At 64.5% G+C, this 57,671-nt stretch carries 40 protein-coding genes, 3 tRNA genes and 6 pseudogenes (2 of these 49 running past the window's edge); 35 read left to right on the top strand and 14 right to left on the bottom strand.

Annotation, left to right across the window (positions count from 1 at the left end; genetic code table 11):
* A protein-coding gene (locus tag IPK20_15060; GenBank protein ID MBK8017904.1) for an ABC transporter substrate-binding protein crosses the window boundary here: on the bottom strand, positions 1-982 show its 5' portion. 299 nt of this gene lie to the left of the window's left edge; the window shows 982 of its 1,281 coding nt (coding positions 1-982); it begins with the start codon at positions 980-982; its stop codon lies off the left edge, out of view.
* Positions 983-1,430: 448 nt separating this feature from the next.
* On the opposite strand from IPK20_15060, the gene tsaB reads away from it, so the two are divergent.
* From tsaB to IPK20_15025, 7 genes are all read left to right on the top strand, one after another.
* Positions 1,431-2,102: a tRNA (adenosine(37)-N6)-threonylcarbamoyltransferase complex dimerization subunit type 1 TsaB gene (gene tsaB, locus IPK20_15055; protein MBK8017903.1), complete on the top strand. Its 672-nt coding sequence runs from the start codon at positions 1,431-1,433 to the stop codon at positions 2,100-2,102.
* Positions 2,099-2,560, top strand: a complete 462-nt coding sequence (rimI, locus tag IPK20_15050; GenBank protein MBK8017902.1) for a ribosomal protein S18-alanine N-acetyltransferase — start codon at positions 2,099-2,101, stop codon at positions 2,558-2,560. Before tsaB ends, rimI begins: the two co-directional genes overlap by 4 nt.
* 170 nt (positions 2,561-2,730) lie before the next feature.
* Positions 2,731-3,297 (top strand): uracil-DNA glycosylase, encoded by a 567-nt coding sequence (locus IPK20_15045; protein MBK8017901.1) that lies wholly within the window; start codon positions 2,731-2,733, stop codon positions 3,295-3,297.
* A 9-nt stretch (positions 3,298-3,306) separates the two neighbouring features.
* Positions 3,307-4,191 (top strand): cation transporter, encoded by an 885-nt coding sequence (locus IPK20_15040; GenBank protein MBK8017900.1) that lies wholly within the window; start codon positions 3,307-3,309, stop codon positions 4,189-4,191.
* Between the two features lie 61 nt (positions 4,192-4,252).
* Complete coding sequence (locus IPK20_15035; GenBank protein MBK8017899.1) at positions 4,253-4,864, top strand: LemA family protein; 612 nt, start codon at positions 4,253-4,255, stop codon at positions 4,862-4,864.
* 64 nt (positions 4,865-4,928) lie between these two features.
* On the top strand, positions 4,929-5,819 hold the full coding sequence (locus tag IPK20_15030) for a YgcG family protein (protein MBK8017898.1): 891 nt from the start codon (positions 4,929-4,931) through the stop codon (positions 5,817-5,819).
* Between the two features lie 85 nt (positions 5,820-5,904).
* Entirely contained in the window at positions 5,905-6,402 is a 498-nt protein-coding gene (locus IPK20_15025) for a TPM domain-containing protein (GenBank protein MBK8017897.1), read from the top strand.
* A gap of 31 nt (positions 6,403-6,433) precedes the next feature.
* Here the strand turns inward: IPK20_15025 and lplT are convergent, their stop codons facing one another.
* On the bottom strand, positions 6,434-7,672 hold the full coding sequence (lplT, locus tag IPK20_15020; GenBank protein MBK8017896.1) for a lysophospholipid transporter LplT: 1,239 nt from the start codon (positions 7,670-7,672) through the stop codon (positions 6,434-6,436).
* Positions 7,673-7,987: 315 nt separating this feature from the next.
* Between lplT and alr the strand changes: the two genes are divergently transcribed.
* Together alr and radA are read left to right on the top strand one after the other, a co-directional pair.
* On the top strand, positions 7,988-9,091 hold the full coding sequence (alr, locus tag IPK20_15015) for an alanine racemase (GenBank protein ID MBK8017895.1): 1,104 nt from the start codon (positions 7,988-7,990) through the stop codon (positions 9,089-9,091).
* Positions 9,092-9,100: 9 nt separating this feature from the next.
* Positions 9,101-10,459, top strand: coding sequence for a DNA repair protein RadA (radA, locus tag IPK20_15010; protein MBK8017894.1), 1,359 nt, complete (start codon positions 9,101-9,103; stop codon positions 10,457-10,459).
* Positions 10,460-10,481: 22 nt separating this feature from the next.
* On the opposite strand, the gene IPK20_15005 is transcribed toward radA, so the two are convergent.
* The 3 genes from IPK20_15005 to IPK20_14995 all read right to left on the bottom strand — a co-directional run bounded on the left by IPK20_15005 (position 10,482) and on the right by IPK20_14995 (position 13,374).
* Complete coding sequence (locus tag IPK20_15005; protein ID MBK8017893.1) at positions 10,482-11,702, bottom strand: serine/threonine protein kinase; 1,221 nt, start codon at positions 11,700-11,702, stop codon at positions 10,482-10,484.
* Entirely contained in the window at positions 11,699-12,085 is a 387-nt protein-coding gene (locus IPK20_15000; protein ID MBK8017892.1) for a TssQ family T6SS-associated lipoprotein, read from the bottom strand. The genes IPK20_15005 and IPK20_15000 overlap by 4 nt, the downstream gene beginning before the upstream one ends.
* A gap of 62 nt (positions 12,086-12,147) precedes the next feature.
* Positions 12,148-13,374 (bottom strand): PEGA domain-containing protein, encoded by a 1,227-nt coding sequence (locus tag IPK20_14995; GenBank protein MBK8017891.1) that lies wholly within the window; start codon positions 13,372-13,374, stop codon positions 12,148-12,150.
* Positions 13,375-13,543: 169 nt separating this feature from the next.
* On the opposite strand from IPK20_14995, the gene IPK20_14990 reads away from it, so the two are divergent.
* From IPK20_14990 to IPK20_14940, 11 genes and pseudogenes are all read left to right on the top strand, one after another.
* Positions 13,544-15,172: an acyl-CoA synthetase gene (locus tag IPK20_14990; protein MBK8017890.1), complete on the top strand. Its 1,629-nt coding sequence runs from the start codon at positions 13,544-13,546 to the stop codon at positions 15,170-15,172.
* A 108-nt stretch (positions 15,173-15,280) separates the two neighbouring features.
* On the top strand, positions 15,281-16,030 hold the full coding sequence (locus IPK20_14985; GenBank protein ID MBK8017889.1) for an electron transfer flavoprotein subunit beta/FixA family protein: 750 nt from the start codon (positions 15,281-15,283) through the stop codon (positions 16,028-16,030).
* A 1-nt stretch (position 16,031) separates the two neighbouring features.
* Complete coding sequence (locus IPK20_14980) at positions 16,032-16,964, top strand: electron transfer flavoprotein subunit alpha/FixB family protein (GenBank protein ID MBK8017888.1); 933 nt, start codon at positions 16,032-16,034, stop codon at positions 16,962-16,964.
* 22 nt (positions 16,965-16,986) lie between these two features.
* Positions 16,987-18,782: pseudogene (locus IPK20_14975) on the top strand (acyl-CoA dehydrogenase).
* A gap of 288 nt (positions 18,783-19,070) precedes the next feature.
* Positions 19,071-21,436: pseudogene (locus tag IPK20_14970) on the top strand (acyl-CoA dehydrogenase).
* A gap of 32 nt (positions 21,437-21,468) precedes the next feature.
* A complete protein-coding gene (locus IPK20_14965; protein ID MBK8017887.1) occupies positions 21,469-21,882 on the top strand; it encodes an acyl-CoA thioesterase in 414 nt (137 codons plus the stop codon).
* Positions 21,883-22,932: 1,050 nt separating this feature from the next.
* Complete coding sequence (locus tag IPK20_14960) at positions 22,933-23,202, top strand: outer membrane protein transport protein (protein MBK8017886.1); 270 nt, start codon at positions 22,933-22,935, stop codon at positions 23,200-23,202.
* A 100-nt stretch (positions 23,203-23,302) separates the two neighbouring features.
* Positions 23,303-25,735, top strand: a complete 2,433-nt coding sequence (locus IPK20_14955; protein MBK8017885.1) for a 3-hydroxyacyl-CoA dehydrogenase/enoyl-CoA hydratase family protein — start codon at positions 23,303-23,305, stop codon at positions 25,733-25,735.
* Positions 25,736-25,752: 17 nt separating this feature from the next.
* Entirely contained in the window at positions 25,753-26,952 is a 1,200-nt protein-coding gene (locus tag IPK20_14950; GenBank protein ID MBK8017884.1) for an acetyl-CoA C-acyltransferase, read from the top strand.
* 193 nt (positions 26,953-27,145) lie between these two features.
* Positions 27,146-28,252, top strand: coding sequence for a mandelate racemase/muconate lactonizing enzyme family protein (locus IPK20_14945; protein MBK8017883.1), 1,107 nt, complete (start codon positions 27,146-27,148; stop codon positions 28,250-28,252).
* Positions 28,253-28,285: 33 nt separating this feature from the next.
* A complete protein-coding gene (locus IPK20_14940) occupies positions 28,286-28,732 on the top strand; it encodes a DUF2147 domain-containing protein (protein MBK8017882.1) in 447 nt (148 codons plus the stop codon).
* Between the two features lie 60 nt (positions 28,733-28,792).
* On the opposite strand, the gene IPK20_14935 is transcribed toward IPK20_14940, so the two are convergent.
* The 3 genes and pseudogenes from IPK20_14935 to IPK20_14925 form a co-directional block, all read right to left on the bottom strand.
* On the bottom strand, positions 28,793-29,533 hold the full coding sequence (locus IPK20_14935; protein MBK8017881.1) for an aldolase: 741 nt from the start codon (positions 29,531-29,533) through the stop codon (positions 28,793-28,795).
* Between the two features lie 132 nt (positions 29,534-29,665).
* Complete coding sequence (locus IPK20_14930; protein ID MBK8017880.1) at positions 29,666-31,297, bottom strand: hypothetical protein; 1,632 nt, start codon at positions 31,295-31,297, stop codon at positions 29,666-29,668.
* Between the two features lie 427 nt (positions 31,298-31,724).
* Positions 31,725-33,353: pseudogene (locus tag IPK20_14925) on the bottom strand (electron transfer flavoprotein-ubiquinone oxidoreductase).
* A 683-nt stretch (positions 33,354-34,036) separates the two neighbouring features.
* Between IPK20_14925 and IPK20_14920 the strand changes: the two are divergent.
* Positions 34,037-34,384: an acyl-CoA thioesterase gene (locus IPK20_14920; GenBank protein MBK8017879.1), complete on the top strand. Its 348-nt coding sequence runs from the start codon at positions 34,037-34,039 to the stop codon at positions 34,382-34,384.
* Here the strand turns inward: IPK20_14920 and IPK20_14915 are convergent.
* The 4 genes and pseudogenes from IPK20_14915 to hpnC form a co-directional block, all read right to left on the bottom strand.
* On the bottom strand, positions 34,375-35,124 hold the full coding sequence (locus IPK20_14915; protein MBK8017878.1) for an SDR family NAD(P)-dependent oxidoreductase: 750 nt from the start codon (positions 35,122-35,124) through the stop codon (positions 34,375-34,377). The two genes, IPK20_14920 and IPK20_14915, sit on opposite strands and share 10 nt — an antisense overlap.
* Positions 35,121-36,455, bottom strand: a complete 1,335-nt coding sequence (locus IPK20_14910) for an FAD-dependent oxidoreductase (protein MBK8017877.1) — start codon at positions 36,453-36,455, stop codon at positions 35,121-35,123. The genes IPK20_14915 and IPK20_14910 overlap by 4 nt, the downstream gene beginning before the upstream one ends.
* A pseudogene (gene hpnD, locus IPK20_14905) lies at positions 36,422-37,254 on the bottom strand (presqualene diphosphate synthase HpnD). Before hpnD ends, IPK20_14910 begins: the two are co-directional and overlap by 34 nt.
* A 19-nt stretch (positions 37,255-37,273) precedes the next feature.
* A complete protein-coding gene (gene hpnC, locus IPK20_14900; GenBank protein ID MBK8017876.1) occupies positions 37,274-38,110 on the bottom strand; it encodes a squalene synthase HpnC in 837 nt (278 codons plus the stop codon).
* An 85-nt stretch (positions 38,111-38,195) separates the two neighbouring features.
* Here hpnC and IPK20_14895 point away from each other — a divergent pair.
* The 9 genes and pseudogenes from IPK20_14895 to IPK20_14855 all read left to right on the top strand — a co-directional run bounded on the left by IPK20_14895 (position 38,196) and on the right by IPK20_14855 (position 46,979).
* A tRNA-Leu gene (locus IPK20_14895) sits at positions 38,196-38,280 on the top strand.
* A gap of 140 nt (positions 38,281-38,420) precedes the next feature.
* Positions 38,421-39,728 carry a trigger factor gene (locus IPK20_14890; protein MBK8017875.1) on the top strand — a complete coding sequence of 436 codons (1,308 nt, stop codon included), beginning with the start codon at positions 38,421-38,423 and terminating at the stop codon, positions 39,726-39,728.
* Entirely contained in the window at positions 39,725-40,357 is a 633-nt protein-coding gene (gene clpP / locus IPK20_14885) for an ATP-dependent Clp endopeptidase proteolytic subunit ClpP (GenBank protein MBK8017874.1), read from the top strand. The genes IPK20_14890 and clpP overlap by 4 nt, the downstream gene beginning before the upstream one ends.
* 65 nt (positions 40,358-40,422) lie before the next feature.
* On the top strand, positions 40,423-41,694 hold the full coding sequence (gene clpX / locus IPK20_14880) for an ATP-dependent Clp protease ATP-binding subunit ClpX (protein MBK8017873.1): 1,272 nt from the start codon (positions 40,423-40,425) through the stop codon (positions 41,692-41,694).
* 120 nt (positions 41,695-41,814) lie between these two features.
* A pseudogene (gene lon / locus IPK20_14875) lies at positions 41,815-44,302 on the top strand (endopeptidase La).
* Between the two features lie 147 nt (positions 44,303-44,449).
* Positions 44,450-44,722: an HU family DNA-binding protein gene (locus IPK20_14870; GenBank protein ID MBK8017872.1), complete on the top strand. Its 273-nt coding sequence runs from the start codon at positions 44,450-44,452 to the stop codon at positions 44,720-44,722.
* Positions 44,723-44,775: 53 nt separating this feature from the next.
* Positions 44,776-44,851: transfer RNA gene (locus IPK20_14865), tRNA-Val, on the top strand.
* Between the two features lie 24 nt (positions 44,852-44,875).
* Positions 44,876-44,952, top strand: a tRNA-Asp gene (locus IPK20_14860).
* Positions 44,953-45,068: 116 nt separating this feature from the next.
* Positions 45,069-46,979, top strand: coding sequence for a SurA N-terminal domain-containing protein (locus tag IPK20_14855; protein ID MBK8017871.1), 1,911 nt, complete (start codon positions 45,069-45,071; stop codon positions 46,977-46,979).
* 55 nt (positions 46,980-47,034) lie between these two features.
* Here the strand turns inward: IPK20_14855 and fabI are convergent, their stop codons facing one another.
* Positions 47,035-47,820, bottom strand: coding sequence for an enoyl-ACP reductase FabI (gene fabI / locus IPK20_14850; GenBank protein MBK8017870.1), 786 nt, complete (start codon positions 47,818-47,820; stop codon positions 47,035-47,037).
* 132 nt (positions 47,821-47,952) lie between these two features.
* Between fabI and IPK20_14845 the strand changes: the two genes are divergently transcribed.
* The 4 genes and pseudogenes from IPK20_14845 to IPK20_14830 all read left to right on the top strand — a co-directional run bounded on the left by IPK20_14845 (position 47,953) and on the right by IPK20_14830 (position 54,598).
* On the top strand, positions 47,953-50,118 hold the full coding sequence (locus IPK20_14845; GenBank protein ID MBK8017869.1) for an ABC transporter substrate-binding protein: 2,166 nt from the start codon (positions 47,953-47,955) through the stop codon (positions 50,116-50,118).
* 7 nt (positions 50,119-50,125) lie between these two features.
* Positions 50,126-51,106 carry an ABC transporter permease gene (locus IPK20_14840; GenBank protein MBK8017868.1) on the top strand — a complete coding sequence of 327 codons (981 nt, stop codon included), beginning with the start codon at positions 50,126-50,128 and terminating at the stop codon, positions 51,104-51,106.
* A pseudogene (locus IPK20_14835) lies at positions 51,106-52,577 on the top strand (ABC transporter permease). The gene IPK20_14840 and the pseudogene IPK20_14835 overlap by 1 nt, the downstream one beginning before the upstream one ends.
* Positions 52,574-54,598 (top strand): ABC transporter ATP-binding protein, encoded by a 2,025-nt coding sequence (locus IPK20_14830; protein MBK8017867.1) that lies wholly within the window; start codon positions 52,574-52,576, stop codon positions 54,596-54,598. Before IPK20_14835 ends, IPK20_14830 begins: the two are co-directional and overlap by 4 nt.
* A gap of 38 nt (positions 54,599-54,636) precedes the next feature.
* Here IPK20_14830 and IPK20_14825 read toward each other — a convergent pair whose 3' ends face one another.
* Positions 54,637-56,544, bottom strand: coding sequence for a transglycosylase SLT domain-containing protein (locus IPK20_14825; protein MBK8017866.1), 1,908 nt, complete (start codon positions 56,542-56,544; stop codon positions 54,637-54,639).
* 605 nt (positions 56,545-57,149) lie between these two features.
* Between IPK20_14825 and IPK20_14820 the strand changes: the two genes are divergently transcribed.
* Positions 57,150-57,671 carry the 5' portion of a class I SAM-dependent methyltransferase gene (locus IPK20_14820; protein ID MBK8017865.1) on the top strand. Its footprint extends 243 nt past the window's final position, so only the first 522 of its 765 coding nucleotides appear in the window; it begins with the start codon at positions 57,150-57,152; the stop codon falls past the right edge of the window.

Genomic DNA, 57,671 nt, shown 5'->3' with positions numbered 1-57,671 from the left:
TGGCCATGTGGTACGAGGAATAGACGGGGATCGACTTGAAGCGTTCCGAATACGCTTTGGCGAACCACTTGTTGAGGGGCGTCGCCGGTGCGAAGGGGCCGTTCGGTCCGCGTGCGCCGATGATGGTGCCGTCGGAGAGCTGGCTGCCCAGGCGTTCGAGGATCGTGTCGCCGCAGATGATGACGTTGGGCGACTTCTTGAGCAGTCCTCGGGGGGCCGCCTGCAGGATGTACGCTTCCAGATCCCCGCCCCAGAGCGAGTTCTGCATGATCTCGGCGTTGGACGTCAGCAGCGCCGAGATCTCGGTGTTGTACTGTCCGGCTCCGAGCTTGGGCGTGACGTTGGTCGCGATCTGCGCCTGCGGCTTCAACTGCTTCAGGGACTCGGTGAAATCGGACCACGCATCCTGGCCCCAGGCATAGTTCGGGTTGATGCCGGAGAACACCTTGAGGTTCGGGTACATGTCCGACACGTACCGGGCGGCCGCCACATTCTCCTGCGTGGCCATCGTCGTGGTGCGGAACACGTGCTTGTAGGAGGCTTCCTCGAAGATCCGGTTGGTCGAGCAGTCGAAGAGCACGGTGAGCTTCTTCATCTCTTCCGCCACCGGAGCGACCGCCAGGCAGTCTCCGCTGGAGATCACGCCGATCACCATGTCGACCTCCTGACGGCTCACCAGATTGCGGTATTCCGTGACGACCTTGGTGGGACCGCCTGCCTCGTCGACGTAGGCCAGTTCGATCGGCCTGCCGCCGAACCCCTTCTGTTCGTACCCCGGCACCAAGCCGCCCTTGTTGAAGGCGTCCGCCAGCAGGTCGGAAGCATTCTTGGCGGGCACGCCGAAGGGGCCCGCAGCCGGCCCGGAGAGGAAGGTGATCACACCGATGCGAAGCGGTTTGACGTCCTGGGCCTGGGCGCCCGGAAGCGCAACAGCCAGCAGCGCGAGCGCGCCGGCCGCCTTCTTGAGTTGATCGGTGATCAAGGTATCCCTCCCATCGGGTTCGAATGATGTTGAAGTGCGACTGTGGCGACGGCGTCCGTGCGGACAGGCGGCGCCCTCCAGCGTCGGTGCGATTATACAAACCCCGCTTCCCGCGCGACGTCCATGATGAGGCACCGCGAACGGACGGCGTGGAGCCGCGGACTTCGAAGGACGCTGGGAAGGCCGGAGGGCTGCGACGGCGTTCGCCCCGACGTCCGCTTCGCTACAATCGCCGGGTCTGCGGTTGCCCGTGGCCGCCGCGCTTGGCTGGACGTCCCGGGGAAGGTCCGATCGATGTGCGCGGCTGCGACGGAGGTCCGGCGGCCGGATGACGCGACGAGCGGAGCCGCCGTGCGCCGGAGCACACCAGGTTCCGGCCGAAGATTGCCGGGCGACCGGCGTACATTGTTCAGTCCTTCCCTGACCCCTTCTTCTCCGGCGTTTCATCTTGAAGATTCTTGCCCTCGACACCTCCGCCGAACACTGCTCCTGCGCCCTGTCGTGCGGCGGCGAGGTGCGCCAGCGGATCGAGCGTGCCGGCCAGCGCCATTCGCAGCTGTTGATTCCCATGGTCCAGGAACTCCTGTCCGAAGCGGAATTGTCTCTTCGGGCACTGGATGGCATCGCGGTGTGTGTGGGACCCGGAGGATTCACCGGTCTCAGGATCGGCGCAGCGGTGGGTCAGGGGCTCGCGTTCGGAGCCGGTCTGCCGGTGGCAGCGGTCGGTTCACTCGAGGCGGTGGCGTGGGGCACCGGCCGGAGCAAGGTCCTCGTGTGCCTCGATGCCCGGATGGGCGAGGTCTACTGGGCGGCGTACGAACGGGCGGGCAGCGGGCTCGTGATCCGCGCTCCTTCCCGCGTCGGTCCGCCCGGAACCGTATGCGCGCCCGACGCCGCTGGCTGGACGGGCGCGGGGGACGGATTCGCCCGTTACGCCGATGCGCTCGCGATGGCCGCAGGCGCGGCAGTGACGCGAGTGCTTCCCGATGCGCACGTGGAAGCCGGGAACGTGCTGACGCTTGCGATGGCGCGGCATCCCGGCGGGTTCAGCGAACCTCCGGACGCGCTGGTCCCCGTGTACGTGAGAGACAAGGTGGCGCTGACCATGGCCGAGCGATGACCGGGGACGGGCGCGCGGCGCTGCGCTACCGGCCCATGCGTACCGAGGACCTAGACTCCGTCGCCGCCATCGAGGCCGCCGTCTACACGCATCCCTGGACACGAGGCAATTTTGCCGACTCCCTCACCGCAGGCCATTCATGCTGGGTCGTCGAGGCCCGCGGAGGGATCGAGGCCTACGGCGTGCTGATGGCGGGCGCGGGCGAGGCCCATCTGCTCAACATCAGCGTCGCGAGTGGCAGCCAGGGCTGCGGGATCGGCGCGCAACTGCTGGAGTTCTTCATGAATCGGGCACGCGAGTTCGATTGCACGACGATGCTGCTGGAGGTGCGGCGGTCCAACGAACGCGCGCGCCGGCTCTACGCTCGCAGCGGGTTCCACGAGATCGCGATACGCCGCAACTACTATCCCGCCCTGGGCGGACGCGAGGACGCCGTGCTGATGGGAAGGGACCTGTGAAACCGGACACCCGGATCCTTGCCGAGCTGGGGCTCGGACCGCGCTGGGTCCGCCGAGGCGCTGCCGCCGCGGATGGCGGCGAGACGCCGGCGGTTGACGCATGCGACGATCCGGGGGCCGAGGCTGCGGTGGCGCCCACGGATCACGACCGTGCCGAGATCATCCGCCGCATGGACTGGCCGGCGCTGGAGAGGGCCGTGGCGGTCTGTGACGCGTGCCGGCTCGCGCGCGGCCGCACCCAGGCGGTACTAGGCGTGGGAGACCGCAACGCCGAGTGGATGTTCATCGGCGAAGCGCCGGGCGCGGAAGAGGACCAGCGGGGCGAGCCCTTCGTGGGCCAGGCGGGACGCCTGCTCGACAGCATGCTGGCCGCCATCGATCTGCGCCGGGGCGAGAACGTCTACATCGCCAACATCGTCAAGTGCCGCCCTCCGGGCAACCGCAACCCCGAGCCGGACGAAGCCGGCGCCTGTCTTCCCTTTCTGCGCCGGCAGATCGAACTGATCCGGCCGCGCCTTCTCATCGCGCTGGGCAAGGTAGCGGCGACGAACCTGCTGGGGGGCGACGCGTCCATCGCAAGCCTGAGAGGCAAGGTGCACTCGTATGCAGGCACGCCGATGGTCGTCACCTATCACCCGGCCTATCTGCTGCGCAACCTGCCGGACAAGGCCAAGTCGTGGGAGGATCTGTGCCTTGCGCGGGACACCATGGCGTCGCTGCCACCCCGCCCCGACTGAGGAGTCGACGTGTCCAAATCGGTGACGCTGTCCATCGTGACCAACACGCTCATCGCCGGATCCAAGGCATTCGGGTGGTTCGCCACGGGCTCGCCGACCCTGTTCGCGGAGACCGTCCATTCCATTGCGGATGTCGCGAACCAGACGCTGCTCAAGGTGGGCGAAGTGCGAGCGGCCGGCGGGGCGGATGCGCTGCATCCGCTCGGACGGGGACAGGAGCGGTTCTTCTGGGCGCTCGTGTCGGCCGTTTCCATATTCTTCGTCGGCGCGGGTGTCACGATCTACCACGGAATCCACTCGCTGCTGGAACCGGAGGCCGTGGAGGCGTTCACGCCGCTTGCCATCGGGCTGCTGCTGTTCTCGCTCGTGCTCGAACTGTTCACGTTCTTCACTGCGCTGAAGGAGATCGGCGGGCTGGCGGGGGTGCGCGCGAACCGCTCCAACACGTCCGTGCTGGCGGTGCTGCTGGAGGATGCCGTGGCGGTGGCCGGCATCCTGCTCACCCTGCTCGTCGCCGGCGGCTCGATGCTGTTCGGCCACAACCACGTGCTCGATGCCTCGGTGTCCATCGTCGTGGGCCTCATGCTGGGCACGATGGCGCTGTTCCTCGCGAACGTGAACCGGCGCATGCTGATCGACGTGGCGGAACCGTCGCTCGACGAGGTGCTGCGCGATTCGCTGGTGGCGCAAGGTGTCGATGCGACGGTCGCCTCGGTGACCATCGACGTCGACCGGTACGTGGTGATGATCGGCGTTCAGGGTGCGGTGCCCGGTCATCTGCCCCGCAGTCACGAGATCGGGGAGCAGTTGAAGGGCCTGGCACGCCAGCGCCTGGGCAAGGCCGTCGAAGCGGTGTACTGGCGATATCTGCCCGAGCCGCGGAAGCGACCTTGATTTCCGGCGCCGCGCCCCATACATCGACCACCGCTCCGGCGGCATCTCACAGGAGACACGCATGCGCAAGTTTCTGGTCTGGATCGCGGCGATGGCCGCGGCTTCGCTCCTTTCCGGCTGCGGCTACAACGCCATCCAGTCGCAGGACGAGGAGGTCAAGGCGGCGTGGAGCGAGGTGGTGAACCAGTATCAGCGCCGGGCCGACCTGATTCCCAATCTGGTGAACACCGTGAAGGGCTTCGCCCAGCAGGAGCAGGACGTGCTGCTGGGGGTGACCAACGCCCGTGCGAAAGTGGGCGGCATCCAGGCCACGCCGGAGCTGGTCAACGACCCCGCCGCATTGAAGAAATTCGTCGACGCGCAAGGCGAGATGACCTCTGCGTTGTCGCGCCTGCTGGTGGTGGCCGAGAACTACCCGGACCTCAAGTCCAACGAGAATTTCCGCGACCTGCAGGCGCAACTGGAAGGCACCGAGAACCGCATCACGGTGGCGCGCAACCGCTACATCAAGTCGGTGCAGGCCTACAACACGAACATCCGTCAGTTTCCGGTCAACCTCACCGCCATGGTGTTCGGCTACAAGGAGAAGGCCAACTTCACGGTCGAGAACGAGGCCGCCATCGCCAAGCCGCCTTCGGTCGATTTCACTCGCCCGGCGGCCGGGACGAAGTGACGGCCGCGTCCGGTCCGCCCCGTTGAACGCGCCCGCTCGGGAGCGTGCCATGATCGTCCGTGAAATGCCGGCGCGGAACTGCGCGCCGGCGTGGTTCGCCGCGCTGTTGTCCCTGTGGTTCCTGGTCTCGATGCCGGCGGCGTGGGGGGAACTGGCGATACCGCCGGTCGCGCGCGTGACCGATCAGACCGGAACGCTTCAACCCCAGGATGTCTCGCGTCTTCAGTCCCGTCTCGAGGCGTTCGAGCAGCGCAAGGGCAGCCAGATCGCGGTCCTGATGGTCGCCACGACGCAGCCGGAGACGGTGGAGATGTACGCGCTTCGCGTTGCGGAAGCGTGGAAGCTCGGGCGCCAAGGGGTGGACGACGGTGCGCTGGTGCTGGTGGCCAAGGACGACCGCAAGGCGCGCATCGAGGTGGGTTACGGGCTCGAAGGTGTGCTGTCCGACATTGTTGCCAAGCGCATCATCCGCGAGACCATGGTCCCGGCGTTCAAGGCAGGCGATTTCGCGGGTGGGATCGAGCGCAGCGTCGACCGCATGATCTCAGTCATCGACGGCGAGCCGTTGCCAGCGGTGCAGGAAAGTCACGGACAGCAGGACGGGGGTGGGCTGACCGGCAATCTCGAAGCCTTGTTCGTGGTGGCGTTCATCCTGGTCGTGGTCGTGGGCGGAGTGCTGCGCAAGCTCCTGGGGCGGCTTCCCGCCGCGTCGGTGGTGGGTATCGCAGCCGGCGCGTTCGCATGGTTCATCGCCGGCGTGGTGGTGGTCGGGGCGATCGTCGCCCTCATCGCGTTCGTCTTCACGCTCGCCGCCGGGACGCGGTCCGGCGGACGCCGCGGCGGTTGGGGTGGCGGGTTTCCCACGGGAGGCGGCTGGTCGGGGGGGCGTGGCGGTGGCGGATGGTCCGGCGGCGGTGGCGGGTTCGGCGGCGGCGGCGCCTCGGGAGACTGGTGATGCCGGCTCGCTTGGATTCGATTGTCGGCGCGTGCCGCAGGGTCGACTCTGCGGTGGCCCTGGATCTGTCGCGGAGGCCCGGGTCATGAATCTTCGCAGGCTGTTGCGGCATTGGTTCACCGACGAGGCGAGGGTCCGGCGAACCTTTCCGGCGAAGGCGCTCGCCGCCATCGAACGGGCCATCGGCGAATCGGAACGGTCGCATTCGGGGCAGATCCGCTTCGTGGTGGAGGCGAGCCTGGAGACCGGCGAACTGTTGCGCGACATGACGGCCCGGGAGCGGGCCGTGGACGTCTTCTCGCATCTGCGGGTGTGGGACACGGAGCACAACAGCGGCGTGCTGATCTACGTGCTGCTCGCCGACCGCGATGTCGAGATCGTCGCCGACCGGGGGATCCACAGGCGCTGCGGACCGCAGACCTGGGAAAGGATCTGCAAGACCATGGAGGAGGCCTTCCGGGCGGGACGGTTCGAAGAAGGCGCGCTGGCAGGCATCCGGGCGGCCGGCGAGCGCATCGCGGAGCATTTTCCTGCACAGGCCGGTGCGCCCAACGAACTGTCCGACCGGCCCGTCGTTCTATGACTCGCGAGGTGTCCCGCGTTGACGCGCAGGATCAGGTCTGACCGTGGTCCTGATCGTGGCCGTGGCGCCGGTAGAGCAGGGCCATGACCACCGCGATGAATCCGCCGAACAGCACGATGATCGGCGTGTACGAAAGCGACGAGCCGATCATCAGGGCGTAGCATCCCTGCATGGCGAGGATGCTCAGGTTCTCGTTGAAGTTCTGCACGGCGATGGAATGGCCGGCCCCCATCAGCAGGTGGCCGCGATGCTGCAGCAGCGCGTTCATCGGTACCACGAAGAAGCCGCCCATCGCCCCGGCGAGCACCAGCAGGACCATGGCGATGCGCCAGTCGTGGACGAACACCATTCCCATCACCAGCACGCCCATGGCGATACCCACGGGCAGCACCTGCACCGATCGTTCCAGACGCACATAGCGGGCGGCAGCGACGGAGCCGATGGCGATTCCCACCGCCACCACGGCCGTGAGCTGCGTGGACTGCTGCATGGTGAAGCCCAGCCACTTTTCCGCCCACACGAGGACGATGAGACGCAGCGTTGCGCCGGCGCCCCAGAACAGTGTCGTCACGGCGAGGGACACCTGTCCCAGCGGATCGCGCCAGAGAAGCCAGAAGCTGTGCCAGAAGTCCTGCAGGATGAACACCGGATCCTTGCGGGGCATCCGGTGGTCGATCGCCAGGCGCGGAATGTAGAGATTCACGAGAGCCGCGACGGCATAGAGGAGCAGCATCACGAGGATGGCGATTTCCGGCCCGGTGTCCAGCCGCGGCAACGCTGTGAGGAAATCCCATTGCGCGAAGACGTAGGCCGAGAAGGTGTCGCCCACCAGATACCCGCCGAGCACCGCGCCGAAGATGATCGACGCGACGGTCAGCCCTTCCATCCAGCCGTTCGCTGCGACCAGGCGTTCCGACGGCAGCAGCTCGGTGAGGATGCCGTACTTGGCCGGTGAGTACATGGCGGCACCGATGCCCACGATGCCGTAGGCGAACAGCGGCTGGAGTCCGGCCAGCATGGCGACGCAGCCGGCGATCTTCACGCCGTTGCTGATGAACATCACCCGGCCCTTGGGCAGCGAGTCGGCGAAGGGACCGACGAAAGGGGCCAGCGCGATGTAGGAGAAGACGAAGAACATCTGCAGGACCGGCGTCTGCCATTCAGGTGCGTGCACCTGCTTCAGAAGCGCGATCGCCGCGAAGAGCAGAGCGTTGTCCGCGAGCGCCGAGAAGAACTGCGCCGCGAGGATGGTGTAGAAGCCGCGGTTCATCCGTTGCAACGCCCGCCGGGATGCCACGGGCGGCAGCCATCGGGAAGGAAGGCGCGTTCACTGGAATCGCGGGGCGAGGACGGAACCGGCAGCATCATCTGGGATTGCGCTGCAGACACGGACGGAGCGCGGGTCTGCGAGTCGGTTTGGCGGGATCGGTGGAGGGCCTTGAGTGTCCTGGAGCCGAATCTCGGCGCGGCCCGCTTTATACCATGATTCATCGCGCGTCCCGTGCCGCGCCCGGGGCTTGCGGCGGCCTCGATCGCGTATGCTTCCGGCTTCCCGTTCCGCGCGCGCTGCGCCTGCTTCGACCTCATGACCCGCCCCATTCTCGCCCGCATGAATCTGGACGCGATCCGCCACAACCTTCGCGTCGCGCGGCAGGCGGCCGCAGGCGCGCGAGTCCTGGCCGTCGCCAAGGCGGATGCCTACGGTCATGGATTGTCCAGGGTCCTTCCGGCCTTGGACGGCGCCGACGGGCTGGCGATCTTGGACATTGCCGATGCATTGCAGGTCAGGGCATCCGGTTACCGCAAGCCGGTCCTGCTTCTCGAAGGGGTGTTCGATGCCGCGGAGCTTTCCGCTGCCGCGGCCGCGGACCTTCACCTGGTCGTGCACGAAGCCGGACAGGCTGCGATGCTGGAGCGCGCCCGTCTGCCGGCTCCCGTGTCGATCTGGCTCAAGATGAACTCCGGCATGAACCGTCTGGGATTCCGCGCCGATGCCTTCCCCGGGGTCCTTGCCCGGCTACGCGTGTGCGCCAACGTGAAGCAGGTGCTGCTCATGACCCATCTCGCCTGCGCCGACGACGGCAGAGGCGTCCGCGACCAGCTCGGCGAGTTTGCGGCGGCCTGCAGAGACGCCGCCTGCGCCCGATCGATGGCGAACTCGGCCGCGCTGCTGCGGCATCCTTCCTCGCGAGGAGACTGGGTGCGGCCCGGCATCATGCTGTATGGCGCCTCTCCCTTCGCCGACGCTTCCGCGGAGCATTTCGGGCTCGAGCCGGTCATGCATCTGCAAAGCCGCATCATCGCCGAACAGCAGGTTCGCCGAGGCGAAGGCGTCGGCTACGGCGAAGCCTTCATCGCGACGCACGACATGCGCGTGGGTGTGGTGGCCTGCGGCTATGCCGATGGGTATCCGCGGCACGCGCCCACGGGAACGCCCGTGGTGGTCGACGGCGTTCGCACGCGGACCGTCGGCCGGGTGTCCATGGACATGATCGCCGTGGATCTCGAACCGTGCCCGGGCGCGGGTACCGGTGCGCCGGTGACTCTCTGGGGAGGTGAAGGTCTGTCCGTGGACGAGGTTGCCCAGGCCGCCGGAACGGTGGGTTACGAGCTCCTGTGCGCGCTTGCGCCCAGGGTGCCGGTCGAGGCTGCCGGCATGGCGGTGCTCGAACCCGCGCGGGCCGGCTGAGGTCACTCCATGGCCAAGGCAAGGAATGTCTACGCATGCACGGCATGCGGCGGCGAGTCTCCCAAGTGGCAGGGGCAGTGCCCGCACTGCAACGCGTGGAACACGCTGGTCGAAAGCGTCGCCGAGCAGGCATCCTCGCGCTATCAGGGGCTCGCCGAGGCGACCAGGGTCACCCGTCTTTCGCTGGTGGAGGCCGAGGAGGCACCCCGGCGATCCACGGGGATCGGCGAGCTGGATCGTGTCCTGGGAGGGGGACTCGTGCGCGGCGCGGTGGTGCTGCTCGGTGGCGATCCCGGCATCGGCAAGTCGACCCTGCTCCTGCAGGCGCTGACCGAACTGGGAAAGGCGGGAGCCTCGGCGCTGTACGTGAGTGGCGAGGAATCGGCGCAACAGGTGGCCCTGCGCGCCCGGCGGCTGGGACTGGAAGCCGGGGAGCTCGAACTGCTCGCGGAGATCCAGCTGGAACGGATACTCGCGACGCTCGGCCGCCAGACGCCGGACATCGCGGTCGTGGATTCGATCCAGACGGTCTACTCGGAAGCCCTGCAGTCGGCCCCCGGGAGCGTGGCGCAGGTGCGGGAATGCGCGGCGCAGCTCACGCGTTTCGCGAAATCGTCGGGAACGGCGCTGCTGCTGGTGGGACACGTGACCAAGGAAGGCGCGATCGCCGGCCCGCGCGTCCTGGAGCACATGGTCGACTGCGTGCTGTACTTCGAGGGCGACACGCACTCGAGCTTCCGCCTCGTGCGGGCCATCAAGAACCGCTTCGGCGCCGTCAACGAACTGGGCGTGTTCGCCATGACCGACAAGGGGCTGCGCGGCGTGGCCAATCCTTCCGCGCTGTTTCTCTCCCAGCACGGCGCCTCGGTGCCGGGCTCCTGCGTGATGGTCACGCAGGAGGGGACGCGGCCGCTGCTCGTGGAGATCCAGGCGCTGGTGGACGAAGCTCACGCACCCAACGCACGAAGGTTGACGGTGGGCGTGGAACAGAACCGGTTGGCGATGCTGCTGGCCGTTCTGCACAGGCACGCGGGCATTGCCTGCTTCGATCAGGACGTCTTCGTGAACGCCGTGGGCGGTGTGGAGATCGACGAACCGGCGGCGGACCTGCCGGTGCTTCTGGCGATCGTCTCGTCGCTGCGGAATCGCCCGTTGCCCGACAAGCTCGTCGTGTTCGGCGAAGTGGGCCTGGCAGGGGAGGTGAGACCGGTGCAGCGCGGGCAGGAACGTCTGCGTGAAGCGGCGAAGCTCGGCTTCGAGCGCGCCATCGTGCCCAGGGCGAATCAACCCAAGGCGGGTATTGCAGGTCTGGAGATCATCGCGGTGGAACGCATCGGCGATGCGGTGGACGCCATCCGGTCGGCGTAGGCGAACGGCGTCCCGACGGCCGTCAGCGAACGATCAACATCGCTGCGAGAAGCAGCGCCGCACCGGCGGCCGCCCACAGCCATGCCGCACGCGTGACCTTCCCGGGTGCCGGTGATGCCGCCGCCCGCGACGCCATGCCGGACGGTTCGCGGCGAGGGAACGGATGCACGACCGGCGTCGCCGGCGCACTCTCCTGCGACAGGGCCTGAAGGCGCAGCGTGGCGGCCGACGAGTCGAACGCCCGCGAGAGCGTCGCCTGGGATGCGCCCTTCGAAGCTTCCTGCGGACTCTCCCCGGAGGCGCTTCCTGCGGCGGCGGACAGCGCTTCGGGCGTCCCGGAGGGCGCACTCGCAGCCGGGCTGGCGATGTCCAGCGGTTTCCACCGGGGCGCGGCGGTTCCCAGCGCGGATCGCAGGTCCGCGGCCATGGCGTCCGCGGTCGCGTAGCGCCGTTCGGGATCCTTCGAGATCGCCTTCGCCACGACGAAGTCGAGAATGCGCGGCACGTCCGGATTCAGTTTGCTGGGCGGCGTGGGCGCGCTGTTCAACGCCTGGAACATGACGCCCTGCACGGAATCTCCCTGGAAGGGCGGCCGCCCGGTCAGCAGCTCGTACAGCACGACCCCGAGGGAAAAGATGTCGGTGCGCTGGTCGAGCGGACCTCCCGTGACCTGTTCGGGCGACATGTAGCGCGGCGAGCCCAGCACGATGCCGGTCATCGTCTTGAGTTCTGAAGTCCGCATCCGCGCGATGCCGAAATCGGTGATCTTCACCACGCCGTCACTCGTGACCATGATGTTGGTCGGCTTGATGTCGCGGTGGACCACGCCGCGCGCGTGGGCGTAAGCCAGGCCATCGGCCACCTGCGTGCAGACCTCGATGGCGTCGCGGTACCCGAAGGGCGAGTGCTGCATCAGCAGATCGCGCAGTTCGCGTCCCTCGACGTACTCCATGACCATGTACGCGTGCCGGTCCGTCTTGCCGATGTCGTAGATGACGACGATGTTCGGGTGCGCAAGCCCGCCGGCGGCTCGCGCTTCCTGATAGAAGCGGGCCTCGTAGTCGGGCAGTTCGTCCTTGGCCATGTTGAGGCCGATCATCTTGATCGCGACCGCCCGGTCCAAGACGGGGTCGTGGCCACGATGGACCATGCCCATGCCGCCCTCCCCGAGGCGTTCGCGGACTTCGTAACGGCCGAGGACGAAGGCCGGCGAGGCGGCAGCAGGCATCGGCAGGGCGCTCACGACGGACCCCGCGGCTTCAACGACCGGAAGACGGGTCCCCACAAGGGGTGACCCGCCTCGGCAGGCGTCAGCGTGAAGGCGGGATCGAGTTGCAGCGCTCGGCCGAAGGCGTCGCGACAGAGCGCTTCCTGGCGGCTCACGCAGTAGATGAAGGCAAGATGCTTGTGTGCATCGATCCGGTCGGGCCTCGCCGCCAGGCCTTCCTCGAGCGCATCGCGGAGCTTTCGCTGCGCCACGGAGTATTGGCCGTCCTCGTAGGCCTGCAGACCGTCGGCGAGCAGTCTCTCGGCCGTGACGCGAGCCGCGAGGGGGGGCGCGGGTGCCGCAGTTCGCTGCAACGGTACGCAGGCGCCGAGCAGGAAGGCCGCGGCAGCCGCCGCCATCGCAGCCGGGACGAGGCGGGTGTGGGGTCTGTCGATCGGTGACGAGGACACGGCAAGAGGACTCAGAACTTGTGCTTGATGCGCAATGGCTGGCCGGCAGACGCCTCCAGCGTTTCGACGTGGGAGGGGAAGCCGGGATTGCGGATCTCCACCGTGACGCGCCCTGCCGGCACCTCGACGGTCGTGAGCGGCGGGCTGACCCCGATGTTGACCCCGTTGACGAGCACTTCGCCCCAGGGACTCACGGCCAGGGCGATCTGGACTTTCTCCTGCGGTGCCGCGGCGGGAGCCGGTGCATCGCCGGATTGGCGTTTGCGGTCGGCATTCGCGGGGGCAGGCCGCTTTCCTTCCCGGATGACAGTCCTGGTGGTCTGGGGTGGCGCGGCCGGCTGAGCATCCGCCGCATCGGCGGTGCCCGCGCCAGGCGGCGCGACCGGAACGGGCGGCTCCGCGGGAGTCGGCGACGACGGTGTCACGGCAGTGACCTGACGAGTTGCGGCGGCAGGTCCTGTCTCGTCCGTGGAATTGCCACCGAACCGGGCGGCAGCGACGGCCAGCAGCACAAGGACCGATGCCGCGACGGCGAGCGATGCAGCACGGTGATCGGTCCAGACCGTGCCGCGTGTCGTTTCCGCCGGGGGGGCGGACGCGGGGCCGTCCACAGCGCCCGGAGCGTCGGGTCGCAATTCGAACAACTCGTGGCTGCGCAGGTGGGCATCGGTGCGGGCACCGAGCGGACGGAAGATGCGCTCCTGCAGCCGGATGTCCGGCGCAGCCCGCAGCGCAAAGGCGCGCGAGGCGATGGCCTGGCCATCGGTGGCGAAGGCCGACAGCCGTTCCGCGACGACCGCACCGTCACCGACGAGTGCCGGTTCTCCCTGAGCCGGCTGGGTGAGGGCCACCGGACCGTGATCCAGTCCCAGACGCAGGACGGGGCCCGCAGACGGCCCCTCGGCAGCGGAGGCCCGGAGAAGCGCAGAAGCGGCCCGAACCGCGACGGCAGGGCCGGAAAGGAAGCAGACGGCCGCGCCGGTTTCGGTGTCCAGCACGATGCGCTCGTCTCCGGGGACGGTTTCGAGCGCGCTCGCGAGCACCGCATTCAGTGCTTCGCGCATGACGATCTGCCGGGAGACGTCCGCCTTGGCATAGCCCGGCATGTCGAGCCAGATCACGGAGCAGCCGACGTGCGACACGGATCCGGCGCCGGGGTCGGCCGCCATGGCCGGCGAGCCGTAGGGCACGACCGGGCGAGGATCGGTCAGAAGAATGGGCTGCGCCGCCGCACTCATGCGAACATCGACCTGCGCAAGCGTCCTTCGCCCATTCTCTTCCCCATGTCTGAATGGCGATGCAAAATCCTTCCTGGCAATTCCGGGCGCCGGCCGCTGTCTGAAAAGGCCTTTTTTCGCCCCGCCGACCGCTCGACCCCCTCGGAAAAAACAATCGCTTAGGAGGTGTATGGCTCGCCGCAATCCCTACCAGGACGGGCTGGAACGCAACCGTGCAAATTATGTGCCCCTCACCCCCGTGTCGTTCCTCGCCCGGGCGGCGGAGGTTTACCCGGATCGCATCGCGGTCATTCATGGCGGCTGGCGCCTGACGTGGCGCGAGGTGGATGCGCGGTCCCGGCGGCTCGCATCGGCACTCAGGGCACGCGGGATTGGAGAAGGGGACACGGTCGCCTTCATGGCGTCCAACACGCCGCACATGGTCGAAGCCCATTTCGGTGTCCCCATGACGGGCGCCGTCCTCAATACGCTCAACACACGGCTGGACGCCGCGGCCATTGCGTTCATGCTGGACCACGGCGAGGCCAAGTTCCTGTTCACGGACCGGGAGTTCTCGGGAGTCGTGGCCGAGGCGCTGCGTCTGGCGCGCGGGAGGCCGGTCGTGGTGGACATCGACGATCCTCTCGCGCCGGCAGGGGAACGCCTGGGCGAGACTGACTACGAGGCCTTCATCGCCGGAGGCGATCCGTCCTACCGCTGGGACGGTCCGGGCGACGAGTGGGATGCCATCGCGCTTTCCTATACGTCCGGCACCACCGGGAATCCGAAGGGCGTCGTCACGCATCACCGGGGCGCCTATCTCAACGCCGTCTGCAATGCCGTGACCTGGGCGATGCCGCACTTTCCGGTGTATCTGTGGACGTTGCCCATGTTCCACTGCAACGGCTGGTGCTTTCCCTGGAGCATCGCCCTCCTGGGGGGAACGCACGTGTGTCTGCGCCGCGTGGAAGCGAAGGCGATCCTCGATGCGATAAGGGAGCATGGCGTGACCCACTACTGCGGGGCGCCCATCGTGCACAGCATGCTCATCAATGCACCGGAGGAATGGAAGCACGGCATCGAGCACAAGGTCTCGGGCCTCGTCGCGGCCGCCTCGCCCCCCGCGTCCATGATCGAGGGCATGGAACGCATGGGATTCGACATCACGCACGTGTACGGCCTTACCGAAGTCTACGGGCCGGCTTCGGTGTGCGCGAAGTATCCCGAGTGGGACGCGCTGAGCCTGGAGGACCGGGTGGAGCGCAACGGCCGGCAGGGCGTGCGGTATGCGCTGCAGGAAGGCATGGACGTGCGGGACCCGGAATCGATGGAGCCTGTTCCGCGCGACGGCGCGACCATGGGCGAGATCATGTTCCGCGGGAACATCACCATGAAAGGCTATCTCAAGAATCCCGCAGCGACCGAAGAGGCGTTCGCTGGCGGGTGGTACCACACGGGGGATCTCGCCGTGATGAACCCGGACGGCTACGTGAAGATCAAGGACCGGTCCAAGGACATCATCATCTCGGGCGGCGAGAACATCTCCTCGATCGAGGTGGAGGACATCCTGTATCGGCATCCTGCCGTGCTCGATGCGGCGGTGGTGGCGCGGCCGGACCCGAAATGGGGAGAGACGCCGTGCGCGTTCGTCGCCGTGCGCGAAGGCGCCCAGGTGACAGAGGCCGAGATCATCGCCTTCTGCCGCGAGCGCCTTGCGCACTACAAGTCGCCGCGGACGGTGATCTTCGGTCCGATTCCCAAGACCTCCACCGGCAAGATCCAGAAGAATGAACTGCGTGCCCGCTTCAAGCAGGACTGACCCTCGTCCCGGCGGGGAGCGGCGGACGCCGGAAACGCCCGCCGCGGCAGTGGTGCGCTGCGGTAGAATCGCGCCCCTCGACAGCACATCTCACAAGCGGAAATCCCGATGAAAATCCTCGTCCCCGTCAAGCGGGTGGTCGACTACAACGTCAAGGTCCGGGTGAAGGCCGATGGCTCCGGCGTGGAGACGGCCAACGTCAAGATGTCCATGAATCCCTTCGACGAGATCGCCGTCGAAGAGGCCGTCCGCCTCAAGGAAGCCGGTGTCGCCACCGAGATCGTGGCGGTGTCCGTCGGCGTGACCCAGTGCCAGGAGACGTTGCGTACCGCGCTGGCCATCGGAGCCGACCGCGCAATCCTCGTGGAGACCGCGCTGGAGACCCAGCCCCTTGCCGTGGCGAAGGTCCTCAAGGCCCTGGTCGACAAGGAACAACCCGGGCTCGTGATTCTCGGCAAGCAGGCGATCGACGATGATTCCAATCAGACCGGCCAGATGCTCTCGGCACTGCTCGGCTGGTCCCAGGCGACGTTCGCATCCAAGGTGAAGATCGAAGGCGCCGCCGCTCAGGTGACGCGCGAGATCGACGGTGGTCTCGAGACGCTTTCGGTCAAGCTGCCGGCCGTCGTGACGACCGACTTGCGCCTCAACGAACCGCGCTACGTCACGCTGCCCAACATCATGAAAGCGAAGAAAAAGCAGCTCGAGACCGTGACCCCGGAAACGCTGGGCGTGGATGTGGCGCCCCGCCTCAAGACGCTCAAGGTGGCCGAACCCGCCAAGCGTGGCGCCGGCAAGCAGGTCGGCAGCGTCGCCGAGCTGGTGGAGAAGCTGCGCAACGAAGCCAAGGTGATCTGACATGACCATTCTCGTGATCGCGGAACACGACAACGCGAACCTCAAGGCGGCGACGCTCAACACGATCGCCGCAGCATCGAAGATCGGCGGCGACATCCACGTGCTCGTGGCAGGAGAGGGGTGTGCTGCCGTTGCCCAGGCGGCGGCAACCGTCGCCGGTGTGGCCAAGGTGCGCGCCGTGGATGCGCCGGCGTACCGCGACGGCCTCGCGGAAAATCTGGCCGCGCTGGTGGTTTCCATCGCCGGCGACTATTCCCACGTCCTCGCCCCGGCCACGGCGTTCGGCAAGAACATGCTGCCTCGCGTTGCCGCGTTGCTGGATGTGGCGCAGATCTCCGACATCGTCGCGGTGGAATCGCCCGACACCTTCGTGCGCCCCATCTATGCCGGCAATGCCATGGCGACGGTGCAGTCCGCCGATGCGATCAAGGTGATCACCGTTCGTGCCACGGGCTTCGATGCCGCTCCAGCGACGGGCGGCAGCGCGTCCATCGAACCCATCGGCGCCCAGGCGGATACCGGCCTCGCGACGCTCCTCGGGCAGGAGCTCACGAAGTCCGCCCGTCCGGAACTCACGGCCGCCCGCATCATCGTCTCGGGCGGGAGGGGAATGGGCAGCGGCGAGAACTTCCGCATCCTGGAGGCCCTCGCCGACAAGCTGGGCGCAGCGGTGGGTGCGTCCCGTGCCGCGGTCGATGCGGGCTTCGTTCCGAACGACTATCAGGTGGGCCAGACCGGCAAGATCGTCGCGCCCGAGCTTTACATCGCCGTCGGCATTTCGGGCGCCATCCAGCATCTTGCGGGCATGAAGGACAGCAAGGTGATCGTGGCCATCAACAAGGATGCCGAAGCGCCCATCACCCAGGTCGCCAACTACTGGCTCGTCGCGGACCTGTTCCAGGCCGTGCCGGAATTCACCCAGGCCCTAGGCTGATCCCCAATAGGAGAACCGGATCATGTCCACCTATGCTGCCCCGCTGCGCGACATGCAGTTCGTGCTGAAGGAACTGGTCGACCTCGAATCGATCGCCCGGTTGCCCGGCTGCGAGGAAGTGTCCGCGGATCTCGTCGATGCGGTCCTTGAAGAAGCAGGCAAGTTCGCCGCCGGTGTGCTGGACCCCCTCAACCGCGCCGGCGACAAGATTGGAGCGAAGTGGTCGGAGGAAGGCGTCACCAGCGTGCCGGGATTCAAGGAGGCGTACGGACAGTTCGTCGAGGCGGGCTGGGCAGCGGTGGGCGGCGAGCCCGAATTCGGGGGACAGGGACTGCCGCACGTGCTGTCACAGCAGCTCTCCGAGATGTGGAATTCCGCGAACATGTCGTTCTGCCTGTGCCCGATGCTCACGACGGGCGCGATGACCGCCATCCGGCGGCACGGCTCGGACGCGCTGCGCGCGACGTACGTTCCGAAGCTCGTCTCGGGCGAGTGGACCGGGACGATGAATCTGACGGAACCCCAGGCGGGCTCGGATCTTTCCGCCGTGCGGACCCGCGCGGTGCCGGAGGGCGATCACTACCGCATCAAGGGCACCAAGATCTTCATCACCTGGGGCGAACACGACATGGTGGCGAACATCGTCCATCTGGTGCTCGCCCGCACGCCCGATGCGCCCGAAGGCGTGAAGGGCATCTCGCTTTCATTGTCCCCAAGTTCCTGGTCAATGCCGATGGTTCGCTGGGTGCGCGCAACGACGTCAAGTGCGTGTCGATCGAGCACAAGCTCGGGATCCATGGCAGCCCGACGTGCGTCATGGCCTATGGCGACAACGAGGGCGCCATCGGGTATCTGGTGGGTGAAGAGAACCGGGGCCTGGAGTACATGTTCACCATGATGAACTTCGCGCGCCTCGAAGTAGGCGTGGAGGGCATCGCCATGGCCGAGCGGGCCTACCAGCATGCCCTCGACTACGCGCGCCAGCGGGTCCAGGGACGCGAGATCGGAGTCAAGAGCGGCGACCGCGTCTCGATCATTCATCATCCCGATGTGCGGCGCATGCTGATGACCATGAAGGCGCACACGGAGGCGATGCGAGCCCTGGCGGCGGCAGCGGCCGAAGCGCTGGATCACGCATTGTCCAATCCGGATGTCGAGACGAAGCGTCGCGGCCAGGCCGTGTTCGACCTCCTCACTCCCGTCGTGAAGGGCTGGTGCACGGAAAAGTCGGTCGAAATCGCCTCGCTGGGGGTCCAGATTCACGGCGGGATGGGCTTCGTCGAGGAGACCGGAGCCGCCCAGTATCTCCGCGATGCCCGCATCACGCCGATCTACGAAGGCACGACCGGCATCCAGGCGAACGACCTCGTCGGCCGCAAGCTCGCATTCGAGAAAGGACTCACGGCAAAGGCCGTCATCGCGCAGATCAAGGCGTTCGATCGCGAACTCGCCGCGCATGGCGATCACCCGGCGCTGTCAGTCATCCGCCGCGCCCTGACCACGGGCGTATCGCGGCTGGAAGCGGCGACCGACTGGCTCCTCGAGACCTATCCGGCCAACGCGAAGGCGGCAGTGGCCGGTGCCGTGCCCTATCTCAAGCTCTGGGGTGTGGTGGCAGGCGGCTGGCAAATGGCGCGAGCTGCCGTCATCGCCAAGCATCGTCTCGATGCCCGCAGCGGCGACCACGATTTCTATCGCGCCAAGCTGGCGACGGCCCGGTTCCACGCAGAGCACATCCTGCCCACGGCCCACGCGCTGGAACAGGCCATCGTTGCAGGGTCCACGAGCGTCATGGCGTTGGACGAGGCGTCCTTCTGATCTCGGTAGCGGGGCACGCCCGTGCCCTGCTACCGAGCCCCTTCCCCGGTTGTCCTCCGTTTTTCGGTTTGCACGACGGCGTCGCCGTCTGCCCCCCTTCGTTGATCAACGTTCGCCCGTTCCCAGGGAAGTCCGATCCACTCCGGCCTCCGGGCCATCCGTGCCTGCCGTCCACGATCGGCGACACTCCAGGGCGAAAACGAACGGCATCTCCCGGCAGCACGCGCGAAGGCGTACAGTGCGGGGTTGTCACGCCGGCCATATCGTGGTGCGTTGCGGGAGAGTCTCATGACGCTGTTGCTGGTGGTGGTTGCGCTGATCGTTCTTGTCGTCGCAGTCCCGCCACTGCGGCGCGCGCTCGTCAGCGACTGGGTGCTCGCGCGTTTCCGCCGGGTGCTTCCCCGGATGTCGCAGACCGAGCAGGAAGCGCTCGAGGCGGGAACGGTCTGGTGGGACGGCGATCTCTTCAGCGGTAGGCCGGATTGGGAACGGCTGCTCGGTCTTCCGCGACCGGTTCTCACCGCCGGGGAGCAGGCATTCCTGGACGGGCCGGTCGAGATTCTGTGCGGAATGCTTGACGATTGGCGGATCACGCACGAACTCAACGATCTTCCCGAGGACGTCTGGCAGTACATCAAGGCGCAGGGTTTTCTGGGAATGATCATTCCCGTGCGCTACGGAGGCCTGGGGTTTTCCGCCCTTGCGCACAGCGAAGTCGTGGCAAAGCTCGCCACTCGAAGCGCCACTGCGACCGTCTCCGTGATGGTGCCCAATTCCCTCGGCCCCGCGGAACTCCTTCTTCATTACGGTACCGAGGCGCAGAAGGATCACTACCTGCCACGTCTGGCCAAGGGCATCGAGATGCCGTGCTTCGCGCTCACCGGTCCGGAGGCCGGTTCGGACGCGGCGTCGATTCCGGACGTGGGCATCGTGTGCAAAGGGATGCACGAGGGGCAGGAGGTCCTCGGGCTTCGCGTCACCTGGGACAAGCGCTACATCACCCTGGGCCCGATCGCGACGCTGCTGGGCCTCGCGTTCAAGGTCCGCGATCCCGACCGGCTGCTGGGAGGAGAAGTGGAACGGGGCATCACGCTTGCGCTGATTCCCGCGGACCACCCGGGCGTGAACATCGGCCGGCGGCATTTTCCCTTGAACGGCTCCTTCATGAACGGTCCCAATTCGGGTACGGACGTGTTCATACCGATCGACTGGGTGATCGGCGGAGTGGCCCGGGTCGGGCAGGGTTGGCGGATGCTCATGGAGTGCCTGGCGGCCGGCCGTTCCATTTCGCTGCCGTCATCCTGTGCGGGAATGGCGAAGGTGGCGGTGAGGACGACCAGCGCGTATGCGCGCATGCGGAGCCAGTTCAAGACCCCCCTTGCACGCATGGAAGGAGTGGACGAGGCGATCGCCCGTATCGCCGGGCACACCTATGTCATCGACGCGGCGCGCATCATGACCGCAGGCGGTGTGGACCAGGGCGAGAAGCCCTCGGTCGTCTCCGCCATCGTGAAATACCACGCCACCGAGCGTGGCCGCATGGTCGTGAACGACGCCATGGACGTGCATGGCGGCAAGGGCATCTGCCTGGGGCCGTCCAACTACCTCGGCCGGGCCTATCAGCAGGTGCCCATCGCGATCACGGTCGAAGGCGCCAACATCCTGACGCGATCGCTGATCATCTTCGGTCAAGGCGCCATCCGTTGCCACCCGTACGTATTGCGGGAGGTCGCCGCAGCGAGGCTGGAGAACGCCCGGCAGGCCTCGGTCGAGTTCGACGCGGCTTTCTGGGGTCATGTCCGCTTTGTCTCGGGCAACTTCCTTCGCAGCGTCTTCCATTCCCTCACAGGCGCGAGATGGGCCGCGGGAGCAGGGAATGCGCAAGCGACCCCGCTGTTCCGGGAACTGTCACGCCTGTCGGCCGTCTTCGCGTTCACGGCCGACGTGGCGATGCTGACCCTGGGCGGCTCGCTCAAGCGCAGGGAGAAGATTTCGGGCCGGCTGGGCGACGTGCTGAGCCAGCTCTATCTCGCTTCGGCGTCGCTCAAGCGCTTTCACGATGACGGTTGTCCGGGCGAGGATCTTCCGATCGTCCAATGGGCGGTGCAGGATGCCTTGCATCGCGCCGAGCAGGCGATCGCCGGCATCGCGCGCAATCTGCCGGGAAGATGGGCGGGACTGGCTGTGCGCATGGCGGCCTTTCCGCTCGGAACCCGTTGCATGCCTCCCAGTGACAGGCTCGGCTCCGCGGTCGCGGCTGCGGTGTGCCGTCCTTCTCCTGCCCGGGACCGCCTGACGCGCGGAATGCATCTGCCGCGCACGGACACCGATCCCATCCGGCCGGCTGGAGCTTGCCTTCGAACTCGTCGATCGCGCGGGAGGCACTGGAGGCTAAACTACGCGCGGCGGACCAGGGGGGCGCGTTGCACGGCGCCTCGGACGGAGAGCGCCACGCGAACGCGGTGGCACACGGACTGCTGGGGGCCGACGACGTCGCATTGCTCGGCGAATACCGCCGGCTGCGGCGCGGATGCATCATGGTCGACGATTTCCCGCGGGACATCGGGCGGCATGAGGCTTCGCCGGGTCTCGATGGTCCGGTTTCCGGCCAGCAGGATCCGGACAAGGCCGTGGTGCGATTGCGGTCCGCATGAGCGCATAGCGCCGACGACAAGGGCACAACAGAATGCAGCCGTACGATGAGGGGGACGAACCGCCGATCAGTCTGCCGGCCGGCAGGGAAGCCGTGCTGCGCGTGGTTCCCATGCCTTCCGACGTGAACCCTACCGGGGACATCTTCGGCGGATGGATCATGGCTCAGGTGGACATTGCCGGGAGCATCCCGGCATTCCGGCTCGCGCGGGGACGGGTGGCGACCGTCGCCGTCAATTCCTTCGTGTTCAAGCAGCCGGTGCTGGTGGGCGACATCGTGAGCTTCTACGCCGACGTGGCCCGTGTCGGACGCACGTCCATCACGGTGAGCGTGGAGGTGTTCGCCGAACGTGGCGTGGCGCAATCTGTCGTGAAGGTGACCGAGGCAACGTTGACGTATGTCGCAGTGGACGAGAATCGACGGCCCAGGACAGTGGTGCAGGCGTGAAGCATCCGGAAGCGGGGGCACCGGGCGCATCGTCGAATGACCAGGAGGAGACGCAGACATGCAAGGCTTGACGAAACGAGTGGCAGTGGCCGCATCTCTGGCCGCGTGTTCGTTGCTGTGCGCGGGGCGGGCAACCGCTGCGGCATTCTTTCTTCCCTACCAGGGGGCTGCCGGCATCGGCAACTCGCTTGCAGGAGCGGCGGCGCTGGGAGAGGACGCAAGCACGGTGTTCTTCAACCCGGCGGGGATGTCCCGGATCGGTACCGGGCAGGTCAGCCTCGGGGCGCATTTCATCGATCCGGGATTCAAGTACACCGACACCGGGTCCACCGGACCGGCGGCATTCACCGGGGGCAACGGCGGCAGTTTCGTCCCGGCGAGCCTGCTCCCCACGGTATTCGCCGTGCTTCCCATGGGCAACTGGCGCTTCGGTCTGGGCATCAGCGCACCCTGGGGCAGCAAGACCGACTACGACGAAGGCTGGCGGGGACGATTCCAGGCGGACTACACGGACGTGAAGACGATCAATGTGAATCCGTCCGTGGCCTATCGGTTCAGTGACCGGATTTCCGCCGGATTCGGCCTCAACTACCTGCATGCGGATGCGGAGATCAAGCGGTCGCAGTTGCTGCCCGGCCCGTCGGAAGGGCGGGTCACGCTGACCGGAAAGGACTCGGCGCTGGGATTCAATGCCGGGGTGCTTGTGGAGTTCTCGGAAGCGACGCGCGTGGGGGTGAGCTACCGCTCCAGGGTCGATCTCAATCTCGAGGGACGGCAGACCGTCACGCTCGCGAACGGGACGGTCTTCGCTGCCCAGACCTTCGATATCACCGCGGACCTGACGCTTCCCGCCATCTCGCAGGTGAGCGTCGTGCATGCGCTGAACGACCGCTGGACGGTGCTGGGCGATCTGGCCTACTACCAGTGGAGTTCGATCCAGTCTCTCGTCCCGCGCAATGCGGCAACCGGTGCCGCAAGCTCTCCGCTGGATCTCAACTTCAAGGACAGCAAGAGGCTGTCGGCCGCGCTCAACTACCGACTCAACGATGCGTGGCTGCTGCGGGCGGCCTCGCCTGGGACCAGACTCCGGTCAAGGATGCCGCGAATCGCACGGCCAACCAACCCGACTCCGACCGGACGTGGCTCTCCCTGGGGGCGCGCTGGGATCCTGTCGCGCGCCATCGGGTGGATCTCGCTTACGCCTATGTGATGCTGAAGGCGTCCACCATCGACCACACGGTGGCCAGTGCCGGGACCCTGCGGGGCGAATACGACAATTCGGCACACATACTCGCCGCCCAGTACACGTTCTCGTGGTAGCGGCGTTGGCCGGAGGGATGACTCGAAGGAGGGCGTTTCCGTGACGCAGGACTCCGACCGCTACCACGTCCGCAAGGCCGCCGTGCTCGGTGCCGGCGTGATGGGAGCGCAGATCGCGGCGCATCTCGTCAACGCAGGTGTGGAATGTCTGCTGTACGAACTGCCTGCCAAAGAAGGCGACCGCTCGTCCGCGGCGGTGAAGGCGGTCGAGTCACTGGCCGCGATGGATCCGGCACCGCTTGCCTCCCGCGATCTGGCACGATTCATCACACCGCTCAACTACGACGATCACCTGGCGAGGCTTGGCGAATGCGATCTGGTGATCGAAGCGATCGCCGAACGCATGGACCTGAAGCGGTCGCTCTATGACCGCATTTCGCCGCATCTTGCCAGCCGCGCGGTACTCGCCACCAACACGTCGGGCCTGTCGGTCGATGCGCTGGCCGATGCGTTGCCTGCCGAGCGGAGGACGCGTTTCTGCGGGGTGCATTTCTTCAACCCTCCGCGGTACATGCATCTGGTGGAACTGGTCGGGGCGGCCCAGACCGATCCTGCCGTGCTCGATGCTCTGGAGACGTTTCTCACGACCGCCTTGGGCAAGGGGGTGGTTCGGGCGAAGGACACCCCCAATTTCATTGCCAACCGGATCGGCGTCTTCGCCGTGCTGGCCGCGTTTCACCACACGGCCCGGCTGGGGCTCGGTTTCGACGAAGTGGACGCCATCACGGGAACACGCATCGGGCGTCCCAAGAGCGCGACCTACCGCACCGCCGACCTGGTGGGGCTCGACACGCTGGCGCACGTGATCGGCACCATGCGCGACAACCTGACCACGGACCCCTGGCATCGGCATTTCGCCGTTCCGGACTGGCTGCAGGCGTTGATCGCTCAAGGCGCGCTGGGCAACAAGACCCGGCGCGGCATCTACCGCAAGCAGGACCGCGACATCCTCGTGCTGCAGCCGCAGAGCGGCGATTGGCGTCCGGCGGTGAAGGAGGCGGATGCGCAGATTGCGGAGATCCTGAAGGAACGTGATCCGGCGGTCCGATGGGCGACCCTGCGGGCGAGCGCCCATCCGCAAGCTCGCTTTCTCTGGGCGGTGACGCGGGACATGCTGCACTACAGCGCCGTGCAACTGGCCGACATCGCGGACAACGCGCGCGACCTCGACCTGGCGATGCGCTGGGGGTTCGGATGGAAGGAAGGGCCGTTCGAGCTGTGGCAGACCGTGGGCTGGCAGCAGGTGGCCCGATGGATCGCCGACGACATCGCGGCCGGGGAGTCGATGGCGGCTGTCCCGCTGCCGTCCTGGGCCACGGACCCCGGACGGACCGCCGTCCATTCGGCCGAGGGCTCGTGGAGTCCTTCCCGGCCGGGTCTGCAGAAGCGCTCGACACTGCCCGTGTATTCGCGGCAGCGTTACCCGGATCGCCTGGCTGGCGAGGCTGCAGGCTACGGCAGCACGGTGATGGAGACGTACGCGGTGCGTCTGTGGACGGCGGGTGACGACATCGGCGTGCTGTCATTCAAGAGCAAGATGCACGCGATCGGGGAGGACGTGCTGGAAGGCGTCGCCCTGGCCGTGGAAGAGGCCGAACGCGGTCTCAGGGGACTCATCCTGTGGCAAACGGAGCCGCCGTTCTCGGTGGGCGCCAACCTCTCGGGACCCTCCGCGCCGCGGGCCGATCGTCCCAAGCCGACGGCGTTCGGTTCGATCGTGAAGAAGCTCAAGCGGGAGGCGGAGTCCGCGATCCTCAAGGCCGCGCACCGGCTCAATGTGGCCGATGCCCTGATGGCGGGAAGGCTGGAGAAGGTCGAGGGCATCGTCGCGCGTTTCCAGGCCACGTCGCAACTCCTGCGCTACTGCCGGGTGCCGACCGTCGCCGCAGTCGAGGGGCTCGCCCTCGGCGGAGGCTGCGAGTTCGTGATGCACTGCGACCGCGCGGTGGCGCATCTGGAGAGCTACATCGGCCTGGTGGAGACGGGTGTCGGACTCGTTCCGGCAGGAGGCGGTTGCAAGGAACTCGCGCTGCGCGCATCGCGCGAGGCCAGGGGTTCGGACGTGCTGCCGTTCCTTCGACCCTATTTCCAGAATGCCGCCATGGCAGAGGTGAGCCGCAGCGCGATGCAGGCGCGTGAGATGGGGTACTTGAGAGCCTCCGACCCGATCGTCATGCACCGGCAGGAATTGCTCCACGTCGCGAGGCACGAACTGACGGCGCTGTCCGAACGCGGATACCGGGCACCGCTGCCGGCGGACGACATCGTCGTGGGCGGCCGCACGGCACTCGGGACCATCCGTGCGCATCTTGCCAATCTCCTGGCGGGAGGCTCCATCAGCGAGCACGACCATCTGATCGCGACGAAGCTCGCGAGAGTCGTCTGCGGTGGCGACGTGGACGCCGGGACGAAGGTGGACGAGCAGTGGCTGCTGGATCTGGAGCGCGAAGCGTTCATGGAGCTCATCGCCACCGAGAAGACGCAGGCGCGGGTCGAGCACACGTTGAAGACCGGCAAGCCGCTTCGCAACTGATCTCCGGGAAGACCGCCATGAGCCGACAGGTCGAAGACGCCTACATCGTTGCAGCGGTGCGCACCCCGGTAGGGAAGGCGCCGCGAGGAATGTTCCGTTCGACGCGGCCCGACGACCTGCTGGCGCACGCGCTCCGCTCCGCGCTTGCGCGCGTTCCCGCGCTCGATCCGAAGGCCATCGACGACGTCATCGTCGGCTGCGCGATTCCCGAAGCGGAGCAGGGCATGAACGTGGCTCGTGTCGGGCTCTTGCTGGCAGGCTTGCCGCAGTCCGTTGCCGGACTCACGGTGAACCGGTTCTGTTCGTCGGGACTCCAGGCGGTGGCGATCGCTGCCGATCGGATCCGTCTTGGGGAAGCTGACGTGATGATCGGTGCGGGGACGGAGAGCATGAGCCTCATCCCCATGGGGGGGCACAAGATCGCCATCAACGATGCCGTGTTCGCTCGTGACGAGAATATCGGCATCGCCTACGGCATGGGCATCACGGCGGAGAAGGTGGCGCAACGGTGGCAGGTGTCCCGGGATGCGCAGGACGCGTTCGCAGTCGAAAGCCATCGCAAGGCGCTGGCCGCCATCGAAGCGGGCTGGTTCGACGAGGAGATCGCGCCGTTCGAGATCGAATCGCGCAGCGCCGACCTCGGCTCCCGGGAATTGAGGATCGCGAGAACGCTGGCGGCGCGGGACGAAGGGCCTCGCCCGGGCACGACGCTCGAGGTGCTCGCCAAGCTCAAACCTGCCTTTTCCGCGAACGGATCGGTGACCGCCGGAAACAGCTCGCAGACGTCGGATGGCGCCGGCGCGGTGGTCCTCGCCAGCGGGGCGGCGCTCAAGCGTTTCGGTTTGATGCCTCTGGCACGTTTCGTCGGATTCGCGGTGGCCGGCGTGCCGCCGGAGATCATGGGCATCGGTCCGGTGGAAGCCATCCCGAAAGTGCTGCGGCAGACGGGCCTCGCGCTGTCGTCCATGGATTGCATCGAACTGAACGAAGCGTTCGCTGCGCAGTCGCTGGCCGTCATCCGCGAACTCGATCTGGATCCTTCGCGCATCAATCCGCAAGGAGGCGCCATCGCGCTCGGCCATCCGCTCGGCGCGACCGGTGCGATCCGGACGGCGACGCTCCTGCACGGGATGCGCCGCAGGGGAGAGCGTTACGGCATGGTGACCATGTGCGTGGGAACCGGCATGGGTGCGGCGGGGATCTTCGAACGGTTGTAGCCCGAGGGCGGTCACCACGCGGAGCGAGCCGGACCGTTGCGCGGGAATCCCGCCGGAGAACGGAGGATGCGTAGAGAGAGGCCGGTCCGTCGTGCCAGTCCGGTCGGGAAGGTGCAAGGCGGTGGCAGACGGGAAGAGACATCGGCTGCTCGACGCGATGCACCGGGGAAGAACGACAGGGAGAAGAACAGAAATGTCCAGAATCCAGGAAATCGAGATCTTCCAGGTGGATCTCGCATCGATGGTGAAACGCGGCGATGCGATCCAGGCGTTTCCCAAGCAGGAGACGCCCATGGTCCGCATCCGCACGGACGATGGTCTGGAAGGCACGGGATACACGTACACGATCGGCACCGGCGGATCCTCGGTGGTTGCGCTGTTGCGGGATCATCTGGCGCCCCGGCTCATCGGGCGCGATCCCGACATGATCGAGGCCCTCTGGCAGCACCTGTTCTTTCATACTCATGCCACCGCCGTGGGGGCGATCACCAGTCTCGCTCTGTGCGCTGTCGATACGGCGCTGTGGGATCTGCGCGGCAAACGGCTGGGGATGCCGCTGCACAAGCTGGCGGGTGGTGCGCAGGAACGGATTCCGGTGTACGACACCGAAGGCGGCTGGCTCCATGTGCCGGTGAAGCAGATCGTCGCCAATGCGGAGCACGTCGTGAAGCAGGGCTTTCGCGGTGTGAAGATCAAGGTCGGCAAACCGCACGTCACGGAGGACGTGAAGCGCCTGAAGGCCGTGCGCAAGGCGATCGGCGATGACATCGAACTCATGGTGGATGCCAACCAGGGGTTCACGGCCGCCGAAGCGATTCGCCGGGCACGTCATTTCGAGCCGCTGGATCTCGCCTGGTTCGAGGAGCCGTTGCCGGCAGAGGACCTGAACGGGCATGTGATGCTGCGGGAGTCCACGTCGCTGCCCATCGCCGTGGGGGAGTCGATCTACTCCATCAGCCACTTTCGGGAGTACCTGCAGCGGGGCGCCTGCACGATCGTGCAGACCGACGTGGCCCGCATCGGAGGAATCACGCCGTGGTTGAAGTGCGCGCATCTCGCCGAAAGCTTCAACGTTCCCATCTGTCCTCACTACCTCATGGAACTGCACGTGGGGCTCTGCGCGGCCGTTCCCAATTCCCCGTGGGTGGAACACATTCCGCAACTCGACGTGATAACCCGGAACCGGATGCGCATCGAAAAGGGCTACGCCTATCCTTACGAAGGCCCCGGGCTGGGCATCGACTGGGACTGGAAGGCGATCGCCAAGCTTCGGGTCGCACCTCCGGAGAAGGTGGCGTGACGGTCAGGACGTGAAGGGAGGGGAGGGTTGGCGATGACGGGTCGAAGTCTTCTTGCACTGTGGATGTTGTCTTTTGCCGTACTTGCATTCGCGGCTCCGGATTCGCCGGTAGGCGTCTGGCAGACCATCGACGACAAGACGGGTGTCGCACGATCCGAGGTGAGGATCATCGAATCCGGCGGTGTGTACGAAGGGCGAGTCGAGAAACTGCTCAATCGCCGGCCGGACGACGATCCGGACGGCCTGTGCCGCAAGTGCGAAGGCGACAGGAAGGACAAACCCATCGTGGGCATGACGATTCTCTGGGGGCTGAGAAAGGACGGCGACCAGTGGGCGGGCGGTCAGATTCTCGACCCGAAGAACGGGAGCGTGTATCGATGCAAGATGAAGCTGCATGACGCGGGTGCACGCCTGGAGGTGCGCGGGTTCATCGGCGTGTCCCTCATCGGGCGGTCCCAGCACTGGAAGCGCCTGGAATAGCCTTTCGCCAAGGCAGGCAGACTTCTCCGAGTCTGCCCGCCTTGCCCCGAGACCGGGAGTTCAGCGGTGGCCCGTCCAGCCGGGCTGTTCGCGGTCGAGGAGCCGCTTCAGCGCCTCGAAATGCAGGATGGACTGCTGGCGCTCGCCCTCGATCTGCCGGCATGCCTGCTCGACGAGGTGAACCGGGGCCTGCTTGAGCCGCCGGCCGGTGCTCCAGGCGATGACCTGGACCATGCAGGATCTTTCGAGGTAGTACAGATCGTCGAACGCGTAGGCGACGGTTTCGCCGCAGACGAGCACCCCGTGATGCGCAAGAAAGGCGATGTCCTTGTCGCCCAGCGCGTTGCAGATGCGGTCGCCTTCCGTGTCATCCAGTGCCACGCCGCCGTACTCGCCGTCATAGCCGATGCGGTTCCAGAACCGCATGGCGTTCTGGTTGGCGGCACAGTCGAGACGTCCGTCCTCCAGCAGGCACAATGCCGTGGCGTAAGGCATGTGGGTGTGGAGCACGCACTTCTTGCGCTTGCCGAGGTGGATGCGTCCGTGGATGAAGAAGGCCGTGGGCTCCACCTTGTGCTTTCCTTCCAGCACGATGCCCTTTTCGTCCACGATCATGAGATCCGACGGCGTGATCTCGGACCAGTGAAGTCCCTGCGGATTGATGAGGAACTTGTCGGGCTCGCCCGGAAGTTCAAGGCTGAAATGGTTGCACACGCCTTCGTTCAGTCCCATCCGTGCTGCGGAACGCAGGGCGGCGGTGAGATCGAGGCGTGCCTGTCGCAGCTGTTCGTTCGCGGACATCGTCGGCTCCGGTGCGGTGGCGTTCAGGGATCCCGATTGTAGCGGCGCCGTCCGCAGGAACGGAGCGGGTGCGGCAACGCTTTCGGCACACCGCACGCCTCCCACCCGCGCGGGCCAGCGGCTCTCCCGGATTCAGCGGGACCGCTCGTTCGACGGTTCGGAGACCGATTCATCGCGCGGTGGGCGCAGGAAGTCCAGCGGGCGCGTGAACAGGCGGCCCGCCAGGGGAAGGAGCAGCAGACGGGCGTACCTGAACGGGACGCGCCGCGCCTTCATGGCAAGCATCAGGGCGAGCGTGAAGCTCACGAGGAGGTTGACAACGCCGATCGTGGCCACCCCCAGGAAGATCCAGGCCAGCGTGGCGGTGAACGGCTCGCCCTGCAGCGCCTCGAGACCGATGCCGAGGTTGGCGGCGGCGAAGGTCACGTGCCTGATGTCGAGCGGGAGGCCCAGATTGAATCCGATCACGCCCGTCAGTCCCAGCATGAAACCAAAGACGACATTGCCCGCCAGTCCGCCAAGGTTGTTGCCGAGGTATTCGGCGATGGCGGCTGTCCGGGTGTCGCCGAGCAGCCGGCGGAGCCAGGGGAGGGCGCGGATGCGTTCGGGGATCCTGCGGTAGACGGTCATGTTGTCGCAGTAGCCGCTGACGAGGCCGGAGAGAAACAGATAGACCCCCGCAATGGCGGCATGAAACAGTGCGAGGCTGCGCCACGGATGCAGGTCCTGCAGCAGATGGGCGGCCTTTTCGGGAGGCGCGACGTGGCTGCCCGTGGCATGCGACCAGGCCAGGCAGACGAAGAAGGCGAGCGGGAATGCCAGAGCGACATTGCCCACGATGGCGATGAACTGACTGCGGCACACGCGCACGATCAGCTCCACCATGTCGTCCATCCGCGGACGTTGTCCCGGAGATGCGTCGAGGGCCGCGGCGATGCGTGTGGCCGTCATCGCCGGCTGCTTGGTGGCGACCGTGAAATGAAGGAGCTGGATCAGCACGAAGCCCAGCGCGTAGTTGAGTCCGTAGAGAATTCCCTCGACAAGGGGCGCCGCATGCAGTCCGTGAAGCCATAGCTTGATGAACGCCAGGATCGGCACGATCGCCCCTGCGCCGAACGCGGCACGGAACATCCAGCGGTATTCTTCGCGCGTGTTCGTGATGTAGTGATCGCCCGTCCTGCCCGCGTGCTCCGTGATTTCCCGCGCGAGCAGTTCCGTGTTCTTGGCGAAATGGGGGCGCAGCAGTGTCTTTGTGCACTCGGCATCCACGAAGAGCTTGAACAGGCGGACCGCGCCCGAACGCCGGTGTTCGCCCGGCGACGGGTCCAGCACGGCCAGAAGATCCTGAATCCGGACGATCGTCTCGGTCGCGCGCTGCAGCAGGTAGGTCAGCGCGATGCTCACGCCCGTGGAGGGGGTGTTGCGACGGATGCGCGCGATCACCTGAGAACACTGCTCAAGCAGCACCAGGACGTGGAGGTGATCGTGCCGCAGCGCCGAGCCGTCGCTCAGTGCCCGCCGGTAGTCCTCGATGAATCGCTGCGTCTCCAGGTGCTGCGCCACGAAGGGTGACTCGAACTGGCGCAGCTCCGGCAGCACGCGGGCGAGTTCCGGCTCCAGTCCGATTGCCGCAATCCGATACGAAAGCGTCTGGATCGATTCGAGGATTTCGAGCGCCGTGTGCCGGTCGCCCGGACTCGCCAGAAAATCGAGACCGAGCGTGCCGAACAGCCGCATCCAGTGTTCGTCGCCGATGGCCCTCACCCAGAGGCGGTCGGTCTTGCGCGAAACAGCCGGACGAGAAGCGAGAGCAGCGAGGTCGGGTCGTAGGGCGAGGGAGGACCCGATCGGCGATGCGGCGCCCCAGCTCGGTGACGAATCCCGAGTTGGGCAGGATACCCAGCTCGCAGAAGAGCTCCGATTGTTCCGAGCTCGCGAACAGCGACGCGATCAGCGTTCGCAGTGCCTCCCGCCAGTGCTCGTTGGCGGCAAGCACGTATTCGACGGCGTGCAGATTCTTGAGTGCGCGCGCGCCATCTTCGGGATCCTCGGGGCGGATCTCGTCGATCAGCGCCGAGAGAAGCCCCGCGTCTCCGCCGGAGCCCGCGGATTCGATGCGCTGAAACAGTTCCGCCAGACGGTCGGGCGCCTCAGGCGCCGCAGCGGTGTCGAACATCCGCGACATCCGCGGTCACATGTTGGGGTAGTTGGGCCCGCCTCCGCCCTCCGGCACCACCCAGCGGATGTTCTGAGTCGGATCCTTGATGTCGCAGGTCTTGCAATGCACGCAGTTCTGCGCATTGATCTGCAGCCGCTGCGATCCGTCGTCGTTCTTCACGAACTCGTAAACCCCGGCCGGACAGTATCTCTGTTCGGGGCCTGCATAGGTCTCGAGATTGATCGTCACCGGCACCGCGGCATCCGCGAGCGTGAGGTGCGAATGCTGATTCTCCTCGTGGTTGGTATTCGAGATGAACACCGACTACAGGCGGTCGAACGTGAGCTTGCCATCGGGCTTGGGATAGGCGATGGGCGAACATTCGGATGCCGGTTTGAGACATTCGTGGTCGGCATGCGTGTTGTGCAGGGTCCACGGGGCATTGCCCTTGAAGAGGACCTGATCGATGCCGACGAGCAGTGTGCCCTTGACCAGTCCCTTGGCCATGGAAGGCTTGAAATTGCGCGCGCGCCGCAGCTCCTCGTGCAGCCAGCTGGACTGGAAGGCATCCGGATAGGACGCAAGCTCGTCGTGGGAGCGGCCGGACGTCAATGCATCGAATGCGGCCTCTGCGGCCAGCATGCCGGTCTTGATGGCCGCGTGGCTGCCCTTGATGCGCGAAGCGTTCAGGAATCCGGCGTCGCATCCTATGAGCGCCCCTCCGGGAAACACCAGCTTGGGCAGCGATTGCAGGCCCCCGGCGGTGATTGCTCGCGCTCCATAGGCGATGCGCTTGCCGCCTTCGAAAAACGGGCGGATCTCGGGATGAGTCTTGTACCTCTGGAACTCCTCGTAGGGAGACAGATACGGATTCGAGTACGCGAGTCCGACGACGAATCCGACGGCGATCTGCCGGTTCTCCAGGTGGTACAAGAAGGACCCGCCATAGGTGTCGTTCGAGAGCGGCCACCCGGCCGTGTGAATCACGAGTCCCGGCCGATGCTGCGATGCCTCGACTTCCCAGAGTTCCTTGAGACCGATTCCATAGGACTGCGGGTCACGCCCCTCGTCCAGGCCGAACTTCTGGATGAGTGCCTTGCCCAGGTGGCCGCGTGCGCCTTCCGCGAATAGCGTATAGCGGCCACGCAGTTCCATCCCCGGTTGATAGTTGTCCGTCGGCTCGCCGTCACGGCCGATTCCCATGTCGCCCGTCGCCACTCCCAGCACCGCACCGTTCTCGTCGTGAAGCACCTCCGCGGCCGCGAAGCCGGGATAGATCTCGACGCCCAACGCTTCTGCCTGCTCGCCCAGCCAGCGCACGACGTTGCCCAGACTGACGATGTAGTTGCCGTGGTTGCGGAAGCAGCCGGGCAGTGCCCAGTCCGGAGTGCGGATTGCGCCTGCCTCCTTGAGAAAGAGAAAGCGGTCTTCCGTGACCGGCGTGTGGAGTGGCGCACCCTTGTCTTTCCAGTCCGGGATCAGTTCGTTCAGCGCGCGAGGGTCCATCACCGCACCGGAGAGGATGTGGGCGCCGAGCTCGGAGCCTTTCTCGAGCACGCAGACGGAAAGGTCCTGTCCCTTCTCGGCACACAGCTGCTTCAGTCGGATGGCTGCGGACAGACCCGCGGGCCCTCCACCCACGACGACGACGTCGAACTCCATGAACTCGCGTTCGGCCAACGAGTGTTCCTCCGTGCAATCCCGAATGATGAGCGGGCGTGATGACGCCTTGCAAAGGTCGGCTCGACGCCCGCCGGACGACCGGCAGCTTCAAGCAAGTCAGGACAAGCCTGACCTTCGCGCTGCGGGACCCCTCCCGCCGGGCAGTCGGCTTCTTGTCTCACCGTGTCCTGCGCAACGAGGAGACCGTGGCGCTCCACCGCGCTCACGCGTCCTGGCGTACAAGCCACAATCGTCGAGGCGAGACCCGCCGGCCGTCTGACTCCGTCGTCCGGGACTTCTCATGCCCTCAAGGCTTGCGATACCCCGGTCTCTCGAGTCATGCGTCCGGTGCAGGACTGCGCTGCGACCGTGCACATCGAACCGACCTTCCCTAGAATCGACGCTGGACCGGAGGATCGACATGCAGATGTTCTCCCGGGTCGCGTCTTCACCCGAATGATAAACCCAACCATGCGCAAGACGTCCCGCTGCGCTGGCCGGAGTCGTGCCATGGCGCCGCCGACGCGGGTGCACGAGGTGCGTCAACGGGATGCATCCAGGATGCCTCGCACGATGGCGCCGGCGCGTTCGAGACTCCCATTCAAACTTGCAAGGAAACGCATGCAGCAGGAATCGAAACTGATACACGCCGAATCTCTCCGCCTGCGCTGGGGGAAATGGACATGATGCAGCACCTCAACAACGTCTCGTACTTCCGCTACTTCGAAGAGGCGCGCATTTCCTGGTTCCGCGCGACCGGCTTTGCCGGGGCGGGGGACGCGGAGAGTGCGGTGCTGGGCTCGATCACGTGCCGTTTCGTCAAGCCGGCCGTCTATCCGGCCGATGTGGTGGTGGAACTGCGGGCCGGCAGGGTCGGCAACTCGAGTTTCGGCGTGATGCACGTGATGCGCGATGCGGCCGACCCGGCGGTCGTGTACGCGCACGGGGAAGCGGTCCTGGTGTGGATCGAGACGGCAACCGGCCGGCCGGTTCCGGTGCCGGAAGGAATCCGGAAGATCCTTCAGTCCTGAGCCGCGTGGATGAGTCCCTGCGACTGGCTTCCATCCCGTCCGAGCAGCCAGAGATACAGGGGAACGACCGTATCGGCGGAAGGCAGAGCCGCCTTCGACTCGCCGGGATGGGTCTTCCGGCGGGAAGGGGAGTTCACCGGGCCCGGCACGATGCCGTTGCAGCGCAGAGTGGGAGTGGACGACCATTCCTCCGACTGCGTTCTCACGGCCATCGCCAGGCCGGCGCCGGTCAGAGAGACGGGCGACTGGTAGGCGCCGCCGACTGCGTGATGGGACTCCAGCGTGTAGATCACGGAGGCGTCGGGAGCATCCCGCAGGGGCGGAAGGCAGGCGCGTGTGATGCCCAACGCCGACGCCACGTTGATTTCGAACACCGTCTTCCATTCTTCTGGAGAGACGGCATCGACCGCTTTCAGGGGCAGTGTATGGGAGGCGCAATGGACGACCCCGTCCAGTCGGCCGAACGCATGATCGATATCCGCCGCCAAGGCATCGAAATGCCGGCTGCCGGCTCCAGCCAGATCCAGCGGCAGTGCCGCGGGTTCGGTGCCGGAGCCGCTGCGCAAGGCATCGTACAGCTGGTCCAGCTTCGCCTGATCTCGACCGTGCAGCACGACGGTCGCACCGTGTATCGCGCAGGCCATTGACACGGCTCGACCGATGCCGCCCGTGGCCCCGGTCACGAGGATGACGCGGCCAAGGAGCAGATCGGCGGGAGGAACGTACTTTGCGGGGGTCACAGGTTCTCCAGGATAGAGCGCGCGCAGCTCCGGCCGCTGCGCACGGCGGCTTCCAGCGTGGCGGGATATTCGCTGCGTGTGTAGTCGCCGGCGAGATGGAGCCCGGGTACCGGTGTGGCCTGGGCGGGGCGTTCCAGGGCTGGAACGCAACGGAACGTCGCTCTCTTTTCCGTGATGACCATCGACGAGTCCGGAGAGGGAAGCGTCCCGGCGAGGCGTTCCAGCTGTCGATGGACCAGGCCCGAAAGGGCGCTGCGTTCGACGCCGCGCCAGTCGTCGGCGGCACTGATCACCGCGCCGATCCAGCCGGCCTGCGCGCACAGGGCACCACGGTCGAATATCCACTGCGCCGGTCCTTCTTCGTCACCCACCATGGAAAAAGGGAGGGCCGGGGCCGCGCCCGCGTAATGCAGATAGACCGTCGTGATGGGCTCGTGCGCCATGCGCCTGATGATGTCGCAGGCTTGCCGCATTTCCGGAACCCCATCGAGGCTGTGGATGGCTCTGGCGGGGTCCGTTGCCCAGACGACGTGAGAGAACGTCTGTTCCGCTCGCGGGGTGGTGAGCAGGAGCCGGCCCCCATCAGGAACGAGGCGGGTGACGGCTTCGTTGAGACGGATGTCACCGCCGCGGTCGATGACGAATCGCGCGGCGGGCTCGGGGAACATGGCCGACAGGTCGACGGCAGGAAAGACCAGGTCGGCCGAATGCGCGTGGCCGGCAAGGCCGTCGCGAATCACGGTGAGAAAGGTCTGTGCGTCGGCGAGATGCGACGGCGTATTGAGCGCTGCCACGCACAGTGGTTGCCAGAGGTGACGGCAGATCCGTTCCGTTTGCCCGTGCGCGGATAGCAGCTCATCGACGGTCCGATGCGGATCGGTCCTGAATCGCCGGATGCGTTGACAGGCGATGAACGCGGCCGCGCTCCACCGATCCCGCAGCGTCAATCCGCGCGCCAGAAGCAGACCGGCCAGCAGGTGAAAGGGAGCAGGCAGCCGGGGGCACTGGAGGTCCAGGCTTGCGGGGACGGAAATTCGAAGCGGGTGGCGCGTCGACACCGCCGACAGGTCTGTCACCTGAGCGATCGCCGAGAGCGTTTCGGCGTAGGCGCCGAGAAGCAGGTGCTGTCCGTTGTCCAGGGCGACCCCGGCGTGATCGACGCGCCGTGCGCGTCCCCCCAGAACCGGGGCGGCTTCGAAAACCGTCACCGGGATCCCATGAGCGGCCAGGTCCGCGGCTGCCGCCATCCCGGACCAGCCGCCACCTACCACGGCGACGTGGACGGGCGGGGTGGAGTTCACGAACCTGCCCAGGTTCGCCAGGCGATCCACAGCTTGCGCACTGGCGTGAGGGACACCCGGCGATTGATCACGGCGGCACCCTCGTCTTCCACCTCGTCCAGCAGGTGCGCGTAGATGTGGCCCATGATGAGTCCGGCACGCTGCGAGCGGCGATCGACGTCCGGGAGCGCCGCGAATGCGCGCCGGTACCATTCGCGCGCCCGCGCGGCCTGGAACTCGAGCAGCTTCCCAAGGGCAGGCGTCTCGCGGAACAGGATGAGATCGTCGTTGCTGACGCCGAACCTGGAGAGCTCGTCCTGTGGAATGTAGATGCGATTGCGCCGGACGTCTTCACCCACGTCGCGAAGGATGTTCGTGAGCTGAAGCGCAATACCCAGCGTGCGTGCGTACTCGAGCGTCGCGGGATCCGTCCGGCCGAAGATCTCCGCCGACAGAAGGCCCACGACACCCGCCACCCGGTGGCAATAGACCTCGAGGGTGGGGAAGTCGGGATACCGGTTGTAGGCAAGATCCATGGCCATCCGTCGAGAATGGCGTCGAAATGTTCCCTCGGCAGAGGCCACTGAACCACGAACGGATGCAGGGCCCGGGTGACGGGATGCTGGGGAGCGCCTTGAAACAGCCGTTCGATCTCGCCTCGCCACCAGTCGAGCTTGCCGCGGGCGACCGCGGGGTCCGCTATTTCGTCGACCGCGTCGTCGACTTCCCTGCAGTAGGCATACAGCGCCGTGATCGCACGCCTGCGTTCGGGTGGAAGGAACAGGAAGCTGTAGTAGAAGCTGGAGCCGCTGCGCGCGGCCTTCTGCTGGCAGTACTGGTCAGGTGTCATGCGGCCGGAAAGGGGCGCTTCAGCGCGTGAGCGCACGATAGAGAACGACGGGCCAATCCCGCCCTTCGAGGACTGGCCGCCGGGTGAAGATGTCGCCGTCGGCAGCGGCGAGCTTTTCGAGAATCCGGTCGCCTCCCATGACGATCGTTCTGAGTTCCAGACCGATCCGCCCGCGCAGGACCCTGCCCAGCGGGGCGCCCGCCTGCAACATTCTGCGAGTCCGGTCGATCTGGAATCGCATCAACCGGCGCCATTCCGTGGAGACGTCGCCCGCCGCTATCGAGCGTTCGCTCACGGAGAACCGAACGAGGTCCTCCTGCGGGAGATAGATGCGGCCCCGCTGATGGAAGTCGGATTCGACGTCCTGCAGGAAATTGATGAGTTGCAGACTGGTGCAGATGCCATCGCTCATTGCCACATTGCGGGGCGTCGCCTCCCCGTACAGGTGCAGCAGAAGCCGGCCCACGGGGTTGGCCGATCGCCTGCAATAGTGGATGACCTCGCCGAAATCCGCATAGCGCTCCTTGGTGACATCCTGCCGGAAGGCGTCGAGGAGGTCCCTGAAGCACTGCAGGGGGAGTCCGTGGTGACGGACGTGAACCGCCAATTCCTGATACAGGGAGGAACGCGGGACGACACCCTGCTCGATCGCCTCGAGTTCGAGGAGTCTCTCATCCAGAAGCTCGATGCGTTCCGCCGGGGTGGCGGTACCCTCGTCGACGACGTCGTCGGCATCGCGAGCGAACCGGTAGATGGCCTTGACGGGCCCCCGCAACGCGGCAGGCAGCAGAAGCGAGGCGACCGGGAAGTTCTCGTAGTGGCCGACACTTGCGGCCGGAGCGAGAGGATTGCTCAAAAGGCTCGATGCTTCATTGGGTTGCGAGCGTGTTAGGCAGTGCCGGGGTGCGCAAGGGTGGCGATTGTACTAAAATGGGTCACGCGCGAAAGTGGCGGAATTGGTAGACGCACCAGACTTAGGATCTGGCGCCGAAAGGTGTGGGGGTTCGAGTCCCCCCTTTCGCACCAGGACAATCTGGATACACCAACCTCGGGCCCCGCGCAGCGGTTCCGCGCATGGTGCACCGGCCGACAGGCCGGTGCACCAATGTTCGGATCGCTGCCGGCAAGCCGAACCAAACCCATCGAACATCTGTCGAGTGACCGTAATGCAAGCGAGTCTGGAAACATTGAGTACGCTGGAACGCCGACTGAAAGTCGCTGTCCCGATCGATCAAATCAACAACGAAGTCGAGAATCGGCTTAAGCGCCTGCAAAGGACGGTGAAGCTCCACGGGTTCCGGCCCGGCAAGGTTCCCTTCAAAGTCGTTGCGCAGCAGTACGGTCCGCAAGTGCGCCAGGAAGTGCTCGGCGACACGGTCGAGCGTTCCTTCGGCGAAGCAGTTCGGGAAAAGAATCTTCGCGTGGCCGGATATCCGCGGATCGAGACCAATCGCGAGCCGGCCGAGCCGAACGAGTTCGAGTTCACGGCGACGTTCGAGGTGTTTCCCGACATTGCACTGGGAGACCTTTCTGCGGGTTCCGTCGATCGTCCGACCGTGGCCGTCGGTGATGGCGAGGTGGACAAGACGATAGACGTACTTCGCAAGCAGCGCACCCAGTACGAACCGGTGGACCGCGCAGCGGCGAGCGGCGATGTCGTGATCATCGACTACCTGGGCCGAATCGATGGGGTTCCCTTCGATGGCGGGGAAGCCAAGGGCCAGGCGGTCGTTCTGGGCGAGGGAAGGCTGCTGCCCGATTTCGAAGCCCAACTGACGGGCATGTCGAAGGGTCAAAGCCGCACGTTCGAGATGGTCTTCCCGGAGGACTACCACGGCAAGGAAGTGGCGGGTAAGAAAGCGTCGTTCGATGTCACCGTCCACGATGTTCGTGAGGCGCGTGTGCCGGCTCTGGACGCCGAGTTCGCGAAGACTCTCGGAATCGAGGATGGCGACGTCGGCAAGATGAGAGATGACATCCGGGCCAACCTCGAGCGGGAAGTGAAGCGCCGGGTTCAGAAAAACGTGAAGGATCAGGTGCTCAAGGTGCTTCTGGACACCGCCAAACTGGAGGTGCCCAAGGCACTGATCGAAATGGAGATGGATCGCCTGATGGCGGGTACGGCAGAAAGCCTGAAGGCTCGGGGGATGGGCGACCAGGCAGCGGGAATGCCCCGGGACGTGTTCGAACCCGAAGCGCGTCGCAGGGTCACGATCGGTCTGGTTCTTGCTGAGGTGGTCAAGGCAGAGAACATCAGGGCAGAGCCTGATCAGGTGAAGGCGGTCATCGAGGAGTATGCGCAGAGCTACGAGCAGCCGGAGGACGTGGTTCGCTGGTATTACCAGTCGCCCGAGCGCCTGCGGGAAATCGAGTCCGTCGTCATCGAGAACAATGTGGTGGACCTGCTGCTGGGCCGGCTGAAAGTATCGGAGAAGGTGGTAGCCTTCGACGAACTCATGGGGAACGTTTCATGATTTGGGGCAATGACAATCGCGGATGGGATCCTCAGGGCCTGGGGCTCATCCCCATGGTCATCGAGCAGAGCGGCAGAGGGGAGCGCGCGTACGACATCTACTCGCGGCTGCTGAAGGAACGAGTGGTGTTTCTGGTCGGTCCGGTCACGGAAGTGACGGCCAACCTCATCGTGGCTCAGCTGTTGTTCCTGGAGTCCGAGAATCCTGACAAGGACATCTTCTTCTACATCAACTCCCCGGGGGGTTCCGTTTCCGCGGGACTCGCCATTTACGACACGATGCAGTTCATCAAGCCGGACGTGTCGACCCTTTGCATCGGACAGGCTGCAAGCATGGGCGCATTCCTGCTTGCCGCCGGCGCGAAGGGGAAGCGCTACGTGCTGCCCAACTCCCGGGTCATGATTCACCAGCCGCTCGGCGGCTTCCAGGGTCAGGCCTCGGACATCGAGATCCATGCCCGAGAGATCCTCTACCTCCGTGGAAGACTCAACGAACTGATGGCCAAGCACACCGGACAGAGCGTGGAGGCCATTGATCGGGATACCGACCGGGACAATTTCATGAGTGCCGACCAGTCTGTCGAGTACGGTCTGGTGGACAAGGTGCTTCTGAATCGTGGAGAAGTGTGATCGGACCGTCAGGTCCCGGTGCACGAACGGCAAAGCCAACCAAGCCCGACTAGAGAGAGCAACCGATGTCCGACAAGCCTTCCGGTGAGAAACTGCTGTATTGCTCGTTTTGCGGAAAAAGCCAGCACGAAGTCCGCAAGCTCATCGCCGGACCGTCCGTGTTCATCTGCGACGAATGCATCGAGCTTTGCAACGACATCATCCGAGAAGAAACCCACGGCGATGGCGCTGCGAAGGGTGTCAAATCGGATCTACCCGTTCCTCAGGAAATTCGTACCATCCTCGACCAGTACGTGATCGGTCAGGAGCCCGCCAAGAAGATCCTGTCGGTGGCGGTCTACAACCACTACAAGCGACTCAAGACGCTGTCCAAGAAGGACGACGTCGAACTCGCCAAGAGCAACATCCTTCTGGTGGGACCCACGGGCTCGGGCAAGACGCTGCTCGCGCAGACGCTCGCTCGATTGCTCAATGTGCCTTTCGTGATGGCCGATGCGACTACGCTGACCGAGGCCGGGTACGTCGGCGAGGATGTCGAGAACATCATCCAGAAGTTGCTTCAAAAATGCGACTACGATGTCGAGAAGGCGCAGCGCGGTATCGTCTACATCGACGAGATCGACAAGATCTCTCGCAAGTCGGATAACCCGTCCATCACCCGGGACGTGTCGGGAGAGGGCGTGCAGCAGGCTCTGCTCAAGCTGATCGAAGGCACGATCGCGTCGGTCCCACCCCAAGGGGGACGGAAGCATCCCAATCAGGAGTTCGTCCAGGTCGATACGACGAACATCCTGTTCATCTGCGGTGGCGCGTTTGATGGTCTGGACAAGGTGATCCGCGCCCGGTCGGAGAAGGGGGGCATTGGCTTCGGCGCAGAGGTGAAGAGCCGCGATAACCGCAAGGACATCAGCACCGTCCTGCGAGACGTGGAACCGGAAGATCTCATCAAGTACGGTCTCATTCCGGAATTCGTCGGGCGCCTGCCGGTGGTGGCCACGCTGGAAGAACTCGACGAGGCAGCGCTGATCCAGATCCTTACCGAACCGAAGAACGCACTGATCAAGCAGTATCAGAAGATGTTCTCCATGGAGGGCGTGGAACTCGAGATCCGGGAAGACGCGCTCAAGGCCATTTCGCGCAAGGCACTGGCCCGGAAGACGGGTGCCCGAGGGTTGCGTTCCATTCTGGAGCATGTGTTGCTGGACACGATGTTCGACTTGCCTTCGATGAAGAACGTGCAGAAGGCGGTCATCGATGAAGGTACAGTGACGGGAGACGTGAAGCCGCTGCTGATGTACGCCGATCAGCCCAAGGTCGCAGGCTCGTCGGCGAAGTGAAATGCAGCGGAGCGAGCTGCTCCGCTGTTCTGACTGAAATTCGCGGGAGGTGGCAACACCGGTTGAGTTCGAGCAGTTCGCCCCAACCCTCCTACCGCTGACAATTCATAGGTGACCTCGATGGCTTATCTGCCCGAATCCCAGGCGACCCCCGTTGCGCTGCCCTTGTTGCCCTTGCGGGACGTGGTTGTCTTTCCCCACATGGTCATCCCGCTCTTTGTTGGGCGCCCGAAGTCGATCAAGGCTCTCGAAACGGCCATGGAATCCGGCAAGAGCATCCTGCTCGTTGCGCAGAAATCCGCCGCCAAGGATGAACCCACGGCCGAGGATCTCTACCGGGTGGGAAGCGTGGCCAACATCCTCCAGATGCTGAAGCTTCCTGACGGAACCGTGAAAGTACTGGTCGAGGGTGTTCAGCGCGCAACCGTTGCGCGGATCAGCGACGAACGTTCTCACTACGCTTCGGAGGCGATCCCGGTGGCGGAGGAGCAGCCGGAAGGTGCGGAGGGGAACGAAGTCGAGGCGATGCGCCGCGCGATGGTCAGCCAGTTCGACCAATACGTCAAACTGAACAAGAAGATTCCGCCCGAGATTCTGACTTCGCTGGCCGGGATCGACGAACCCGGCAGGCTGGCAGACACGATCGCCGCTCATCTTCCGCTCAAGCTGGAACAGAAGCAGGAAGTGCTCGAGATGTTCTCCGTCCGCCGACGGCTGGAGCATCTGCTGAGTCTGCTCGAGGCCGAGTTGGACATCCTCCAGGTTGAGAAAGCGCATTCGCGGACGCGTAAAGCGTCAGATGGAGAAGAGTCAGCGCGAGTACTACCTCAATGAGCAGGTGAAGGCGATCCAGAAGGAGTTGGGTGACCTCGACGAGGGGCAGGACTTCGACGAGATGGAGAAGCGCATCAAGTCCGCCCACATGCCCAAGGACGCGCGCGTGAAGGCCGAAGCGGAACTGAAGAAGCTTCGGCTGATGTCACCGATGTCGGCCGAAGCGACAGTGGTGCGGAACTACATCGATACGCTCGTGTCGTTGCCGTGGAAGAAGAAGAGCAAGATCAGCAAGGATCTGGCGGTGGCGGAGTCCGTGCTGGAAGAGGATCACTACGGTCTGGAGAAGGTGAAGGAGCGCATTCTCGAGTACCTGGCGGTTCAGCAGCGCGTCGACAAGGTCAAGGCGCCCATTCTTTGCCTGGTCGGACCGCCCGGCGTGGGCAAGACTTCTCTGGGACAATCGATCGCTCGTGCCACCAACCGGAAGTTCGTCCGGATGGCCTTGGGAGGTGTTCGCGACGAAGCAGAGGTCCGTGGTCACCGCCGCACCTATATCGGTTCGATGCCCGGCAAGATCCTGCAGAACATGACCAAGGTGGGCGTGCGCAACCCGCTCTTCCTGCTCGACGAAGTCGACAAGATGGGGATGGATTTCCGTGGAGATCCGGCGTCTGCGCTGCTGGAGGTGTTGGATCCCGAGCAGAATCACACCTTCCTCGATCACTACATCGAAGTGGACTATGACCTGTCGGACGTGATGTTCGTGGCGACTGCGAACACCATGAACATCCCTCCGGCTCTGCTTGACCGGATGGAGGTGATCAGGCTGTCGGGCTACACCGAAGACGAAAAGGTGAACATCGCCGTGCGCTACCTGCTTCCCAAGCAAATGCGCAATCATGGTCTGAGCGAGTCCGAACTGACCGTATCGGAAAGCGCGATCCGTGACATCGTGCGGTACTACACGAGAGAAGCGGGAGTGAGGGCTCTGGAGCGGGAAATCTCCAAGGCCTGCCGCAAGGTGGTGAAGGGACTCCTGCTGAAGAAGCGCGAAAAGAGCGTCAACGTCAATTCGCGCAACCTGGACAAGTACCTCGGCGTGCGTCGGTACTCCTTCGGCATCGCAGAAAAGGAGAATCAGGTCGGCCAGGTGACGGGTCTTGCGTGGACGGAAGTGGGTGGTGAACTGCTGACGATCGAGAGCGCGGTGATGTCCGGCAAGGGCAAGATGGTAACGACCGGCAAGCTGGGCGAGGTGATGCAGGAATCGATTCAGGCTGCACTCACCGTCGTTCGCAGCCGCTCCCAGAAGCTGGGCATCTCCGAGGATTTCTACCAGAAGAACGACATCCACATTCACTTGCCCGAAGGCGCCACTCCGAAGGATGGTCCCAGTGCAGGCATCGCCATATGTACCGCGATGGTGTCGTTGCTGACCGGGATTCCCGTTAGAGCCGACGTCGCCATGACGGGAGAGATCACTCTGCGCGGAGAGGTCCTTCCCATCGGGGGGCTGAAGGAGAAGTTGCTGGCTGCCCATCGCGGTGGAATCAAGCTCGTGCTGATCCCGCAGGAGAATGCCAAGGACCTCGCGGAAATACCGGACAACATCAAGAACCGCCTGGATATTCATCCCGTCAAATGGATCGACCAGGTGCTTGAACTTGCTCTGGAGCGCATGCCCGTTCCTCTGCCGGTGAGCGAAAGTTCAGCGGTCGCGCTGCCGGCTGTGGAGCCAAGGAATCCGTCGCTGCAGTCAAGCACTGACGTTGCATCGTCGAAACGTCGCGGACCGGTGACAGCCACCGCGCCGCGACGCCCCGTTTCTTGACATCGTCTTTTTCAGCTTGCTATATAGGCTTGGTACCCAATTGCATGCGCTCATGCAGCGATGTTGCATGGTCGAGAACGCTGGTCGGATCCCGGGTGTGGGCTTCCCGGGAAGTGCGGGGAGTGAGGACAACAAAAGGGGACGGGCGTGAACAAGGCGGAAATGATTGAAGCGATCGCAAAGTCGGCCGACGTGTCGAAAGCGGCTGCCGGCAGGGCTCTTGATGCGACAGTGGCGTGCATACGAACGTCGCTCAAGAAGGGAGGGACAGTGACCCTTGTGGGCTTCGGTACCTTCTATGTGAGCAAGCGTGCGGCGCGCAGCGGTCGGAATCCGCGCACCGGCGCCGCCATCAAGATCAAGTCCGCAAAGATTCCCAAATTTCGCCCTGGCAAGGCTCTAAAGGATGCATTAAACTAGCGAGCTTTCGAGGACGCATCGGTCGGTGGAGTTCGCCGAGCGAAGTGAGCTTCGGGTGCTTAGCTCAGTTGGTAGAGCGTCGCCCTTACAAGGCGAATGTCGGGAGTTCGAGCCTCTCAGCACCCACCAAGGTGGTACTGGACGAGTTTCATCGGAGTGGTAGTTCAGTTGGTTAGAATACCGGCCTGTCACGCCGGGGGTCGCGGGTTCGAGTCCCGTCCACTCCGCCAATTCTGGGAAAGGCGAACTTAGGTTCGCCTTTTTCGTTTGCGCCGGCCGCAGGCGCGCCTCGGCCGATCGCCGCCATCCATCGCGCGGCACGAACTGATGTGGGTCACGGATCGCCATGTTCGATTGGGTCGACAAGCACAAACGCTGGATACAGATCAGTCTGTTGGTTCTGATCGTCCCTTCCTTTGCCTTCTTCGGGATCAACTACTACTTTAACGAGTACGGAGATTCTGGGGCTGTCGCGCAGGTCGCCGGGACCAAGATCTCACCACAGGAATTTGAATCGGCCCTGCGCGAGCGGCAGGAACAATTGCGCCAGATGATGAAGGAGAAGGCCGATCCGGCGATGCTGGACAGCAACGAGGTCCGCAACGGAGTCATCAACGCACTTGTCGAAAAGCGGGCCTTGCTCGCGCATGCGCTCAACTCCGGGATGACCGTGCCCGATGCGCAGGTGAGGAAGGTCATCACCGAGATCCCTTATTTCAAGGACGAGTCGACCGGGAAGTTCTCGCAGGACCGGTATGCGCAGGTGCTCAAGGGACAGGGCATGACGCCTGTGATGTTCGAGGAACGAGTACGGCAGGACATGCGCATCGCGCAGTCTCGCGATTCGGTCACGGGATCGACGATTCTCGCGGACGCTGTGGTCTCTCAGCTAGGCAGAATCCGCGAACAGCGCCGCGAGGTCAGCCAATGGGTGGTCTCACCTGAGCACTACGTCGCGAAGGTCACCGTGGCGGACGCCGAGGTGAAGAAGCACTACGACGAAAATCAAAAGGATTTCCGGATTCCGGAGCGGGTCAGGGTCGAGTTCGTTGCGCTCACGCCCGAAGTGGCCGGCAAGTCCGTCACCGTCACCGAGCAGGAAATCCAGGAACAGTACAAGAAGAACGAGGCGCAGTACCGGACGCCCGAAGAGCGCAAGGCCAGTCATATTCTGGTGACCATGGCGAAGGACGCAGATGCCACGGCCCAGGAGCAGGCGCGCAAGCGAGCACAGGACCTGCTGGACGAGGTCCGGAAGAACCCGAAGTCCTTCGCCGACGTTGCGCGGAAGAATTCGCAGGATCCCGGATCGGCGGCGAACGGCGGCGATCTTGGTTTCTTCGCTCAGGGGGCCATGGACAAGGCGTTCGATGACGCGGTGTTCTCCATGAAGGAAGGAGAGATACGGGGCCCGGTGCAGTCTCAGTACGGCTTCCATGTCGTCCGGCTGGATGCGATAAAGCCTGGTACGGTCACGCCTCTCGAAAAGGTCCGCGGTGAGATAGAGGCCGAACTCAAGAAGCCGAAATTGAGCAAGGCATTCGCCGATGTTGTCTCCACCTTCGAGGAAACAGTCTACTCGCAGTCCGACAGCCTGAAGCCTGTGGCGGAAGCGCTGAAGCTTCAGATCGAGACCAGCGACTGGATCACGCGGGATGGCGGAGGCAATCCGCTCCTGACCAAGCCGGCGCTTCTGGGGAAGATTTTTTCCGACGACGCCATAAAGAACAGCCGCAATACTGAAGCTGTAGAGGTCTCGCCCAACACGCTCGTTTCGGCCCGAGTGGTAGAACACAGGCCGGCCTCTGTACTTCCGTTCAACGACGTGAAGGCCGATGTCGCACAGCGTCTCCAGGTCGAGAAAGCGGCGCAGCTGGCCATCGAGCAAGGAAAGAAGACGCTCGAGTCATTGCGTCAGGGGAAGACCGATGCGAATGTCACATGGTCCGCTCCATCCGAGGTGTCTCTCCAGCGCCCTGGAGACGTGCTGCCGGAGGCCGCGCGTGAGGTGTTCGGTACGGCTGCCGACAAGCTGCCGGCCTATGTTGGCGTTGCGGCCTCGAAAGGTAGATACGTGGTCTACAGGATTTCCAAGGTGATCGACGCCCCGCAGCTCACGGCAGATCAGAAGGAAGAACTGCGCAAGCAACTCGCGCAACTGGCCGCTCAACAGCAGTTCGATGCCTACCTTCAGATCGTCAAGGCTGCAGCAAAGGTTTCGGTCGAAACGGCCAGAATAGAGAAAAGCGCTCAGTGACGGGGCGGGTGAAAGCGAAGCGTCTACACGTCGCCATCCTGCATCCAGGCAACGATCATTCGCCCGTGGCGATCGCAGTGGTGTTGAACCCGGCGTCAACGTAGAGGATCTCGCCGGTGATTCCGCTGGCCAGCGAGCTCAGCAGAAATGCTGCGGCATTTCCGACCTCTTCCGTTGTTACATTGCGCCGAAGGGGCGCAGTCTTCTCATTGTGTGCAAGTATCTTTCCGAAGTTTCCGATCCCCGCCGCCGCAAGCGTCTTGATGGGACCAGCAGAAATCGCGTTCACGCGCGCGCCCCGAGGTCCCAGGCTCTGTGCCATGTATCGAACGTTCGCCTCAAGACTCGCCTTGGCGAGTCCCATCACGTTGTAGTTCGGCAGTGAACGCTCCGCGCCCAGGTACGACAGTGTGACCAAAGACGCATCCGGCCCTGTCATCAGAGGGCGCGCGGCTTTGGCCAATGCAGAGAAACTGTACGAACTGATGTCGTGTGCGATGCGAAACGCCTCTCGACTGAGGGCGTCCAGATAATCGCCGGACAGCGCCTCGCGAGGCGCGAATGCGATCGAATGCACGAGTCCGTCCAAGCGGTCCCAGCGTTGGGCCAAGGATGAAAAGAGTGCTTCGATTTCGGTGTCCGATGCCACGTCGCACCCGAACACGATGTCGGAGTGAAATTCCGACGCGAGTTCCCGAACCCGTTCTTCCACCCGCTCACCCTGGAACGTGAAGGCCAGTTCGGCGCCTTCACGATGACACGCCTTCGCAATGCCATAGGCAATCGACCGGTTGCTCAGCATTCCGGTGATCAAGATTCTTCTTCCCGTCAGAAAGCCCATTCCGCCATTTCCCAGGATTCGATGCCGGTATTATATCGGCGTGTCTTGGATCCACAGTGCGAATGTCGGATCATCACGATGGGTGTCCGTCGCGTCGTGATCTGACCCGTCACTCTGTCATGCCGGGGAACAATGTCATCTCGACTTACCGCCGCGATCGCTGCCGCACTCTGCATCAGCGCGTGTGACGGCACCTGGAACGACCCCTATCCGGCGGAGGACCGGCTCGCGAACGTCATGTATTCGGGGTTCAGCGAGAGGCCCAAACACCTGGATCCGGTGCAGTCGTACAGTTCGAACGAAATCACATTCACTGCACAGATCTACACGCCGCCCCTCCAGTATCACTACCTCGATCGACCGTACAGGCTGATCCCTCAGGCGGCATTGGAGGTTCCGAAGGCGAGGTACCTCGACCGGGACGGGCGCGAACTGCAAGGCGATGCGCAAGCCGATCAGGTGGCGTTTTCCGTCTACGAGATCCGCGTGCGTCCGGGGATGCGGTATCAACCGCATCCGGCATTCGCGACGGGACCTGACGGAAGCCTGCTGTATGGCTCCGTGACGGCGGACGCTGCCGATCGAATTCATTCGCTGGCCGACTTCGCCGAGAAAGGCACCCGGGAAGTCCGTGCGGAGGACTTCGTCTACGAGATCAAGCGCCTCGCCCATCCCCGATTGCACTCTCCCATCCTGGGACTCATGAGCGAGTACATCGTGGGACTCAAGGAGTACGCCGACCACCTGAGAGAGGTGGACGCAGGCCGAAAGGGGCAGTGGCTGGATCTGAGGGAGTATCCCCTCGAGGGCGTGGAACTGGTGGATGCACTCACCTATAGGATCAAGTTGAAGGGCAAGTATCCGCAGTTCATCTACTGGCTGGCCATGCCCTTCTTCGCACCGATGCCGGTAGAAGCGGATCGCTTCTACTCTCAACCGTCGCTGGCTTCCCGCAACATTTCCCTCGATTGGTATCCGATCGGGGCGGGTCCGTACATGCTCACGCGCAACGATCCCAATCGCCAGATGGTTCTTGAGCGGAATCCCAATTTTCATGGCGAGACCTATCCCACCGAAGGTGAGCCCGGCGACCGCGAGGACGGCCTGCTCCGGGACGCCGGCAAGCCGCTCCCCTTCATCGACAAGGCGGTCTTCAGTCTCGAGAAGGAGTCCATTCCCTACTGGAACAAGTTTCTGCAGGGCTATTACGACAACTCGGGTATCACCTCGGATGCGTTCGATCAGGCGGTTCAGATCGGATCCGCCGGACAGGTACTCCTGACTGAGGAGATGCGGGACAAGGGGATTCGTCTGAAGACTGCGATCGCCCCGACGACCATGTATATGGGATTCAACATGCTCGACTCGATCGTCGGGGGCGATTCGGAGAAGAGCCGCAAGTTGCGACAGGCCATTTCGATCGCGGTGGACTATGAGGAGTATGTATCCATATTCGCCAATGGCCGCGGAATCGTCGCGCAGAGCCCGCTCCCGCCCGGAATCTTCGGATATCGCGAGGGCAGGGAAGGCATGAACCCGGTGATCTACGACTGGGTCGATGGCGCGGCGCGGAGAAAGCCGCTCGAAGTGGCCCGGAGATTGATGAGCGAAGCGGGTTACGCTGCCGGGCGCGATGCCCGGACGGGCGCGCCGCTGGTGCTCTACCTCGATGCCACTGCACGAGGTCCCGACGACAAGGCGCGCCTGGACTGGCTCCGCAAGCAGTTTTCCAAGCTCGAAATCAACCTCGTGGTGCGTGCCACGGACTACAACCGCTTCCAGGAAAAGATCCGGAAGGGCAATGCTCAGATTTTCTACTGGGGATGGAACGCCGACTATCCGGATCCGGAGAATTTTCTGTTCCTGCTGCACGGAGCTCAGAGCAAGGTCACCTCGCAAGGCGAGAACGCGGCAAACTATCGAAACGCAGAGTTCGATGCGCTGTTCGAGCGGATGAAGAACATGGAGAACGGTCCTGAACGGCAGGCGATCATCGACCGGATGCTTGTCATCGCACAGCAGGACGCGCCTTGGATCTGGGGCATGCATCCGAAGGAATACGGGCTTGCGCATGCATGGGTGGGCAATCGGAAGCCCAATCAGATTGCCAACAACCTGCTCAAGTATCAGCGCATCGATGCGGAAGCTCGTGCGATGGCGAGGCAGAGCTGGAACAGACCGGTCCTCTGGCCCGTCGCAGTACTCGCTGCTGTCGTGCTTCTGATGTTGGCGCCCGCCTGGTTCGAGTACCGACGTCGCGAGCGAAGCGGCGCGATTTCGAGTTCTGGCGCGAACTGAGGGCACGATGCTCAACTACCTCATTCGAAGAATCCTGTATGCAGTTCCCATCCTCCTGGGTGTGAACGTCATCACGTTCGCCCTCTTCTTCGTGGTCAATACTCCGGATGACATGGCCAGAATGCAGCTCGGAGTCAAGCGAGTGACGCCCGAGGCCATCGAGCAGTGGAAGCGCAGCAAGGAGTACGACCGTCCGCTTCTCTACAACCCGTCCGCTGACGGTGCGCGCGTGCTGACGGACACGATCTTCTACCGGCACACCGTTCGCCTTTTCACATTCGATTTCGGCAAGGCGGAATCCGACGGACGCGACATTGCCCATGAGATCTCCACACGCATGTGGGCGAGCTTCGCCATCGCATTTCCGGGGTTCGTCATCGGCTTGCTCGCATACGTGACGTTTTCCGTGACGCTTGTCTTCTTCCGTGGAACTTGCATCGACGTGGCGGGAGTCGTGTTCTGCGTGGCGGCGATGTCCATCTCGGGCATGTTCTACATCATCGGAGGCCAGTACGTGATGAGCAAGCTCTGGCATCTGGCACCCATCTCGGGATTCGGCGAAGGACTCTCGGCGTGGCGATTCATGGTCCTTCCGATCGTCGTCGCTCTCGTGTCCGCGCTTGGAGAGGATGGAAGGTTGTACCGCACGTTCTTTCTGGAGGAAATGCAGAAGGACTATGTGCGCACGGCCCGGGCAAAGGGACTGAGTGATGCGCGCGTCCTGTTCGGGCACGTGCTCAGGAACGCAATGATCCCCATCCTGACCGGTGCAGTCGTGGTGATTCCCCGGCTGTTTCTCGGCAGCCTCGTGCTCGAATCATTCTTCGGCATACCCGGGCTGGGCAGCTACACGATCGAGGCCATCAACTCCCAGGACTTTGCAGTCGTGAGGACAATGGTGTTCCTGGGTTCGCTGCTCTACATCGTCGGCCTCATTCTCACGGACATCTCGTATACGGTCGTCGATCCGCGCGTGAGGTTCGAATAGTGTTCCACGTACAGCCTGTCGTGCTCTGGACCGATGCGCTCGTCTTCGTGCTGCTGGTCGTCGTCATTTCCTTCGGCTGGTTGAGCCATCGGCATGAGCCGCTCCGAGAGCCCTGGCGCAAAGTGGCGCGCTCCCGGGGTGGAATGGCGTCTGCCACCGTGCTGGCATTCTTCGTTGCTGTGGGCCTCCTGGATTCGTTCCACTACCAGACTGCAGAGTCCGTGCATGGAAATGGCACGTCGAGAGCCGCGGGGGGAGAAGTGCTGTCGGTGCTGGACGCACTCGCGATGCCCCTGAAACTGCAGACGGAACGGACATTCTCGGCTCCCTTCGCCACCCATGCCTTTGCGAAGGAAGCCGTGACGCTACCCGACGGATCCCAGGTGCGAGATTACCCGCGTCTCAAGCACGGGGGGCGCATCTCACAGATCCCGGTAGCGAGAGAACGGCCGACATTCTCGGCAAGGTGGGCCGCGGGATCGCAGCGGCGGCGCTCGCGTGGTCACTGCTCGCAGCCGGGCTTACCTTCATGCTCGCGCACCGCAACGGCCTTTCGTTCGCGGAGGTGTCCCGCGCTGTCTGGAATGGGCGGTTTCCGGTTCCCCTTCGTGCAGTGCTCGTCACCCTTGCCATGGTGCTGATGGTCGTTCTTCCGCTGGCGACGCTTGCGCCTCACTACCACGTGCTGGGTACGGACAAGGTGGGACAGGACGTGCTGTATCTGTCGCTGAAGAGCATCCGGACGGGCCTGGTCATCGGTACGGTGACCACACTCGTCATGCTTCCATTCGCATTGGCGCTCGGCATCATGGCGGGGTATTTCAAGGGTTGGGTGGACGATCTGATCCAGTACCTCTACACGACACTCAGCTCGATCCCGGGCGTGCTTCTCATCGCGGCCGCCGTGCTCATGATGCAGGTCTACATGGACACTCATGCGGAGACTTTCGACTCGATCACGCGCCGCGCGGATTTTCGCCTGCTGTTTCTCTGCGTGATTCTGGGTGTGACGAGCTGGACGGGTCTGTGCCGGCTCCTGCGGGGCGAATCTCTGAAATTGCGCGAGATGGACTACGTTCAGGCAGCCCGGTCCCTCGGAGTGGGACACCTGCGCATCATGATTCGGCACCTTCTGCCGAACGTGCTGCATCTGGTGATCGTTACAACCGTTCTCGGATTCAGTGGCCTCGTGCTGGCAGAGGCCGTGCTGTCCTATGTGGGAGTGGGCGTCGACCCGGCCATGAACAGTTTCGGAACGATGATCAACTCGGCACGCCTGGAAATGGCACGCGAACCGGTGGTCTGGTGGTCGCTCGCATCCGCGTTCGCGTTCATGTTCACGTTGGTCCTGACCGCCAATCTCTTTGCGGATGCTGTCCGTGACGCTCTCGATCCCCGCGCGGGTTCCAGCTGGCGTCCCGCCCGGCGTGTGGGCCGAGCGATTGCGGCCCGTGCGGTCTCCGGCGCATGAGCGATCCGCTTCTCGTCGTTGAGGGCCTCAGGACCGTCGTTTCCGCCGGCGGAGTGTCATGGCCTGTGGTCGACGGTATCTCGTTTCACCTGAACCGTGGAGAAACGTTTGCCCTTGTAGGCGAATCGGGTTGCGGGAAGTCGCTGACAGCCCTGTCGATCACCAGGCTCCTCCCGAGGGAAGCGTCCGTCGCGGGAGGGCACGTGCGACTCGGCGGGGTTGATCTCGCTCTGTTGCCCGAGCGCGACATGCGCGATATCCGGGGCCGCCGGATCGCGATGATCTTTCAGGAACCGGCCACAAGCCTCAATCCGGTGTTGACGGTAGGTGCCCAGGTGGAGGAAGCACTCGTCCGGCACTTGCGCCTGTCCCCCCGCCAAGCGCGCCAGCGTGTCGTGGAACTGTTCGAAGCCGTGGGCATTCCGGATGCACGGAGGCGCTTGTCCGAATTCCCCTTCCAATTGTCCGGAGGACTCCGTCAGCGGGTCATGATCGCCATGGCCATCGCGTGCGAGCCGGATATTCTCATCGCCGACGAGCCTACAACGGCATTGGACGTCACGATCCAGGCGCAGGTCCTGGAACTGCTGCGCGATCTGCAGCAGCGCACCGGCATGGCCATGCTGTTGATCACTCACGATCTGGGTGTCGTGTCGCAGATGGCCAGCCGGGTGGCGGTGATGTACGCGGGGCGGCTGGTGGAAATGTCCGAGGCCAGCCGATTCTTTGCGTCACCGATGCATCCCTATTCACGAAAGCTTTTCGCGTCGTTGCCGGAAGCCAGCGCTCGTGGACGCAGACTCGCAAGCATCCCCGGATTCGTACCGAGCGTGGGTGAACAGGTCACGGGGTGCCGGTTCGCGCCGCGTTGCGAAAGAGCAGAGGCGACATGTCGCGGAGATGAACCAGCGCTGGTGGAAGTTGTGGCAGGAAGGGAAGTCCGGTGCATCCACGCGGGGCTCGACGCGTTGCCGCCCTTGCACCCGGAAGCTGACGTCCCCCCGACAGACGTTCCGGTGCGGGAAGGCCGAGAATGCACGGAGGCGCCTTCCGCTACCCTGCTGGAAGTTTCCGGTCTGACCGTGCATTTCCCGATCCGTCGCGGCTTGCTCAAGCGCGTGGTCGGGTACGTTCGTGCCGTAGATGGCGTGTCCTTTCAGGTCCGGGAAGGACGCACGCTCGCGCTCGTGGGTGAATCAGGTTGCGGGAAAACGACCGTCGGGAAGTCCGTCGTGAGACTCCTCGAGGAAAGCCGGGGGAGCGTGGCGTACGACGGTGTGAATCTGGAAACGCTGGCCCAGCGTCGTCTGCGGACCATGCGAAAGAAATTCCAGATCGTGTTTCAGGATCCCTTCTCTTCGCTGGATCCGCGCATGCGCGTGGCGGAAATCCTTCAGGAGGGCATCATCGCGCTGGATCCCGGGTGCGGCCCTGGTGCACGCAGCGAGCGTACGGCAAGGTTGCTCGAACAGGTGGGGCTCGAGCCGGAAAGCCAGTGGCGATATCCCCATGAATTCTCCGGGGGGCAGCGGCAACGCATCGCCATCGCGCGAGCTCTGGCCGTGGAGCCTCGACTGCTGGTTTGTGATGAACCCACGTCAGCGCTGGACGTGTCCGTTCAGGCGCAGATCCTCAATCTCCTGCTCGACTTGCAGGATCGCCTGGGCCTCGCATACCTGTTCATCACGCACAATCTGTCCGTGGTACGCCACATTGCTCACGATGTAGCGGTCATGTACCTCGGACGGATCGTGGAGCACGGCGAGGCCGAAGCCGTGCTGAATGCGCCTGCGCATCCGTACACGCGCGCGCTTCTCGAAGCAGTGCCGAGGATTGGTTCACGCTTCGGAAGTCGCTCGGGGGCGCTTTCGGCTGACCTGCCATCTCCCGCTTCGCCGCCGTCAGGTTGCCATTTCCATCCCCGCTGTACGCAGGCGCTGGACACTTGCAGGACTGTGTATCCGTCGATGACGGAGGCAGGTTCCCATCACGGAGCGGCCTGTCATCTGCTTCGCCGCTGACAGCGATCGGGCGGACGAACCTCTGCGGCGAGTGTCGGCTACTTGCCCCGGGCGATTTGACGCGGCTTTTCGTCCCGGCAGCAACGGGCGGCTGCGGCGCTGCGCGTCTTGCCACGGTGTTCCACCGCGATTTTCTTCGAATCCTTCTGTGCGACTCCGCTTCGGCGAGTCTTTTCCACGGAGACAGCCTTCGCTTTCTGCTTGGAGACCGTGGCTGTCCTGGTAACTGGAGCAGTACCGGCTTGAAGTCGCAGTTGAGTGCCGACACGCAGTTTCTCTGTCTTCAGACGGTTCCACGCCATCAGGTCTTTCGGGGACAGCGAATAGGCGGCCGCGATCTGCTGCAGGGATTCCCCTTTGCGAACCCGGTGGAACTGGCGTTCGACGAGCAGTTCGGGCGGAAGGAAAGCCTCGGTATCGATGGAATCCTGCATCCTGGCCAACTGCATCCCACCCGTCGGTCGCGGAACGAGAAGGGTGGATCCCGCCTTGAGGCGTCCGTTGCCTTTGATGCCGTTCACCTGTCGGAGCAGCGCCACGGAAGTACGGAATCGGCTTGCGACCGACTCCAGGCGCTCGGGTTGGGGGAGCCGGTACGTCTGCCAACTCAGCAGCGGCTCTTCCAGCGATTTCAGATTCTCTTCGAATACCTCGGCCTTGTCGGCAGGAATCAGCAGAGACTGTTCCTCGGCGGCCGCGATCACCGGGCGGTTGTACGCAGGATTGAGCGATCGGAATTCTTCGAGGGGAACGTCGGCCAACTGCGCTGCCCGTTTGAAGTCCATGTGTCCCGGCGCGGCGACCCGGATGAAGTAGGGTTCGTTGGGAACGTCGTCCAGCGCCATGCCGAACCGTTCCGGTGCAGCGACGATATTCTTCACTGCCTGAAGCTTGGGCAGGTAGTTGCGCGTCTCGGCCGGCATGTTGAGACTGCTGTAGTCGGTGGGCAGGCCACGCCGCACATTGCGCTCGATGGCGCGAGATACCGCCCCTTCTCCCCAGTTGTACGCTGCCAATGCCAGTTGCCAGTCGCCGAAATCGGTGTGCAGTTTCTGGAGGTAGTCGAGCGCGGCCCTCGTGGCCGCCATCACATCCCGCCTTCCGTCATACCACCAGTTCTGCTTCAGGCCATAGGTCTTGCCGGTGGCGGGGATGAATTGCCACATGCCCGAAGCGTGGGCCTTCGAATACGCGGCCGGGTTGTATGCGCTCTCGATCATCGGCAGCAGTGCGATCTCGAGCGGCATGCCGCGCTTCTCGACTTCCTCGACGATGAAGTGAAGATAGCGTCTGCCGCGTTCGACGATCCGCTGCAGGTATTCCGGACGATTGGAATAGTAAAGTTCGTGGCGCTCGACCAGTGGGGATTCGAGGTCCGGCATGCCGAAGCCCGCTCTGAGACGGGACCACAGGTTGTCATATTTCCGGCTTGCGTCCCGCTGCGGATCGTCGGTGGCTTCCGCTTGAATCGCGGTTGCCGCGGGAACCAGCGAATCGAGGGTCGTCACGGCGTCGGTCGCCGCGTTGCGAACGGTTGGTTCCGGCGCAGACTGCAACGGCGCTCTCGGGGTGGACGAGTCCTGGCCGGTCGCGGGCTCGCCGACCAGACCGGCCCTGACAGTACTCTTCCCCGCGTTTCCCGAAGATTGCGGCTGGGGCTGGCTATGCAGTGGCGTGGCCGCCGGGGGAGAACCGGGTGTTACGGCAGGACGTGTCGAGACCGTTGCCGTCCTGGGGGACTCCGGCGTTGGTCCGACGACTGCCTCGGCCGGTGCCGGGGACTGCGAAATGAACGGCGGAGGTTCTTGCGCCGCAGCTGGAATGGTGACTGAACGACGAGGTGCAGCGGAGCTGCTGGCGGGTGAGACCGGAGCGGTAGGGCCTTCGGTTCCCGCCGCAGCCACGACGGCCGGCGCCAGGCGCGACTCGCGGCCCGATACGTCCATTGACGACGATGGTGCGTGGTCATGGACTTGCTGCACGGATCGAGGCGACGATGACGATGCCGGCACGATCTGCCGTGCCTGGGAAGCGGAGAGGGCGTCGGAAGACACATGCCTTGCACCGTCATTGACAGCACAGGCCTGATTGATGACGCCCAGCACGAACCCGGCCACCAACAGCTTGGTTGAATTGCGGACCATTCGATAGCCTTGTCTCAGAGCTTCAATAATCCTATACAGACCATTGATTTTCGTCAAGAAATTGTGCCTCCAAAACAGGCGGTCCATGCCTCTCGAACCGTCGTATCGTATTCTTCGCGCCGTCTGGGCGCAGAACACTGACGATTACGGCCCCGTAGCCGCAAACTTGATGTCGCAAGGCCCGGTCCCGCTCACTGCGTTGTCGCCGAGCCAGATGCCGACCGGTATACTGCGCCCGCCTTGTGACGGGGATCTCCCCCTGTCAAATCGGGACTCCAACGGCCATCATGCCGGTGCACCAGGCGATTCCTGTTGCCAAGGTCGATGTCAGAGCATCCGGATCTTCATGTCGGCTGTCTCGGGATCTGTGCCGGGACCGGCGACGCCATGTCTGCGACAGCGAATCGATGAACGCGTCTCTCTCCGAATGGCTCGAAACTCCGCTGGGTGACTACCTGCTGGTGCGGGAGCGCAATTTCTTCGACGCGGAAGTGGTCGATACGTTCGGCTTCCGTGCGCTGCAACTCGGTCTCCCGGGTCATGACTTCCTGAGCGCCAATCGCATGCCCTACAAGTCCGTCCTGGGGCCGGACGGGCCGGTCGGAATACGCGGCGATATCTGCGAACTGCCGGTCGCCTCTTCCAGCATCGATCTCGTGGTCTTGCCCCATACGCTGGAATTTTCCGCGAATCCGCACCAGGTGCTGCGGGAGGTACAGCGAATCCTCATGCCCGAAGGACACATTGTCCTTTCCGGTTTCAACCCCTGGAGTCTGTGGGGTGCGACGCGTTGGTTGAGACGCGACGTCACCGATTTTCCGTGGTGTGGTCAGTTCATCAGTCTGGCGAGGATCAAGGACTGGATGGCCTTGCTCAATTTCGAGCTTGCTGCGGGCCGCATGGCTGCGTACGCACCGCCCTGTCGAAAG

Source organism: Betaproteobacteria bacterium (assembly GCA_016713305.1).
In the GTDB taxonomy this organism is placed as follows: domain Bacteria; phylum Pseudomonadota; class Gammaproteobacteria; order Burkholderiales.
Note: the sequence above shows the minus strand (reverse complement) of the source record. Positions and strands in the feature narration are given on the sequence as shown.

Bases quoted from the DNA above. Each gene is read 5' to 3' on its own strand.
- rimI (MBK8017902.1), top strand. From the start codon at position 2,099: ATGACCGGGGACGGGCGCGCGGCGCTGCGCTACCGGCCCATGCGTACC.
- IPK20_14965 (MBK8017887.1), top strand. From the start codon at position 21,469: ATGCAGCCGTACGATGAGGGGGACGAACCGCCGATCAGTCTGCCGGCC.
- IPK20_14845 (MBK8017869.1), top strand. From the start codon at position 47,953: ATGTCATCTCGACTTACCGCCGCGATCGCTGCCGCACTCTGCATCAGC.
- IPK20_14940 (MBK8017882.1), top strand. From the start codon at position 28,286: ATGACGGGTCGAAGTCTTCTTGCACTGTGGATGTTGTCTTTTGCCGTA.
- IPK20_14990 (MBK8017890.1), top strand. From the start codon at position 13,544: ATGGCTCGCCGCAATCCCTACCAGGACGGGCTGGAACGCAACCGTGCA.
- IPK20_15045 (MBK8017901.1), top strand. From the start codon at position 2,731: ATGGACTGGCCGGCGCTGGAGAGGGCCGTGGCGGTCTGTGACGCGTGC.
- IPK20_14935 (MBK8017881.1), bottom strand. From the start codon at position 29,533: ATGTCCGCGAACGAACAGCTGCGACAGGCACGCCTCGATCTCACCGCC.
- clpX (MBK8017873.1), top strand. From the start codon at position 40,423: ATGTCCGACAAGCCTTCCGGTGAGAAACTGCTGTATTGCTCGTTTTGC.
- radA (MBK8017894.1), top strand. From the start codon at position 9,101: ATGGCCAAGGCAAGGAATGTCTACGCATGCACGGCATGCGGCGGCGAG.
- alr (MBK8017895.1), top strand. From the start codon at position 7,988: ATGACCCGCCCCATTCTCGCCCGCATGAATCTGGACGCGATCCGCCAC.
- clpP (MBK8017874.1), top strand. From the start codon at position 39,725: ATGATTTGGGGCAATGACAATCGCGGATGGGATCCTCAGGGCCTGGGG.
- IPK20_14950 (MBK8017884.1), top strand. From the start codon at position 25,753: ATGAGCCGACAGGTCGAAGACGCCTACATCGTTGCAGCGGTGCGCACC.
- IPK20_14920 (MBK8017879.1), top strand. From the start codon at position 34,037: ATGATGCAGCACCTCAACAACGTCTCGTACTTCCGCTACTTCGAAGAG.
- IPK20_14830 (MBK8017867.1), top strand. From the start codon at position 52,574: ATGAGCGATCCGCTTCTCGTCGTTGAGGGCCTCAGGACCGTCGTTTCC.
- IPK20_14955 (MBK8017885.1), top strand. From the start codon at position 23,303: ATGGGAGCGCAGATCGCGGCGCATCTCGTCAACGCAGGTGTGGAATGT.
- IPK20_14855 (MBK8017871.1), top strand. From the start codon at position 45,069: ATGTTCGATTGGGTCGACAAGCACAAACGCTGGATACAGATCAGTCTG.
- IPK20_15000 (MBK8017892.1), bottom strand. From the start codon at position 12,085: ATGGCGGCGGCTGCCGCGGCCTTCCTGCTCGGCGCCTGCGTACCGTTG.
- IPK20_14825 (MBK8017866.1), bottom strand. From the start codon at position 56,544: ATGGACGTATCGGGCCGCGAGTCGCGCCTGGCGCCGGCCGTCGTGGCT.
- IPK20_14945 (MBK8017883.1), top strand. From the start codon at position 27,146: ATGTCCAGAATCCAGGAAATCGAGATCTTCCAGGTGGATCTCGCATCG.
- lplT (MBK8017896.1), bottom strand. From the start codon at position 7,672: ATGAACCGCGGCTTCTACACCATCCTCGCGGCGCAGTTCTTCTCGGCG.
- IPK20_15025 (MBK8017897.1), top strand. From the start codon at position 5,905: ATGAATCTTCGCAGGCTGTTGCGGCATTGGTTCACCGACGAGGCGAGG.
- IPK20_14840 (MBK8017868.1), top strand. From the start codon at position 50,126: ATGCTCAACTACCTCATTCGAAGAATCCTGTATGCAGTTCCCATCCTC.
- IPK20_15035 (MBK8017899.1), top strand. From the start codon at position 4,253: ATGCGCAAGTTTCTGGTCTGGATCGCGGCGATGGCCGCGGCTTCGCTC.
- IPK20_14995 (MBK8017891.1), bottom strand. From the start codon at position 13,374: ATGAGTGCGGCGGCGCAGCCCATTCTTCTGACCGATCCTCGCCCGGTC.
- IPK20_14890 (MBK8017875.1), top strand. From the start codon at position 38,421: ATGCAAGCGAGTCTGGAAACATTGAGTACGCTGGAACGCCGACTGAAA.
- IPK20_14985 (MBK8017889.1), top strand. From the start codon at position 15,281: ATGAAAATCCTCGTCCCCGTCAAGCGGGTGGTCGACTACAACGTCAAG.
- IPK20_15030 (MBK8017898.1), top strand. From the start codon at position 4,929: ATGCCGGCGCGGAACTGCGCGCCGGCGTGGTTCGCCGCGCTGTTGTCC.
- fabI (MBK8017870.1), bottom strand. From the start codon at position 47,820: ATGGGCTTTCTGACGGGAAGAAGAATCTTGATCACCGGAATGCTGAGC.
- IPK20_14980 (MBK8017888.1), top strand. From the start codon at position 16,032: ATGACCATTCTCGTGATCGCGGAACACGACAACGCGAACCTCAAGGCG.